Genomic DNA, 55,869 nt, shown 5'->3' with positions numbered 1-55,869 from the left:
CACGGTGGTCCGCACCATCACCGACCCCAATCTGATCAGCCAGGTCCGAGAGTTTCCCATCGCGTCCCACGAGGTCATCCCGTACGCCCAGGGCAACATTGCGGACGCCCCCCTGGACTACACCTCCACCATGTACGTGGACTACATCCGCGTCTGGCAGTAGTCACCCAGCCGATGACGAACGTGAATTGAGAGGAGTCGGTCACGACGGAGGACGCTTCGGCGTGGTGGGTTCTGCCGTGCGTTCTTCGTGTGGGTGCTGACTGGCTGCGCGTGGCTCATCCGGCATCCGGTCCGGTGGTTCGCGAGTCGAGTTCGGCCCAGACCGTCTTGCCGTCCTCGCGGTAGCGAACTCCCCAGCTTTCGGCGAGTGTCGCGCAGATGTGCAGTCCGCGTCCGCCTTCGTCCGTCGCCTTGGCGTGGCGGGGGTGGGGGGCGGCGAGCGCGGCGTCGTCAATTTCGCACGTCAGAGTTGTCTCCCCTCGGATCAGGCGGAGGGTGATCGGGGGAGCGCCGTAGCGGATGGCGTTGGTGACCAGTTCGCTGACGACCAGTTCGGCGGTGGACGAGGCGATGTCGAGTCCCCATTCCTGAAGGCGTGTCTGTGTCTGCTCCCGGGCCGGTCCGGCGGACTGGAGTTCGGGCGGTACATTCCACTGGGCAACCTCGTCCGGGGGCAGGTGCCGGGTGCGTGCGACGAGCAGGACGCGGTCCGGGGCCAGGAGGTGTTGGACGTCGTCTGCCATCTGTTGCGGTCCGTGATCCGGATGCGCGAGGGCGGCGGCCAGGCTGCGGCGCGTGGGGCCTTGCTCGCGGGTGGCCGCGGGAGAGGCGAGGCAGACCGTGCTTCCCTCAGGCAGGACGAGGCTGGTGCAGGCGAACGGAGGGCCGTCCCCTCCCAGGAGTGGCCCCATAGGCAGGGGGGCGGCGTCCATGGTGCCGTCCGGGCGGACGATCGCGAACAGTGAGCGGCCGGCCCGTGCGGCGTCGAGGCGCCCGCTGACGGGGTCGTGGATGGCGATGGTGCAGTGCACGGTGGGTTCGTCGATGCTTCCCTGCAGGCTCTTCTGCTCGCGGGCGAGGCGCAGGACGGTGGAATGCAGCCGGGCCAAGAGTTCGTGCGGGTCGAGGTCCAGGGTGGTCAGGGCCTGGACCGCGGTCCGCAGGCGGCTCATGGTGGCGACCGCGCTCAGGCCCGGACGCTCGACCTGTCCCACCACCAGCGCGACGCGGGCGCCGGGCAGGGGCAGAGCGTCGAACCACGATCCGGCACCGCTGCCGCCCGGGCGGCAGCGCTGGGCGATCTCGGCGGCCCGCTGGGTCTGCCGTTCCTGTCCGATGGGCCAGCTTTGCAGCGAGGTCATGACGATGTGCTCGCGGGTGAAGCGCAGCGCGTTCTCCAGACTGCTCGCGGTGCGCGTGGTGATGCTCTTCGCCAGGTCCACGTCCCCGGGAGTGAACGGCTCACCGCCGCGCCGGCGCTCGAAGGCGACCGCCCCGAAGATCTGGCCCCGTGCCGACAGCGGCGCCACAAGCCGCGGCCCGTAGGGGGCGCTGCCGGGGTGAGCGCCCTCTGCCGGCAGGGTGGTGACCGACAACGGCAGCTTCGGGCCGAACAGCGCGGGCAGCAGAGTCGAACCCGTCGGTGGTGGCGGGTGGTCGGCGCGAGTACTGCCCGCCGCAGCACAGCGCAGCAGCATCTCGCCGTCGAGAGCCGCGAGTTCAGGCGCCTTGCCCTGCAGGACGGCGTCGGTGAGTGCCACCACGGCACTGTCGGCGAAGGCCGGCACCGTGACGTCGACCAGCTCGCGGGCCGTGCGCTCCACGTCAAGGGTGCGCCCGATCATTTCGCGGGCCCTGTGCAGGAGCCGGAGGCGGGCCTGGGCGCGCTCTCGCGCGGTCACGTCCACCGTCGTCGCCACCAGTCCGAGGGTGCGGCCCGCCGCGTTGCGCACGCGATAGACGGAGACCGAAAAGACGTGCTCACGGTCCGGGTCGGCGGGTGGCCGGCTCCGCAGCAGGACATCTCGGGCCGGCCGGCCCGAGACGAGGACCTCACGGAGCATGCTTTCGTCGATCCGCATGCCTAGGGAGGCGTATGCCTCCATGGCCGGCAGACCGATGACGTTCTCCAGGGAGATGCCGCGCATGCCGATGGCCGATGGGTTGACCCGCACGACCCGCAGCTGCGGGTCGAGGAAGTGCAGACCGACATCTGCCTGGGTGAACACGGCGTCCAGGATCGCCTCTCCCAGACCCAACAGGTCCTCATCCCCGCCTCCTGCGCTGCCCTCGGCCTTGTCCTCGTACTGCCACACACCCCAGGTCCGTTCGCGGGGCTCCCGCACCAGCGGCACGATGCGCCACGCCCGCCCGCGGGCAAGGGAGCCGACGACCTCGAACACACTGGTGCCCAGGACGTGGGCCGCCGTACGGCCGAAGAGGTGTTCCGCTGCGACGCTCCACCCCACGACCTGGCCGTGAGCATCCACAGTCAGGAGAGGCTCATCGTGAGCGGGCATCGGCATCCTCACCTGTTCGTGTCGGCAGCACTGTCCGCGGGTCGGTCCCCTCCGTGCGCCGGCGCGGCGCGGCACCCCAGCTTCGAGTTCGGCAGCCCGGATGCGGTGCGGCCCCGCAGGGGATGTTTCGGATCGTGCCGCCTGCCGTCCCGCGCCGTACCTCTGTTCGCGAGCGAGTAGGGCCTCGTCCTCGGCTTCGAGGCCGGGGTACGGTTCGCCGCTGCCGTGGGCCCCCACACGGCGCAGCGTGCCGCCGGTGAAGACCCAGGGGCAGCGCCGGGGTAGTCGATATTCGGCGTCTCGACCCGTCCGACGTAGCAGCTCACAGCGCCGACCCGACGTCGTCCAACCCGATGTACGCGACGTTCGGCGCCCCTTCAGGAACCTTCGGCTGCTCGTGGGCCGACCAGTTCGCAACGGAGTCACCGACGTCGAGAATGGCCACTCCGCGAGATGTCGAAGTCACCGCTCACACCTCATACCCCTGGACCCCCACCGCCGGCTGGCGGAGGCTGCTGCCTCCATGCTTGGCCCACACCGAGCCGCGCGCCCGGTGGCAGACGGTCCGTGTGGGCCGGCCGAGTGGGCCGTCCGGGGCGAGTGGTGGCCTGCCGCTCGACCGGCAAGGCAAGTCAGCGCACGAGGCACCGGAACCCGAGAGGGCAGGTAGCGGTGGTCTCCGGTGGCCCGGATCGCTTCGCTGGAGGGCGCGCCCATCGCGTCCGGCACGGCGGGCCGCTGGTCTGCGGATAGGCCGTCGAGGGGTTCCTGGGCCAGGAGCCGCAGGCTGAATCCACGGCCGACGAGCCCGAGGGACTCCGGCTCGGTAATCAGCTTCTCCAGGAGTTCAGCGCGGCCCTGAACGCGGATCGTGCCAACCTATACGGCTGACACCGCTTCCGCCTGATCCGTTCTGGCCGGCCCTGCCCCGTCCGGTCGGGGCAGGGCGGATGCGCCCACTTGCCTGTCCTCGCCGACGAGGGTCGGCGAGGTGGGGATCAGGCCGGAGTGACCGGTGCTCTCCTCCCAGCCCTCCACAGGGCTGCCCTCCGGAATGAATCCGTTGTCGTGCACGGCCACGATGTGCTCGTCCAGCACGCGACAGCCGCTCCAGCGTGTTGAGGACGAGGAGCCCGTGCTCGTCCGCGACGACCTCGTACGTTTCCTCGCCGGCGGGCCGTTCACCGGACAGACTCGCCCCACCCGCGCGCTTCCACCTGCAGACCGAGGCACGCGCCCCTACACCTAGCCTGCCTGCCGCCACACCGTCATGTCCGCGGACACGAACGCGATGTTCGGCATCGCGGTCGACTTCGTCTGGATCACGAGCAGCGCGATGTCTCCGTTGCCGTGCCGGACGCAGATCTCAGTGCCTGACGCGGCCGCGGCGAGCGGGAGGCGATGGTGCGTCTGGCTCTTGGTGAGGCTGCGACACTCGTCGAGGTCCGCGCCCGGTTCGCCGAAGACCATGGTGAACACGCTGGTGTCGCTCTCCAGCGCGCAGCCGACCTCCTTCGCGCAGGTGAAACGGATGTCACCCCTGCGGTCCTTGCGCTGGAAGGGTTCCTTGAAGCTCAGTGAGTTCTTCGCGTCCAGCCACTGCCCGGAGTGGGGTTCGCCCCGCACCGGCCCGGCCGTGGTGGGGGTGTCGCCCGCCGTGCCCCCCGTCTGGGCCGTTTTCTCGTCGGCTCCGCTGCCGTCTGGCCCCGACGTCTTCCCCGCTGCCTTGGGTGAGACCGACGACGAGGCCGGCGCGCTTGCCGAGGTCCCCGGATCGGCCCCCGCTGAAGTGCCCGTACGATCCGATCCCGTATCTCCCCGGTCGCGGAACACGCCCGTCGCGTCCATGACCGTCCACGCCAGAACCGAGAGGACCAGCACGGCCGCCGTCACGGCCACGCCCACCACCAGTCTGGACCCGCGTCTTCGTGACAGGGCCGTGCCCGAGTCCGTCGGCGCCGCCCATGGGTCGTGCGCCTGCCACGGCTCCGCAGCGGCCAGCGGGAGCGTGTGTACCGGCGTGGGATCGGGCACCGGCGGCGGCACCGTCACCTCCGGCCCCATGACCTCTCGCCAGACGGTCGGTCCCGCGCCCGCGTCGGCGTCCTCGCCCAGTTGCTGCCGGCACCACTCCACGACCTCCGCGAGGGTGGCTCGTTCCGCTGGATCGGCGGCCAGGCAGCGGGCGATCAGCGGACGGAGCCGAGCCGGCAGCAGCGACAGATCGGGCTCGGAGTGCACGATCCGGTACAGCACGGTGACCGCGGGACCATCCCCGTACAGCGGCTCACCGAGCGCCCCAACGCCGCGGTCTGGCCGAGCGCGAACACGTCGGTCGCCGCCGTGACCTCGCCCCCGGACGCCTGCTCGGGAGCCATGAACTGGGGTGTGCCGATGGTGGACCCCGTGGCGGTGTACGAACTGACGCCCGCGGCCAGCGAGATGCCGAAGTCGATCACGCGCGGTCCGTCGGACGCGAGCAGGACGTTCGACGGCTTCAGGTCACGGTGCACGATCCCCGCGCCGTGGATGGCCTGGAGAGCCTCGGCGACTCCGGCCATCAGCCACAGCACGGCGGGCACCGGCAGCGCCCCGCCCCGGCCGACAGTTTCCGCCAGCGAGGGGCCGTTTACATACAGTGTGGCCAGCCAGGGCGGTGCGCCGTCTGCGTCGCCGTCGATCAGCTCCGCGGTGTACGCGCCCCTGACCCGCCGGGCGGCCTCCATCTCCCGGCGGAAACGCCGCCGGAAGGTGGGGTCGTCGGCCAGTTCAGGCCGGACGACCTTGATCGCCACGGGCCGGCCGCCCTGCGTGTGTGACAGGTAGACCCGTCCCATGCCGCCTGCGCCCAGCCGCGCGGCCAGCCGGTAACCGGCCACCACCGACGGATCGTCCGCCTGCAGCGGCTCGAATACCTCATCCGCGTCGCACACCGCCACGCGTCACCCCCTGATCCCCGGGATCACCAGACCCCGGATCCCCCTGCCCCTGGTCAACAAGCGAGTTGCTGCTGACCGACGGCAGTAGCGTCTCTGATCAGCTAAGCGATCCTGAGTCGGATTGAGTTTCCGGGATCGCTTCCCATCGTGGTGGGGTGGCATGGGCGTGGAGATGGAATCCCGCGCCCAGTGCTGCCCCTCTCGGCCGGTGGCCAGTGGTGGGTGTGCTGGTCGTCGTCACGTCCTGGTGCCGGTGGGCCGCTCGGAGCAGCCGGGTCCGGTCCGTTGGCGCGTGTCCCTCCGGACGCTTGCCAGCAGGACCGCACGGGCGGGCTGCTGGGGAGGGTGCCCTGCGTCGCCTGGGCGCGGGGCGTGAGGTGTGGCGCCGGGTGGGTCCGGTCTTCGACCGGTCTTTCCGGCTGGACTCGGTGGTCGGGGTGACCGCTGCTTTGGTTTCGAGCTTGTCGACTACCGTGCGGATCGCCATGGTTCCGCTGGATTTGTCGATGACGGTCTTGGACTGGTGGGCCAGGCCGCGTGCTGCGATGCGGCGCCAGGCGCCCTGGTCGCGGTCTCCCTGCCAGCCACAGGACTGGCTGGGGCAGATGGCCCACTTCCAGCCCGCAGTGGTGGGCCGGTCGGGGGCTTTGCGGTGCCTGAGTGGGGTGAGGCACCGCGGGCAGTGTTTGGAGGTGTTGCGGGCTGGGACGGTGACCACGGCGATGCCGGCCTCCGCGGCAAGGTGTCGCATGTGGTCGGTGATCTGCCCGCGGACGGCTTGGGAGAGGCGCGTGTTCATGGTGCGGCCCATGCCCTTGGCTTCCATCGAGCGCAGGTCTTCAACGTAGATCACGCTCGCCCCGGCGGCGGTGGCCTGGTCGACGGTCCACCGTGCGGCAGCCCACGCCAGGGCGTCGTTCAGGTTCGAGCGGCGTGCGGACACGAAGCGGATCTCGTCGCGCAGCGCCTGGTGCCTGTCGGCCAGCGGGTGCTGTTCGTTCTCGCCTATGAGCCGCTGGTAGTGGTCGGCCTTGGTGTGCAGGTGCTCGGACAGACGACGGAGCCGGTGCTGCTTGGCCAGCACTCCGGCGGTCCGGAACTGGGCGCCATGCCCGAGGGCGGTGATACGCCCATCGTCGTGGACACGGGCCGTACCAGCGGACAGGAGGGTGTTCAGGCCCCAGTCCACGCCGAGCGCGACCGTGTGCCCGGTGCGCCGAGCCTTGGGCACGGCGTGGGTGTAGGCCACATCAGCACGTACCTTCCCGCCCGCGATGCGCAGGGTGGGAAGGTGCAACACCGCCCAGGCGGGCACCGTCGGGGGCAGCGACATGGTGCACTCCACCCACGTCCAGTCCGCATACGCCTGCGGATCGGGTCGGGTGGGCAGCTGGATCCGCAGCAGAGCCCGCTGCGGATCGCTCTCGCCGCGTGAGACGACGGCCTGCTGCCCATCGCACGCCGACAGCAACAGCATCCGCGCCGCCCCAGGCGCGCCTTCGGCCTCGAACACATCAACTGGTAAACGACCGTTGGCCTGCCAGTACTTGGTGATCTGCCGGGTACGGCCCTTGATGATGCTGGACGGCAAATGCCGGCCGCCTGGCACGGCATCGCGTACGGCGTCCCACTCTGCTGGAGTGCGCTTTTCCGGGTCGTCCGGCCAAGTCGCGATCACCCCGGCGGTCAGGTCAGCGCGCCACTTCGCCGAGCGCAGAGTGCGCCCGGCCTGCTCCTGGGCCATGCGTACGATCCGGTCGTTGACCTTCACGCCCTCGGCCGGAGCGACGGTCCAGCCGAGACGTCGCAAAGCCATCCACGCGTTCGACGGCAGCTTCCGGCCCCCAGCGTCCTCACCAGAAGCGAGAACATCAACATCGGTGGCGTTCCAGTGCTCGCCGAGCAGCGTGGAGACCAGGCCCGCCGCCAAGTCGGCACACCAGCCGATGCGTTCGGCCAGCACGGACTGGGACAGCAGTTCGCCGGTCTTCTCGTCCACGCCTGCGCGCACAAGGGCGCGGGCACACGCGGTGCGTGAGGTCTCACCGTCGGCGAGCGGCACCTTCCGGCTCATTGGCTATCACCGGCTTTGCACTGGCCGGACTCGGCCAGCAGGCGACGCCGGTTCTCAGCCGACCGCATCCCGTACAGACGCCCGGCGAACGTGGTGACCAGCGACACGAAGTCTTCGAGAAGTTCATCCCGGCCGCCGAGCTTCTTCGGATGCAGCACATCGAGGGTGGCGCCATGCACGCCGAGCAGATGCTTGAGCCATCCGACACCGAACCGTGCAAGCCGGTCCTCATGAGTGACACGCACGACCGTCACCGATCCGTCAGCGACGGCTCGCAGCAACCGGTTGAGGCCGGGACGGTCCTCCCGCAGGCCCGAGGCCCTGTCACGGAAAACCTTCACGATCTGGCCAGCGGAAGTGGCCCGCAGCTCGCTCTCCTGGGCTTCCAACGAAGATTCTTGTCCACTGGAGCCGGAGACACGCACATACAGGCCCTCCAGGCGTACACGCTCTCCGCCGGTCGAGACCTTCATCGCCTCGACGTCGGTCGAGGAAAACCTACGCTCACGGCCAACCCAAGTCACAGGAATCTTCCCCGAGTCAGCCCAAAGACGAAGCGTCACGGGGTGAACTCCAAGACGCTTAGCGGCCTTTGAGAGTCGAAGAAGCTCCATGACAACCACTCTACGATCACTGAGGATTTTTAATCAAATTAGTGAGCCTAAGCCGTCGCCGCTCCTGGGGGATCTACATGTCGAAGTGGCTTTCGGCCCGCATCGCCAGGGCTGCGGTGCCGATGAGGGTGGGCATCTCGTTGAACGTCGCTGTCGCGGGGCCGTGCTCGATCGGGCGTCCGGCCGGGGTGGCGGGGCGTGCAGTTCCGTCACTCAGTGCACGGATACGTAGGACTGCACATCATCGTCTAAAAAGCCGCATACAGCGGACTGCTGAAGGCACTGCTCGATCTCGGAGAAGGCTCGTGAAAGAAGCGGGTGCCGGGCCGTTTTGGACACATCCGGTATGTGTCTGGCAAGGTCGCCCGTCCGTTCCCCTATGAACCGGAAGGACGTGGCGCGGTGACCGAGGTGAGCACTCGCGGTGTGCAGGAAGCCGCTGCGGTGGAGCAGCTGCGTGCAAGCACCACGACGCTCTCCATCCCCCAGGGCTTCGACCTGTGGCAGCCCCAGGAGATGGAGGACTGGCTGAGCGAGGTGGAGGAAGACCCGGACGTCTCGGACGTCGACTTCTACGAGGCCCGCCAAGCGGTCCTGCGAGCGATGGGCAAGGACGCCGACTGACGGCGGAAGGCCGGACGTCCTTCATGGCGTCCGGCCGAGGATCCGCGGGGCTGGTGCGCGAGCGTGTCAGCTCTTGGGCGGGAGCATGTCTTGAACGAGCCTTCCCAAGGTGCTCGCCCTCGAGCTGGCCGCTGTTTTAGCTGCGGCGCTGGTCAGCCGGCCACACCCCGAGCGGGAACTTGACCGGCGACAAATCGTCCGGTGCGACGTACCGCTGCGGCGCCTGCAGCACGTTCGTGTCTCTCTCGGCATCAAGGCCAGCGTGCGGATCCTCACTGGTCTGGCCACTGGTTCCGCCGCCGGCGGCACGGACGCGGACATGGCTCTCTTCGACCTCCGCGACACCCTGAGCGATGTCCGTAATCGATCTTCGAAGGAGTTGGATGCAGGCGGGGCCGCCACGGGCATGTTCAGGCTGGCCGCGTTGGATCGATTGCGTCGGACACTTCAGTGAGTAGTGACTCGACGTCTGCTCCCCAGCGCGAGCTCACCACCAGGTCCCGTGCGGGGTCGACCCAAAGCAGGTGGGCGCCGCTGTTTCCTCGGGCGCAGCGCCCGGTGAACGGGGCCTTGGGCCAGACCGTGCGGTGGTCGTTCAGCCACCACGACAGCCCGTAGTTGAGCTTGACCGGGCAGGGCCGTCACATCTCCTCGATCCACCCGGCGGACAGTCGTTGGTGCCCGCCCCATTGCCCGTTCCGCAGTCACAGTTGCCTGATCCGGGCCAGGTCGAGAGCGTTGATCGACAGGCTGCCGCCCGAGTGTGCGCCGCCGCACACCACGGGTATGCGTCGGCGGTCGATCTCGACCGCAGAGGGTGTGGGCGCCACGATGTTCCGCGCCTTGGCGGACCGCTCCAGCTCCTCCCCGTCGCTCCGGGAGGTGTCGCTCTCCTGGGGTTTGCTCATGGCAGCCTCCTCTCGTCAGGTTCAAGGTCCGCGCATCGTGCTGGGCCCGCAACAGCGTCCCGGCGTCCTGCGTTGCACAAGGTCGGAAAGCGCCACGGCTGCCCCGGTACAGCCGTGCGGTCACCGCTCCTCAACGGGTCGCGCTCACGACAACGACGGGTGGTGGCGCCGACCGCTCGTGGGCGACCGCGCGGCGGTTGCGGCTTTGGCGCGGGAACTCACGGGGCGTGGCGGGGGGCAGGGTGGTGACGTGCTTGGCCGAGACGGCCGACGAGCGCGCCTCCGTACACGGTGTAGCCGACGCCGACGAGCCAGGACTGCACCACCAGGATGGTGCCGACTGCGCCGTAGGAGACCGCGTTGGACACGATCAGCGGCGCGAAAACCAGTTCGGAGAAGAGTCGGAGGCCGGCGAAGGCGGCCACGGTCGCCAACGCGCCAGGCAACAGGCGCAGCCAGGTGACGCGCGATCCGAGGAGGAGGTGTTGCAGCCACCAGAAGTAGAGCACGCCGCCGCAGGCGCCCACCGCGATGCGGGGAGCTGTCGATGCAGCGGCGCTGGGCCAGGGCATGCCGTGCCATGTACTGAGGAGGATCAGGGCGATCAGTCCGGCCAGGCCGAGAACTTGGCGCCACAGCGTGTGCCAGGCGCCTGACGGCAGCTGCCAGATCCGCTCGTAGGCGGTTTGGACTGCGGCCATCAGCGAAATCCCGAATACGGCGAGGCCGACCAGGCCCAGCGCGGTGGTGGTGCTGAGGACGGTTTGGCGGGAGGCGAACAGCTCGTCCACAGCGTGGGCCGAGCTGCCGGACACGCCCAGACCTTCGGCAATCCAATCCGCGATGCCGCTTCCACGGGACGGTAATGCCGCCGCGATCACGACCAGAAGAGGCACCAGCGTGACGAAGAACAGGGTGGCGAACGCCATCGCGCGGTGCAGCAGTTCGACCTCACGACCGGCACGCCACACGCTCCTGGCGGCCTCCACCACCTGCCGGCCCAGCCTCTTCACCTGAGTCCCGATCCGTTCTCCGGCCACGGAAGCACACTTCCTTCGCCAGTACGGCGGCCGGAGAAGTCACCTGCCGGTTGCGGGTTTCCAGCTGCCCCATCGCGCGCGGATGCCCTCGGCCCCGCTTGGCCCAGTGTGCCTCGGCGACTGTTCCGCCTGCGACAGGAATCGCGCTGACGGCGAGGAGGATGTGGCGATGCTCCAGGTGACGGGCCTCCCGCCTCTCTCGGCCGCTGTCAGACGAGTCCGGGGGAGTGCGGGCGCCCGATGTGACGGGTGTGTGCGTCCGAGCGAGCATGGAGTGGCTTCGCGGCCATCGAACAGCGCATCGGGGAATATGGGGCACCGGCTCGCGTGAGGCGACGTACCTTTCGTCTACGTCGGCGGTGCATCCCGTGCCTTCGCGGATGCTCACCCCGGACGAGCCGCCGGCGGGAGATCGGGCGGCTGTCGGCGAAGCAGGCTGCGACCGCGTCACCGCTCAGATCGACAGGAACTCTTGGATGCACCTGTCCCAGTTGATGCGGGACGCCTCCGTGCCCGCGGGCACCAACTCGTCGGTCGCGGCCAGGAACCGGGCCAGGGTTCCGGCGGGAGTGGTCAGCAGCGCCACCCCCGCCCCGCCACCCAGCGCGATGAACACATCGCCGCCGTCACCCGGTGCGATGTGGACATCGCCGTCTCCGGCGGGCCCGCGCAGCCCGGCCGCCAGCGTCTCGCGGGACAGGAGCCACACCGCTCCCTGCTCTCCCGCTCCGAAATCCAGCCGGACCGCGTACGGGTCCTCGGGCCGGTAGCAGCACTCGACATCCAACTCGCGCCACGACGCCACATCGTCGAGTAGATACATCGGCACCCGCACGCACACCCCGTCCACCCGTGCCCCGCCTTCTCTTAAGCCGCACCTGTGAGAACCAGTCCTGCGCCCCGTGTGCCCCTCCGGGCCATGCTCACGCGTCTGGGATGGAGGGAAGTCGTGGAGCAGGTAATCCCGCGGGATACCCGTGCGGTTGACGTACAGGATGGCGTTCGGGGTCTCCCTCAGGTCAGACTGCCGCCTTGGACCACACGGCTCTCGTCGCACTGTTCGACGCGGACGAGTGGTTACCGGCCTGTGCACCGAGGCCAGTCACCAGCGCGGTCGCATCGTCGTGCCGGCGATGAGGGCATGGGCCGCAGAGAAGACCCGTCCCGGCGCGGGCGTCCACCCATCGCGGCTGCGCCACGTCGAGCACCTGCCGTTCACCACGGAGATACGCCCCCTGGCCGCGGCCTGGCCGCGTACCGACATCGCCGCCGCGCACTCTTCGGCGAGCGCCTGGGAGGCTGGACTCGCCGCGGGGTATCGAAGGCTCTGATCAGCAATCGGGACGGGACGTACCTCTTCATCGAAGATGGTCCGGAACCGAACGTCGGACGGCAGCACACCCCCTTGGATGGATCTTGAAGGGGTGCGTGATGGTCGTGCCCGGTTGTTTGTCAGTGGCCGCGAGGGGCAGCCGCTCATAAGTGCTTGGGACCACAGGCGCATCTGCGGGAAGGCGGTATGCCCGGGCTAGGCCTGGCCCCCTTCTCGCAGTGACCTTGCCGTCACGAGCTCGAGGAGTGTGCAAGATGACCGCCTCAGATCATCCGCATGATGATTCCCCCGACACCGGGCAGGCGTTTCACCGTCTGGCCGCCAGTGATGCGGGCCCCGAACACGATGTGCTGTGTGAGGAACTGATCGACGCGTGGCTGCCGATGGCACACCGCATCGCCAGGCGCTTTCGCAACAAGGGCGAGAACGCGGAGGACCTGCAGCAGGTCGCCGCGATGGGTCTGCTCAAAGCCGTGAATCGCTACGACCCCGAGCAGGGTGCTTTCGAACCGTATGCGGTTCCCACGATCAGGGGTGAACTGCGCCGCCACTTCCGGGATTACACCTGGGATGTCCGGGTCCCGCGCCGGGTGCAGGACCTTCGCAGCCAGGTCCGTGCCGCGCGCCGCCGCCTCCAGGAGCAGCCGGGCACCAGCGGCGAGCCCAGCATCGAGGAGTTGGCCGCCGAGACAGGCCTGAGCGCTGAGGAGGTGCGCGACGGGATGGAGGCCCTCGACAGCTACAGCGCCCTGTCCCTCGACGCCCAGACCACCACGGGCGAGAACGGGTACAGCCTCGCCGACACCCTCGGCCACACCGAGGGGGGCTTTGCCCTGGCCGAAGACCGCGAAGCTGCGAAGGAGTCACTCAAAGCGCTGCCCGAACGCGAACGCACGGTCCTCTACCTCCGCTTCTTCGAAGACATGACCCAGCAACACATCGCCGACCAACTCGGCATCTCACAGATGCACGTCTCCCGCATCATCACCCGCACCTGCGCCGCGGTCCGCGACCAGGCCCTGGACCCTGCCGCGTAAGGCACGCACGCGCCGTCGGAGTCTTCAGTGCCGGCCGTGTGCGCTGTCGGCGGCCCCGCCGAAGAGGCGGGCGACGGCTCGGAAGGGCAGGGTGACGACGGTGGCGATGGCGCCGGCGATGGTACGAAGAACGTCGGCGATGGCTGTGAACATGATGATGATTCCTCTCTTCGGGGAACACTCGGCTCTGGTCTGGGGCCTGCGCCCCAGACCAGAGCGATCACAGGCGGAGTGTCCTGACGAGGGGCTCTCAAACCCAAGGGCGGTCCCCGCGGAAGTACGGGTCGATGTGCGGATCACGCTTGACGGGCACTCAGACGCAGGTCAGCCGCCGATACCGACGGCGGGGCCGTGACGGGGGCGGCAGGAACTGCGTGGTGCAGTCACGGCAGCGGCGTCCACGCTTACGGGTGCTTCCATGGCGACAGAACCGGAATGGGGACCGGTTGAGCAGACCGACGTTCGCGCGGCACGCACAGCCATCAATGCCTACCTGAACCGCACGGATTCGGCCTCAGAGCAACAGTTGGGAGGCGCCGCCGCAGGCCGCGGCGGTTCCTCCGCCCTCGAAGGAGACGGGGGCGCCGCCGCACGAGGTGACCGGCGTATCGACGATGCCACCGCGGAGCGCATCGCCCGCGAAGCCTGGGACGCCGTTCAGGCGGTCACACCGTCCCCGCCCGACCCTGAAACTGATGCGGGTCCCGCACAGAACAGGAAGGAACCCAAAGAAGTCGCTGAGCGCCGCAAACAGGCGATCGCCGTCGTCCGCGGCCTGCAGCAACTCGGCTACCACCTTGACGAGAAGCTCCTGCCCGGCCCCGATATGGCCGCCGGATAGCGAAAATGCCGCGTGTGATCGGTACAGCGTCCTGCAGAGCGGCCCTCGAACGCGACCCGTGCTGGCGAACGAGGTTCCAACCCGATGCTCAACAGCCACCAGGCGTGGCTCGACGGCCTCGTCTCCGCCAAGGAACCGCACTCCGGGTTTGTCCCCGCCTTCGGGCGCACCCGGCACGTTATCCGCACCACACCGCTTGGACAGGTAAGTTGACGTCATGACCGACAAGCTCACTGTGAGCGTCCTGGGCACCGGCATCATGGGCGCCGCGATGGCCCGCAACCTGGCCCGCGCCGGACACACGGTCCGCGCCTGGAACCGCAGCCACGCCAAGGCCGAACCGCTCGCGGCCGACGGCGTGTTCGTCGCCGACAGCCCCGCCGAGGCGGTCGAGGGCGCCGACGTCGTCCTGACCATGCTCTACGACGGCCCCGCCGCCCTGGACGTCATGCGGCAGGCCACTGCGGCGCTCCGCCCCGGCACCGCCTGGCTGCAGTCGACCACCGCCGGGATCGAGAGGATCGCCGACCTGGCCGCCTTCGCCGACGAGCACAACCTGGTCTTCTACGACGCCCCCGTGCTCGGCACCCGCCAGCCCGCCGAGGCCGGTCAGCTCCTGGTTCTGGCCGCTGGACCGGTGGACACGCGGGAGAGGGTGGCACCGGTGCTCGACGCGGTCGGCGCGCGCACGGTGTGGACCGGCGAGGACGGGGCCGAGGGCAGCGCCACGCGGCTGAAGTTGGTCGCCAACAGCTGGGTCATCGCGACCACCAACGCGGTGGGCGAGGTGCTGGCCCTGGCGCGGGCCCTCGGAGTGGACCCGCAGAGCTTCTTCGACGCGATCGCGGGTGGTCCTCTCGACATGGGGTACCTGCGTGCCAAGGCCGGCCTGATCCTCAACGACCAGTTGTCGCCCGCACAGTTCGCGGTCGGCACGGCCGCCAAGGATGCCCGTCTGATCGTTGAGGCGGGGGAGAAGAACGGTGTACGTCTGGACGGGGCCGCCGCGAGTGCGGAGCGTCTGAAGCGGGCCGCCGCGCAGGGTCATGGCGACGAGGACATGGCCGCGGCGTACTTCGCCAGCTTCGACGAGCAGCAGCGCTGAGGAGGAACACGTATGTCCAGGCCGCCGCTGCCCGCCGAGGCCCAGCGACTGCTGCGCCGCCCCAACCCGGCCGTGATGGCCACCCTGCGCTCCGACGGCACAACGGTGACCAACCCCACCTGATACGTGTGGAAGGACGGCCGGGCCCTGATCAGCCTGGACGTGGGCCGCCCCCGCCTGAAGCAGCTGGGACGCGATCTGCCGCATCGCCCTCACCTCAGGTACCGCGGGACGGGTTCGGTGAGGCGTTCGTCGGGCAGCACTGCCCGAATGCCCGGTGGATACGGCGTCAGCATGTCGGCCGCGACGCGCCCCGCGGCTTCGGTCGGCGAAGGTCCACAGTTCTGCGGACCCGCGATGGCGAGCATGGCGGACTTGACCGAGAGTGAACTGCCGCACGTGGAGAAGAACATGTGCGAGGCATGCACGGCACGTTCCAGGACGCGGCCGTGGGTGCGCCGGTCGTCGAGACCGCCGGAGGCGAGGACGTCCCCTTGGAAGACGGCATCGCCGAATACCTCAAGAACCGCCGGATCGGCCTCTCAAGCCTGTTTGTGGCCCGGTGGCGTGAACCCGGGACGGCTCTGATTGCGGTGCTCCGCCAGGGCTTCGAGTACGGGAGCGCGGGAGTGATCGTTGTCGGAGGGCACGGCACGCGGATCCCGAGTCAGTGGGAGATCACTCTCGGGCTCTTCGGTGTCCGTGCATGCATCCGCCTGGACGTACGAGGGCGCGTGTGCTCAGGGCCGGAGGGCCGGGCGCGCTACTTTTTTTGGAGTTCAGCGACGCTTGCGGCAACTTGTTGCCGGATCGGGCTCGGGAGCGCTTGTTCTGTGACAGAGCGGACGAGGTCGTCGGCCACCTCGTGAAGTTTGGTGTTGGTGTTCTGGGACACCGAGACCAGGACGGACCACGCGTCCTCGGGCGACAGCCCGAAGGAGGCCATAAGGACGCCCCGGGCGAGGTCGATGACAGGCCGGGTCTTCATGGCCCGCCGGAGCTGGACGAGTTCGATCTGCTCAGCCTGGCCGGTGTCGGCGAGCGCCCGGTCGGCCACGTCCGATGAGGCCGCCTCATGTCCGTGGTCTTCGTCGTGCGTATCCGGGGTCTGGCCTGGTCCGTTGTGCTGGCCTGAGGTGGTGAAGAGAGGCAGGGTGCCAGTGCTCAGGAGGATTCGGTGCACTGCAGGACTGCAGGCTTGAAGAGAGATGCTTTTGCCTTCGTCCAGGGCACGACGTTGCGTGCCCAGCAGGACGTAGAGACCGGAACCATCACAGAATTGCACGTTGCTGAGGTCCAGATCGATGCCGTGGGCCGACTGAATGAGGGCTCCGCGCAAACCGTCCCGCAAGGCGTGCTCGCTCGCGGTGTCGGCGACTCCGGACACCATCACGAGCGTCCGCTCGGGCGCGGCGTCAATCTTGATCGTTAGAGGTTGCTGGTGGTCGTCGGGTAGGTGGGCGGGCGCGTGTGGCCGGTCACTGTCTCCCGGTATGAGCTTCGTGAGGCCTGCGCGTCCTGGCATAACACCACTCCATCGCGAATCCTGCACCGTCCTCGGCTCAGCTTCCGCCCGGCGCACGGCACACGTCAAGAGATACACGAAATTTGATTCACCTTTTTGAATGCGCGAATCGGACCCTATCCTTGGCGCTATGCGTGGAGTACCGGAATCACACACTGGCTGGACGTTCGTCACCAACCACGCTCGCGTGTTGGCGGCGATCGCTGAGGACCCCACGACGCGTATCCGCGACATTGCGGCCAGATGTCGGCTCACCGAGCGCGCGGTCCAGAAGATCGTCTCGGAATTGGAGCGGGATGGCTATCTCACGCACACCCGTCAGGGACGGTCCAACACGTATCGGGTCGAGGCCGGGACCATTTTGCGTCATCCGGCCGAGTCGGGGTTGAGCGTGGCGGATCTGCTGGCGCTCCTGGTCGAGCACGACACCGAACACCGTGACGTGCGACCGGTCGAACAGGAGACGGTCCGCGTGCAGAGAGCTGAAACCGGACCGGCTTGACTTGCTCCTCGGGCTGAAGCCCGGGCCAGGCCGAGCTTTCAGCCCCCGGGCTTGAGAAGGGTCTTGATCATTCCGTCTTCCTTGGCCTGGAACATCGCGTAAGCCTTGGAAGCGTCCTCCAGCGGCATGGCGTGGGTCTTGAACGTGTCGACGCCGAGGGGGTCCTCGTCGGTGAGGAGCGGGAGGATGTCCTCGACCCACCGCCACACGTTGGCCTGGCCCATCCGCACCTGGATCTGCTTGTCGAACATGGTCAGCAGGGGCATCGGGCTGGCGGCACCGCAATAGACGCCGGAGATAGAGAGTGTGCCACCGCGGCGTACGAGCTCGATGCCGGCGTGCAGAGCCCCCAGCCGGTCCACTCCCGCATGCTCCATGAGCGGCTGCGCCACCGCATCGGGCAGGAGTCCCGTAACCCACTGCGCGGCCTTGGTGAACGGCGCGCCGTGCGCCTCCATACCGACGGCGTCGATGACGGCGTCGGTTCCACGCCCGTCGGTGAGGTCCCGGACGGCCTCGGCCAGATCCTTGCCGTGCTGTCGCACATCGAGGCAGGTGACCCCGTGCATGCCGGCTCGCGCAAGCCGTTCGTCGATGAGATCGACGCCGATGACCTGGCCAGCGCCCCGGTGCTGCGCTATGCGGGTGGCCATGTCCCCGATGGGGCCCAGGCCCAGGACGGTGACGGTGCCGCCTTCGGGAACGGCCGCATATTCCACCGCCTGCCAGGCGGTGGGCAGGACGTCGGAGAGATAGACGTAGCGATCATCGGGCGGCCCGTCGGGGACCTTGATGGGCAGATTGTTTCCGAACGGGACCCGCAGGAGTTCGGCCTGACCGCCGGGCACCTGGCCGCGGTCGAGGCCGTCGGCCATCAGGGCGTCGTCACCGTTGTTCTCCAACGCACGCCGAAGTCGACGCCATGGTCGCCACCGGCGTTCTGCGCGACAAGGGCATGGTCTACTACGAATGTGAAGGGGTGGACCAGGGGGTAGTGCTCGGCAGATCCGAAGATCTCCGTCGGACCGGCCGATGGCCAGCGCCCCCAGATCTGGTGCCGGTAGCTGCTGCGGCCGCTTTCCTTCCCCTGCCAGAACGGCGAGTTGGAACTAGTGGGAGGATCACGGGCACCTGACCCGGGCCCGGTCGGGCACACCTAGGCCCTCTTCGTCCGAGTCCACCTCGACATGCGCCTGGCAGCCGCACGTCAGCTGTTCCTCGGCCGTCAGCCCGAAGTGCCGCGCCATCCAGTGGTAGTGGTCACCGGTGTCGATCGTGGGACTGACGAGTAGGGCTGATGTGGCAAGGGCCACAACCGCCGCACCCATGCGTTCGGGATGTCGAGCGGACTCCGCCTGGTGGCGGGCGATCTCATGGGCCAGTTCGTTCATGCCGCTCTGGGGCGAGGTCGCGAACTCCATTTGCTCGCGGCTCAGTTCCGCCTGGAAGTCCGGTTCCTTGCCCCGTCTGCCTAAGAAGCCACGGAAGCGCCGGCAGTACGAGGCCGAAGTGGCCCACGCGCCTACGGGCGCGCCGGCCTTGCGGCGTCATGAACTCGGCCTGGGGGCAACGCCTTCGGAGTGTGGAGGTCGAGCAGGCGATTCCGTTCCCCCTGTGGGGATGCCTCGTTCCTGCGAAGTGCTCTCAACCACCGAACGGAGTCTGCGCCGCCGGGCCGCGGCTGCGGAAGCAGACCGTGGCCCGGTGCGACGCGCTCCGGACGGGGCGCGGTGCTGATGTCACATCGCCGGCGTCGGGCGTACCACCCTGCGGGGGACGGACAGTTCGGGTCCGTGTGCACGGGCCGCCGGGGCGGCGGCCACGAGCGGGTCCGTGACCGCTGAGCCCGCGAACGCCGGGACCGGCACCTCGCGCGGCATCTCGAGCGCCTCGCCGATGCGCGGCGCGGGACCGACGGGAACCAGCGGGGCGCGCTCACCGAGACGGGCACGGCGGGAGAACCAGATGATCTTTCCCGTGGCCGTGGCGCAACCGCCCCAGCCGTCGCTCAACGCAGCGATCTCCGCGAGGCATCCCTGAGGGGCGTAGTGCGGGCCCGGCAGGTCACGCTCATGGTCGGACACCGCGGTGATCAGGTGCTGGCCGTTCCACCACATCTCGACGGCGGTGTTCTTGTCCGTGGCGTGCTCGTCGATCGTGTGAAGCAGCACCTCGACGCCGCGGCAGACGGGCTCGACGAGAATGTCCAGCTTCCAGTACCGCAGGTGGGCGGCCAGAATGCGCCTGACCTGCGAGACACGCTCCGAGCTGACCTCGACGTCGAGGTGGTAGTAGCAGGGCACTGCGGTATTCATCGTCTTCGGCTCCTCACCGGCGAAGCTCCCGCTCGACGTTCGCCCCCCACAGGCCGTACCCCGAACACGTAGCGTGAGCACTGATCGCTCCTGAGTCAGTGCAAGAGTGGGAGCATTACGCCGTTCGTGCAAGGCGAGCGGGCACGCCCCGTGTCGCTGAAGGCCTACAGGTCAGCGGGGAGAGGGAAATTCGCCATGGGACGGAGGCCCTATGGCGAAGAAGAGACGGTCACAGCGCGTGCACGGCCTGCCCCAGTCCGTCAGCTGCTGTGAGCGACCACCTGAGATGCGCGCTCTAACCTTTGTCAGCCCACCGGCACGTGAGCGGCCGGTCGCTCAGCCTGCCGTGCCACTCATGGGGGCCGGGCCACTCCCGCTGCCGGGCCGCTGTCCGCCGCTCTTGTCCAGCTGGGACAGGGGCCTGGCGATGTCTTCCAAGGACCGCTGCTCGGCGTTGACAGCGAGAAACGCCGCGACGATGCCTGCCGCGCACATCAGGCCCGCCCCGATACAGAAGGCGAGGGCCGTATCGCCGGGGACGCCCGATGCGGTGAGGTCGGCGAAAATGAGCGGGCCGCTGATCCCGCCGACCGCTGTACCGATCGCATAGAAGAACGCGATGGCCATGGCCCTGGTCTCCATCGGGAAGACTTCGGAGACCGTCAGGTAGGCGCTGCTCGCTCCGGCCGAGGCGAAGAACAGCACGACGCACCAGCACGCGGTGAGGGTGTTGGCCGTGAGCGAGCCCCGGTCGAAGAGCCATGCGGTGATGAACAGCAGAATGCCAGGCACGATGTACGTGCCGGCGATCATGATGCGTCGCCCAACCGTGTCGAACAGCTTGCCGAGCACGAGCGGGCCGACGAAGTTGCCCGCCGCGATCACCGCGAAGTAATAGCCGGTGTGACCGCTCTCGACGTCGAAGAACGTGGTGAGGATCGCGCCGAAGCCGAACGTGATCGCGTTGTAGAGGAAGGCCTGCCCGACGAAGAGGGACAGTCCGAGCACCGCGCGCTTGGGATAGCTGCGGAAGACGGTCTTCGCGATGAGCCCGAAGCCGATGCTCTTGCGCTCGTGGATCGTGATCTCGCCTGCCGGGGGCGGCAGTTCCTCGTGCTTTTCCTCCTCGACTTCCCGCTCGACGGAGTCGACGAGCTTGTCGGCGTCCTCGCTGTGCCCATGGATGAGCTGCCACCGCGGGCTCTCCGGCACGTGCCGCCGTACGAGGAGGATCACCAGGCCCAGGACGACACCGAGAGCGAAGGTGAGCCGCCAGCCGAGGTCTTTCGGGAAGTAGTCCGTGTTCAGCATGACGATCGACAGCAGCGCCCCGCCGACCGCGCCCAGCCAGTAGCTGCCGTTGATGACGAGGTCGACCCTGCCTCGGTACTTCGAGGGGATCAGTTCGTCGATCGCCGAGTTGATGGCCGCGTACTCGCCGCCGATGCCGAAACCGGTGAGGAAGCGGAAGAGGAAGAACCACCACGCGCTGAAGGACAAACCGGTCATCGCGGTCGCGGCAAGGTAGACCGCGAGCGTCACCATGAACAGTTTCTTGCGGCCGAACCGGTCGGTGAGCCAGCCGAAGAACAGTGCACCCGAGCAGGCGCCTGCCACGTAGAGGGCCGCGGCAAGGCCCGTGACCTGAGCGGATGTGATAACCAGCCCGGAGCCCTCCTCCGACAGCCGGCTCGCGATGTTGCCGACCGTCGTCACTTCGAGGCCGTCCAAAATCCACACGGTGCCCAGACCGATGACGATCATCCAGTGCCAGCGCGACCACGGCAGGCGGTCCAGCCGGGCCGGCACGGCCGTGGTGATGACGCCGAGCCCGGAGCCGCCCGGTGCCGCGGCCTCGTCGAGCGGATCAGGGCGCCGGCCGCGATCCGTACCCGGGCCCCGGCCGCCACCCGGACCGCTTCCACCGCCTCCACCACCTGAGCCCTGCTCCCTGCCTTCGGGTTCCTCCGATGCGGCGGGGGTCATCACGGCGGCTACCTCCTCGTTCGGGCGGGCGCATACTGCGGGCCGCAGAGAACCCAATATCCGCCGGATGCCCAGGCGCTGCCGCCGCACACATGGTGACGCTCGCCCGTACAAAGGTGCACGCGCGCGGCGGAGCGTAAGCGGTGAGGGCGCGCCGTCACGCGTGCCGCTGGCTGGGCAGCCGCCCCGAACGGCCAATGCCACGCCCCTGCCCAAATGCTCCTGGCGGGGGAAGAGGCCGGAGTGCATTCACCCGTCCGGGCCGACAAACGGCGGCGCGCGACACCGTCTGCAGTACGGGAGAGGCCGGGTGGGCACCTGTGACCAGATCCGAAGCTGACCACTGAGGACCGCAGTTGGCCAGGCCCATTAGCCGTTGCTGCGGGGCGAAGCGGCGATGGCCGTCTGCCGGTGGAGGTCCGCCGGCCGATTTCCGTACCATGCCGCAAGGCGAGGAGGGGGCTGGCCGGCGGGAGAACCTGTCCGCCGACGATGAGCGTGTCGGTGAGGAGTAGTCAAAGGCGGTGTGTGGTGCGCCGAAGCCACGGGTGTGGACGAACGCGGTGGATGAAGCAACCGCCGAGACCATGCGGGACCGGGCGACGGCGCGGTGTTCCGACCGCCCGGTTCGCCCGGGGGCACGGTGGTCAACGGAAGGGAATGCTACGAGGATCGTCGTCATCAACCACGTCACGCTGGATGGCGTCACGCAAGGATCCGGCCAGCGCGGCGAGGACACATGCGACGGCTTCCCGCATGGCTGCTGGGCTGTCGGGCCGAGGCGGCGACGATGCTGTCGCCCGGGTGTGGCGGGCAGCTTCGTCCGCCGGCAGTGGCTGCCTCCTGGGGCGCCGCACGTTATCAGGACGAGTCAATGGCCAAGGACCGCGACTCTGTCAGCGTGGCCACCGGCGCCCAGCAGGCCTGTCGGGAGCAGCGGCTCCTCGGCGCCCAGCCGGGAAAGTGTGTGCCTGGTCAGGCGGAGCACGAGAGGTGGAATTGCGGCTCGGGTCACCTGTGTCAGGCGCAGCCAAGCAGGAACATAGACCGCGGTACGCCGCTGTTCCACAGCGCGTGTCAGCCGGGCGGCGACGGCCTCGCCCGGGTAAACGCGCCGGGCGGGAGGGGGCATGTGGACGCGCAGTTCTCGCAGCGCCGCGGATCGGTCGGCATCCCTGATCATATCGGTGTCGGTCCAGCTGAGGTAGGCGATGCCTACGGCCACACCGCGGTGCGCGACTTCGGCGCGCAGGGCATGCGTGAACGCCTCTACGCCGGACTTGGAGGCGCAGTAGGCGCTCAACATGGGCGCGGCCGCGATCGATGCCAGCGAACCGATCTGAAGATGGTAGCCGGCGCTCTGCACCAGGTCCGGCAGGAAGGCCCGCGCCGTCTGGGCGCTGCCGATCAGGTTTACGCCGATCACGCGGCGCCATGTCGCGGGGTCCGACAGGGCGAAGGGGCCGCCTTCGGCGATTCCCGCGTTCGCCACAACGACCGACGGCGGGCCCAGACGCCCGCGGACAACTTCGGCGGCATCCGTCAGAGCCGTGCTGTCGATGACGTCGACCGGGAGAGCGAGCGCCGCGCCCGGCAGACCGTCAGCCACTGCCTGAAGCGCCTGTTCGTCGTGGTCAAGCAGGGCCAGCCGCGCCCCTCGCCGGGCGAGCGCCTTCGCCAGCGCCGCTCCGATAGCACGTGCTGCTCCTGTCACCACCACGGTGCGGTCTTTGAGGGGGCTGTCAGCCATGGCGGACCCTTTCTGTCTCCCCCCGCCCGGCCCTCAGTGGGTGAGCGGGGGTGTTCTTCCCGTGCGGTCCCGGTGGGTCAGGACGCGTTGTGCGCGGGCTAGGCCGGGGAGCCGGTCGCGGCGCAGGGCCGCGCGGGCGGCATTGGCTCCGGGGGCTCCATGGACCCCTCCGCCGGGGTGGGCGGAAGCTGAAGCGAGATAGAGACCGCGTACGGGTGTCTCGGGGCGTCCCGTTCCGGGGACGGGACGGAACACAAGCTGCTGGTGCATTGCCGCGGTGCCGCCGTTGATGGCGCCTCCGTGCAGATTGCTGTCGAGCGACTGGAGCGTGGGCGGGGCCAGCACGCGGCGGGCACGGATGAGGGAGCGGAAGCCTGGCGCGAATCGCTCGACCTGACGTTCGATCCGGTCGGCCATGATCTCCTGCTCCTTGGCGCTCCAGGCACCCGTCAGGCCCTCGTCGCCCGCATCGGACTTGATGACATGCGGGACGTGCGTGTACGCCCAAGCGGCTTCGGTGCCTTGGGGTGATCGCGACGGGTCCGCCGTCGTCATCTGGCCGAACAGGGCAAAGGGCCGGTCGGGTACCTGGCCCATGGCGATCTGAGCTGCAAAGCGGGTGAGTTCTTCCATGCCGTCAGCCACGTGCACGGTTCCGGCCCGTGTTGCTGCTTCGGCCTGCCAGGGCACGGGCCCGTCACATGCCCAGTCGACCTTGAAAGTGGCCAAGTCCCACTGAAACCGCCTCAGGTCGGCTATCAGCTGGGAGGGAAGGTGCTCCGCTGAGACGAGTTCGCCGTACAGGGCGGGAGCGGACACGTCTGCCAGGACGGCGCATCGCGCGGTCACCGTCTCCCCCTCGGCGGTGCGCACACCGGCAGCTCGCCCGTCACGCACGACGATGCTGCGGACCGGTTGCTCGCAGCGGAGAATGCCGCCACGTTTCCGAAGTCGGCGGACGAGAGCCGCCGTCAGGGCCCCGGCACCGCCGACCGGCACCGGGAATCCATCCCTTCTCTTGCGTGGGTATCCCCGGCTTCGGCCGGGGCGGGAAACGCATCTCGGGGCTGCTCTGACCGGTCATGCGTGCACGGGTGTTCCGTCTGCGGAGGGGTTGATGCTCCTATTGGCTGTCAAGCGGCGGTGAGCCAGTCGCGGTAGGTGTTGGCGAGGTCGTCGTCGCGGCGGATTCCGCGTTCGAGGGTGGAGATCGTGGCGGGCCAGACCCCGAGTTGTTGGGCCGCTGCGGTGAGGGTGATGTTCTTCGACTGCCGCAGGGGTCGTAGGTCGGCGATGCCTGGGATGGTGACCGTGGTGGTCAGGCAGCGGAACATCTCCCGGGCGATGGCCCGTTTCAGCAGCCGGATGATCTCCTTCTTGGTCCGGCCGGCGGCGGTCTGCCGTGCCACGTAGTCGCGGGTGCGGGGATCGCTGGACATGCGGACCAGGGCGATGCGGTAGAGGGCGGCGTTGGCGGCCCGGTCGCCGCCTCGTGAGAGGCGGTGCCGGTTCGTGCGGCCGCTGGAGGCGGGGACGGGCGCGGCTCCGCAGAGGGCGGCGAAGGACGCCTCGGTCCGCAGGCGTTCGGGATTGCCTCCGGCCGTGACCAGCAGCTGGGCGGCGGTGTCGGGGCCGACGCCGTGGGCGGCCCGCAGACCGGGGTTGTCGGCGGTGACCTCGCTGTCGAGGGCCCGGGTCAGGGCCTGGTGTTCGGCGGTGAGTTCCTTGACGCGCCGGGCGAGGCTCTTCAGCGCGGTGAGGACCGCTGTGTGGACCGCGTCCCCGGCCGGTCGCAGCCGTGCCAGGGCGTCGGTCCGGTCGGCTCCCTTGAGTTGCCCGAACTTGGCGCGGATGCTCTCGGGTGCGGTGACGAGGATGTGGGTGATCTGGTTGAGGGCGGCGGTGCGGGCCTTGACGGCGGAGCGGGCGGCGTTGTGAAGCGCGCGTATGCCGGCGACGGTGTCGTCCTTGGGTGCGCTGAAGGCCCGTCCGGACAGGGCGGCGCGGGCGGCGGCGTAAGCGTCGATGGGGTCGGACTTGCCGATGCGGCGGCGTTCGGCCCGGTCGGGCCGGTTGACCTCGACGACGTCGAGGCCCGCCGAGCGGGCGGCGCGGGTGAAGCCGGCCCCGTAGGAGGCGGTGCCTTCCACACCGGTCGAGATCACGTGGCCGTGGGCGTTCAGGAAGGCGAGGGCGGCGGCGTATCCGGCGGCGGTGGTGGCGAACTCGGCGTCCGCGAGGTGACCGCCGTTGTCGCTGATGACCGCGACGTGGAGGGTGTCGGCATGGGAATCGACCCCGCCGAACACGACCTTGTCCGTGGTGTCGTCCGCGACCGCTGATGTCATGCTGATGCTGCCTTCCCAGCCGAAGGTGGGCACCGGCCGGGTGGTGCAGACAGGACATTGAGGGGGCTTCTGGACCAAGCTCCTATCAGGTCATGTTCCGCCCGGCCGGAGCCATGAGAACAGGTCCCGGCGACCGGACAGAACAACTCGAGGACAGCCCAGCAGGGCGTCAGTCAGTGGCAGAGCCACGACCACCGGAACCCGAGTATCAGCATCAATGTCAGTGGCCTCGGCTAGGTTGCTCACAAGAACCGAAGGGGGTGGGCCGGGTGATGCGTGCGTACAAGTTCCTGATGCGGCCCACCGTGCGGCAGACTCAGGCGCTGGGCGAGATGCTGCGTGATCACTGTTCCCTCTACAACGGCGCTTTGCAGGAACGCCGTGACGCCCACCGGCACGCCTCGAAGACCAGCATCAAGTACGGGCAGCAGTCCGCACAGCTCAAAGACATCCGGTCCTTCGATCCGGAACGTCAGGGCCGCTGGTCGTTCAGCTCACAGCAGGCCACGCTCCGGCGGTTGGACAGGGCGTTCGGGGCGTTCTTCCGTCGGGTCAAGTCGGGTGAGAAGCCGGGCTATCCGCGTTTTCGTGGGGTGAACTGGTTTGACACGGTGGAGTTCCCGAAGGACGGGGACGGCTGCCGGTGGGACTCCACGCCGCACGATCCGGTGACGCGCGTCCGGCTGCAAGGGGTCGGGCACGTCAGGGTGCACCAGCACCGGCCCGTGGCCGGCAGGGTGAAGACGGTCAGTGTGAAGCGTGAGGGCCGTCGGTGGTTCGTCGTGCTGAGTGTCGAGCAGGTCCAGCCCGAACCGCTGCCCGCGACGGGTTCCCTCGTCGGGATCGACCTGGGCATCGCCAACTTCCTCACCACCTCTGACGGCGAGTTCGTGCCCAGCCCGCGCCACGGGCGCAGTAACGCCGCGAAGCTGGAAGCCGCACAGCGGGCCCTGTCGAGGTTTCCGCGTGTGCGCCGTGACAGGCGGACTGCCAATCACCGGCGAGCGGTCGAGAAGGTCGCGAAGCTGCACCGTAAGGTGCGCCGCCAGCGCCTCGACCACGCCCACAAAACCGCCCTTGATCTCGTGCGTGAACACGATTTCATCGCGCACGAAGACCTCAGGATTCGCAATATGGTCCGGCGTGCCGTGCCGTGCCGAAGCCCGACCCCGGGATGCCGGGCGGTTTCCTGTCCAACGGGGCCGGCGCGAAGGCCGGACTCAACCGCTCGATCTCTGATGCCGGATGGGGGGTGTTCCTGACGATCCTGGCCGCCAAGGCTGAAAGCGCCGGACGGGAAGTGATCGCCGTGGACCCCCGCAACACCTCCCGCCAATGCCCCGAATGCGGGCACACCAGCGCGGAGAACCGGCCCACACAGGAAAAGTTCCACTGCGTCTCGTGCGGCCACCAAGCGCACGCGGACACCGTGGGCGCCCTGAACGTTCTACGGGCCGGGCTGGTCCGTCGCGAAGCCGCACCGGCGTAGCGAGAAGCCCCCTCAATTTATGAGGGGGAGGAGTCACAAGTCTGACCGAGCATGGACATCAGCCAGCCGAAGCCTCCGCTACCCGCTGCTTCCGGTGGGAGGTCGGCATGCAGCGCGTTCCCGGCCAGCAGCAGTTTGCCGCGCTCCCCCCGAAACTCTTCGTTCCCCATACGGCGCACCGGCAGGATCAGGGTGCGGGCCATCCGCAGGCCGCCGGCTGCCTTCAGCCTCACGCCGAGTCGGGCCGTAGCGCGCAGCGGAGGGAAGGGGGTGAACAAAGCGTCCAGAATGTCGGGGCCAAGGCGTTCGCGCATCTCGTGCAGACGTCGCCAGGCGTCCCCGTCGCCCGGGTGAAAGGCGTCGAGAGAGCTGGCGGTGGTGTCGATCCCGCGGGCCAGAACGGCACACCTGCCGTCACTGAGCGGGTGAGCCAACACGCGTGACGCGTGGCTCCAGCGCAGACCGTGGTCCTGGAGACCAAGACGCGCCAGCACCGGTGACGCGGCCGCGAGGGGATAGAAGGAGCTGAAGAGGTCACTGACGAAATCGGCGTCGACCTCCCTGTTGTGGCGCACCGCGCCACCGGGCTCGGCCTGCTCCTCGAGTACCTCCACGCTCCATCCCTCGTCGGCCAGCAGGTTGGCCGCCACCAGCCCGTTGGGGCCGGCTCCGATCACCACCGCGTCAGGCATGGCCGCCGCCGGCGCCGTGAACTGCCGCCCTGCGCCCCTTGTGGAGGTCTTCCAGCTGTTCGGCCTGGGGTTGCTCCTCGCATACGCGAGCGAGGCGGGCCAGCATCGCTCGGTGCCGTAGTTGGATGAGCACCTCCACCGCTGCGTTGTGGAGTAGTCCGCTCGCTCCCTGCAGCGGGTGCTCGTCCGCGATGACGAGGCAGTACCTTCCCCAGGGGCGGAGCTCGATTGCGATCCGCGCCGTTCCCAGTGCGCCGGCTTGCGCCTCCAACCCGAGAGCGGAGCCCTCCTCACACTCCCGGACAACCGTCTCGTTGGTGAGCCGCAGAGGGCCCAGGCGAACTTCGTAACTGATCGCTGAGTCCACCTGCGGCCACTGCCCCCGCACCGGCTCTGAGGCGGACGTTCCCACCACCCACTCCGCGTATCGGCTGCCGTCCGCGAGGACGGACCACACGGTCTCCGGAGTCACCTTGATCAGGCGATGCCGTACCGCCATGCCGTACCTCCAGAAAGTTCGGCCCCTAGTTCACAACCAAGTGCCCATATCAATGCGGGTGAACCGGAAATAGCCATGCAATACATGGCGGACCGGTCGCGCGGTGTGTAGCGGCAGTAGACGCGTGGTGGCCATCCGAGGTTGGACTGACTGCAGCGCCGCTGCCTGTGGGGAAGTGGCTGCGGCGAAGCGGGGGATCGGCACAGCCGAGAGCGGCTGTGGGTACGTGAAGGCCGGAAGGGGCTCCGGCCACCGGTTCTTTCGGAGCGCGAGCCATTGAGACAGAGCGGCTACGGGCCCGAGGACGCCGATCTGCGAGGCCAAGTGGGGTCGGCCGCGGGACCTTGCGGCACGGCCTCGACGCCGACGCCCGCGCCGGGAACTACCTGCGCGCCGGGCCTGTCGGGGGTGCTGAGCGTCAGGCTGCTGCCTGAGCGTCTTCGTTTTGCCAGTCGTGGGTGACTTCTTCGCGTACGCGCTGGCAGCTGGTGTGGATGAGGCGGGAGACGTGCATCTGTGAGATCCCGAATTTCTCCGCGATTCGGCTCTGTGTCATGTCCTCGAAGAACCGCATGTAGAGAATGGCGCGCTCCCGTTCCGGGAGGTGTTCAAGGCCGGCCTTGGCGGCTTCGCGGTCGGTGATGATCTCGTAAGCGGCATCGGGTGCCCCGAGCGCGTCGGCGAGGCTGAACTCGTCGCCTGAGGACAGGAGCCCCGCATCCAGGGACAGGGCGCTGAAGCCGTCGATGGCTTTGAGGCCGTCGCGGACCTCGTCCTCGGTCAGGTGCGTGTGAGTGGCGATGGCGGCCACGCTGGGTTCCGAGCCGGCTCCGGGCTGCTGAGCGAGGTCACGGCGGGCTCGGCGGACCTTGTTGCGTAGGTCCTGCACGCGCCGGGGGACGTGGACATCCCACATGTGGTCACGGAAGTGGCGGCGCAGCTCACCCGTGATGGTGGGGACGGCGTAGGGCTCGAACCGGCCACGCTGCGGGTCGTAATTGTTGACCGCTTTGAGCAGTCCCATGGCCGCGACCTGGTGGAGGTCCTCGATACTCTCCCCCTTGTCGCGGAAGCGGGCGGCGATACGGTGCGCCAGAGGCAGCCACGCCTCGACGACCTCTTCACACAACAGGTCCCGCTCAAGTCCTTCGCCGAGGCCGGCCAGGTGAGCGAAGGCGTCCGCCGTGTCGGGGCTGTCGTCGTGTGCGCGACCGGAAGGGCCGTGTCGCCGGGCGGTACGCCTTTGGTCCGTGAACATGTGAGAACGCTCCTCAACGGATGGGACTGTTGGTCCGCCCGCGAGGAGCGATTCGCCGGACCGTCATCGACCAGGAAGCCGCACGCCACTCGCGGTCGATGCCTCCGGTCCGAAGCACCGTTGTGGGCCTTCCCTCCAGTGTCCGCCGAAACAAGGCCGACCACGAATCGGGCGTCCACTGACACGGCGGCTCAAGCGGCATGGTGCACCGGGCGTACGCGTACCGCAGCTGCCGGTGGTGCGGCACATACATGCTGCGTCGCGCTGGCACGCAGATAGCTCTCGGCAGCGTCGGCGGCCTCACGACCGCAGCGCTCCCTCAGGACACGGTGGGTAAGTGGCGGCGTCTTCGAAACGGGCCTGCGGCCGGCAATCCGCAGGCGCCGCGAGCGACTGACGCACCCAGGTCCGGTAGTACTCCCGGTGATGGGCGGCCTCAGTTCTGGTGGGCAGAGCATCTCGGGCCTCCCCCCGGGGGGAGGCGCAAAGAGACCTCGTTGATGGGCGAGCGCGGCTGGAAGCCCATCACTGATGGCGCAGCCCGCCCAGCAAGCCGTCCTGTTGGCGATTGAACAATTCCGTCGGGCGGCGACGGGGCGCGCTCCTCTCTCGCGGCGCACGTATACGTGCACCGCCTGTGGAGTCTCCCGACCATGGGACAAGATCTCCGCCCGCGTGATCCAAACAAAACCCCCTAGCTAGCGCACTGAGCCCTGACGGGTTCCGCCGTCGGACGCCGTACTCAGAGCACGCCCACCAGCACGATGACCAGGGCGGGCAGTGCGATGAAGACGGTGCCGAGGTAGACGGCGAGGACCCACCGGTGCTCGGAGGCGATGCGGGCGAGGTTCTCGGCGCAGAACAGCGGCACGGGGCGCAGGAGCGGAATCACGTAGATCACGAAGATCGCGAAGAGGTTGTAGATCAGATGCACGAAGGCTGTCTGCAGGCCGATCTTCGCGTCCTGTCCGACGCCTGCGAACGCCGCGAAGACCACCGTGAACGTGGTGCCGAGGTTGGAACCGACGACGACGGGATAAACCTGCGCCGGGGTGAGGATGCCTGCTCCGGCGAAGGGGACCAGCACGGACGTGGTGATGGTCGAGGACTGGGTGACCACGGTTACTGCCATGCCTGATGCCATGGCGAGGTAGGCGTTGCGGCCGACGGCCTTGATCAGAATGTCGCGGGCCCTGCCGACCATGAGCAGTTTGAGCAGCTTTCCCAGGTAGCGGACGGCGACCAGGACCAACACGGCGCCGATCACGATGGTGAACAGCGGACCGAGTGTGCTGCTGACGTGCGAGGTCGCGTGGATCACTCCGCGTTCCACCGGTCTGGTGGCCGCCCGGATGAAGTTGAAGTGGGCCGGGTTCGGCAGCCAGTCCGTGCCGTACAGAGCATTGGTCAACGTCCCGCTGATGTGTTCCAGCGGATGCCAGATCAGCTCAATCGGGAAGAAGATCAGCAGCGCGAGCCAGTTGTAGAAGTCATGGACGGTCGAGGCGCCCAACGCCCTGCGGAACTCTGCACGGTCGCCGATGAAGGTCAGGGCGACCAGACTCGTCGTCACGGTGGTGCCGACGTTCGCGCCCAATGCACGGCGAAGTGAACCCGACGGGACAGCCTCCCGCTGGCGAAGTCGACGAAGCCGTAGCAGATCGCAGAAGCCAGCGCGAGAAGGGTATCCATCTGCTCCCACGTGCCCGGCGTCGCCGTTTCAATCCGCTGGGGCGGTCACGCTTTGCCGCGCGACTTCTTCTGGCCGTACGCCCCCTGCACCTTGTGAGAAGGATGGTGGGCTGGCGTGGGCGGTCGGGGGCCCGATTTAGCCCGCGACGTGGATGCCTGAGCGTTCTGAACTGCGTGCGTGCCAGTCAAGACCTCGAGCAGCTCGCCCCCATGGCGGGGTAGCCCTCCCGGCCACCTGGATAGGCGGGGATGGGACCGGGCCGGGCTCACTGCCGAACCCGCCCCGGAGAACTTGCACCACCGGAGTACCCAGCCTCAGTGCGTACAAGCCTCCCGCCGGGCACGGTGGTGACGTCACGCAGGCTCTCTGCGTATCGAGCTGTTGCGGAATATGGGGAGTCCTGCCGGCCCCGGAGGCCGGTAGTCACATTGTGGAGCCAATCAAGAAGGTAAATGGAGGACTGCAGGCCGTCGAACCCCGACTGTCGCGGGTGGTCGTGCTTCGAGGGCGAAAGCGCATATACGTCGTCGACGTCAGCATTGCAGGGCGGGCGGGCCCCTTGGCTCTCCGCGATCCAGTGGCTCGTGTCGCATGGTTGACCCGGTCATTGACGTGCGATCAGGTGGACAGCGGGCCGTCTCCAGGACCTGCTCTTGGCGATGGCTGGCCGGATCCTTATGAGGCGTCATCTCATCCGGCTCGGTAAGTGATTGGCAAAGAAAGGGTTTTGATTCCACCGGCTCCGCACCGTGGGGGACCGTCAACCCTTTCGGGTCGGCGCAACCTGGTGAAGCCCACTGGCTCGGGAACCAATCCGGACAAACTAGGGAGCCTGATCATGGCCGATGTCGACGTACTCGTGGTGGGCGCGGGCCCAGTGGGCCTGACGGCGGCGGCCGAACTGCGGCGGCACGGCGTGGACTGCCGCATCGTCGATCGGCTGGCCGTCCCGAACCCCTATGCCAAGGCCATCGGCGTCCTGCCCCGCACGCTGGAGGTGTGGGACGCCATGGGCCTGGTCCGCAGAGTTCTGGACGAGGCGGTGCCACACCTGGGACAGCTCGTCTACATCGACGGCAAGCCTCGCCCCCGGGTTGAGCTCACTTTGCCGCCCGAGATCCCCTATCCCTTCGCCACACTGCCCCAGTACGAGACCGAGCGGCTGCTCACCGAGCACCTTGCGGGCTTTGGCACGGAAGTGGAGCGGTCGACCGAGCTCCGCTCGCTGGAGATGCGCCCGCACGAGGTCGAAGCCGTTCTCGCCCGCGGCGACGGCCGGATCGAGCGTCTGCACGCCCGCTACGTCGTGGGCTGCGACGGCGCGCACAGCCTGGTCCGCAAGGCGGCCGGGCTGACCTTCGAGGGCGATGCCCTCCCCGAGGAGTACATGATCGGCGACGTCGAGGTCGACTGGGAACTGCCCGCCGGCTACAGCATTCGGTCCGTGAACCTGGACGCGAACGGTGAGATGGACGACATGCTCGTCTGCATTCCGATGTCGGGCGTTCGGCGCTACTGGCTCTCGATGCTGCGCCCCCACGCCCAAGCTGAGGGCGAAGACGGCTCGAGCACCCCGGACGGGACCGTCCTGGAGCTGGGTGATGGCCAGGGTCTGGACCTCGACCAGATCCAGGCCGTGCTCGACCGGCTCTCCCCGGAGGTGACGACCGCCTCCACGCTGCGCTGGTCGTCCGCCTTCCGGACCAGCCATCGCATGGTGGACCGCTATCGGAACGGCCGCGTCTTCGTCGCCGGGGACGCCGCACACATCCAGCCGCCGATCGGTGGACAGGGTCTGAACACCGGTGTGCAGGACGCCTACAACCTCGCCTGGAAGCTGGCCCTGGCCGTCCGCGGTCTGGCCACGGACGACGTGCTGGAGAGCTATCACGCCGAACGCCACCCGGTCGCGCGGGAAGTCGTCGACCGCACCGTCCGCCATGCCCGCAGCGTCCGCAAGGCCGGTGCCGGCCCCCTCAACAACGGCGCCGACACCGAGATGGCGCTGCGGCGCCAGGCCCAGCTGCTGGTCGCCTACCCGGACAGCCCGTTGATCCAGCCAAAGGCGGCGGACGGCACACCCGAGGCCGGTCCCGGACCCGGCGACCGGGCACCGGACTGCCGCGGCCTGTTGAGCGACCTCGCCACCTACCCGCAGCGGTTGTTCGACCTGCTGCGCACCCCGCGGCACGTGCTGCTGCTGTTCGCGGGCTCGGAGCACGCCTCGGGCGACGGAGCCGCCCGGCTCGAGGCCTGCGCTGCCGAGGCGCGTCGCGCCGCCAACGGCCTTCTCGACGCCTATCTGGTCACTGCCGCAGAGGTACCGGAGGACGCCCGTCCGGTCGGCCTGCGCCCGCCGCGTGTGCGCGACGCGGCGGGCGAGTTCCACGACGCCTATGGGCCGCGTGACGGCGAGGCCCTCCTGATCCGCCCGGACGGCTACCTCTCCGGCCGTTTCCACCCGGCCGTACCGGAACGCCTGACGGCGCATCTGCGCCGAACCTTCGCCTGACTCCCGTTGCCGCGGGCGGAGCGCCGCCGGTGACGGTCCTGCGGCGCGCCCCCGAAGAGCGAAGGACACCCGTCTACAGGCAGTCAGCCCCCCGGCGGGTGTGGTGGCGGTGGAAGGCATCTCAAATGAGATGACTTCTTTAGTCACAGGCCGAGGAAGGCGAGCAGGTGATCGAGGAGGGCGCCGGGGGCTCTCCTCGGGGACGTAGTCCCGCAGTCGGGGATGACGACGCTGTTGAGGCGCTCGGTCACGGGGCCGAGGAGGGCACCGAGTCGTTCGCCTTGTCCGCAGGCTCCGGCGACGCCGAGGACCGGCATGGTCAGTGGATGCTGCTTGCGCCGGTTGTTCTGAGCGATGTTGTCGTCGGTGGCCCGGTAGTAGTCGAAGCTGGCGCATAGTGCCTCGGGGTCGCGGGCGATCGTTTCGACGTAGAAGTCGACCGCGGAGTCCGGCAGCGGGCGGGCGGCCTTGAGGCGGAACTGGTCGCCGTAGTAGATGTGCTCGCGGCCGCTGACGAGCAGTTCGTTGATGGACCGCTTGCGGTTGAAGGCGGAGTGCCACAGCAGGTCGTTCTGTGCCTCGGAGCCGAAGAAGGGAATGTCGGGCGCGAGTCCGGGGATGGTGGCGTCGAGCAGGGCGAGGCGTTCGACCGCGTCGGCGTGGTCCGCGGCGAGGGCGTAGCCGAGCCACATGCCGATGTCGTGTCCGGCCACCGCGAAGCGGTCAAGGCCGAGCTCCCGCATGAGGGCCGCGAGTTCGGCCGCCACGGTGCCGGTGTCGTATCCCCCGTGGGGCTTGTCGGACCGCCCGACGCCGCGCGGGTCGACCGCGACGACGCGGAAGTGCTCCGCCAGGCGCGGCATGACGAAGCGCCACACGTACCAGTTCTGCGACCAGCCGCCGACGAGGAGTAGGGGCCGTCCCGCGTCGCCCTGCACGGTGTGCAGTTCGACCTCTCCGACGCGCACCAGGGTGCTGTCGAAGACGTCCGTGAAGCCGTCGGGGAGCCAGGGGACGCCGTTAACGGTGCCGAAGCCGGTCAGGGGGCGGATGGGGGTGGTCGCGGGCATGGGTTCTCTCTGCGGTATGTGCCAGTTGGGGGTGTTCGTGCTCTGGGTGTGGGCGGGGCGGGGTTGTCGGTGGGTCGGGGTGCGGGTCACGGTGAAACCCGGTGACGGGATACGCCGCTTGCCCGGCCGAGGAAGACGATCACAGTGAGGAGGACGCCGAGGAAACCGGAGAACCACAGCGTCGCTGTCGTCGGGTCGGTGAGCTGTGCGGCGACGCCGAGCCCGAGGGAGGTGACGACGAGGCCCGTGTAGGCGGCGAGGAAGAAGGCCGCGAGGGCCTGCGCGCGTGTGCCCGCGGACGCGGCCTGCGAGACCAGTGCGACGGCGGCCTTGGACAGCGTGCCGGTGCCGATTCCGGCGACGTGCGTGCGCAGTGGCGGCTGCGGGAGACCGACCCCGTACGCGCGGCCCTCGCCATCGTCGCCGTGGACGCCGTCGCGACGCTAGGCGGCGACGTCGACGGTGTCATCAAGCGCTGTGAGCAGCCCACCTGCGGAGGACTCTTCGTGGACACCAGCCGCGGCGGGCGACGACGTGGTGCTCCGTGTCGACCTGCGGAAACAAGGTGAAAAAGGCCAACCTCAAGGCGACACGAGACGGTGCCGCCTCCGGGCACAGCAGCCGGGAGAACTGACAGCGGCACGCCGTCGCCGTTCGCGCGCGGCGCCTCGCTGAGCACCTCGCTTGGCGAACGGCGCCAACTCGCCTGCTCAGTCACAGCCGTTGTGACTCTTCGAGGTAGTTGGCACTTGGCCGAGCTAGTTGTCGCCGGGGTGATCGGTGCCAGGTTCCGAAGCGGACTGCGTCGGCTGGACAGATGAATTCGGTAGGCCACGTGATCGGCGGGTCCTTTGGCGGACTGTGCAGGACACGGGGGACCTGCAGCCGCCCTGGTCCCTCGCTTGGCTGCGCTGTCGCACTTTCGGGGTACCGGAACCGCGCTTCGACGTCACATCCCGCCTTCACGTCACCGACCGGGCGTACTGGAATCCGTCCGCCCCAAGCAGGGGGGCCGCGTCGTGCTCATGACAGCAGGGGTGGCGATCCGGATCCTGTGGTCGTCTCGCAAGGTGCGGCTCGGTCGCCACTGCGATAATGCGAGTGGGGCTGCGAAGAGCCGACCTAACCCGTGGGGGTGCACATGCCTGACGTGCTGCCCGTGGCCGTTTTTGAAGTGCCGATCCGAGTCTTCTGCTCGGTGGACGACGTGGTCTGCCCGGGCCTACGCGGCCGTGTGGAGGCTGGGTGCGGTTCTTGCGATGGCGTGGTTTCGGCACAGCCACGATCGTTGCCTGCTAGCTCGCGCGCCGGCGGCGATCCCTCACAGACGGGATGAGCCGTGTCCCTCAGAGATCTTGACAGGGCGGTCGTGACGTCGCTGGTCGAGGACGCTGTGATGGCGCCCTCCATGCACAACGCACAGCCCTGGAGGTTCATCCACCGCACCGGCAGCCGTTCCGTCGCGCTGTACGGCGATCCCGACCGCACGCTGCCGTATAGCGACGCCGAGCACCGCGCACTGCACCTCGGATGCGGCGCCGCCCTGTTCAACCTGCTCGTGGCCGCAGCCCACGCCGGTTGGACCGCCACCGTCGGGCTGCTTCCCGACCCCGGGGCTCCCTGGCATCTGGCCGACGTAGCGCTCGACGAGGCCGAGGGTGCGGACCGTGATCTTGCGGACCTCTACCGCGCGATACGGCGGCGGCACACCAGCCGCTTCCCCTTCTCCGACGAGCAGATTCCCGAGCCCATCATCGACGGGCTTCGCTCCGCCGCTCTCCTGGAAGGCTGCCAGCTGATCACTCCCAGCGCCTGGCATGCCGACGCGGTGATGGAACTCGTGCACGATGCCGAGCTGCTCGAGGCTGCGAACGAGGCCGTGCGCGCGGAGATCGCCACCTGGACGCGCACGGCCAGGGCCGATGAGGGGCCCGCCGCCGACGGCATCCCCGCCGACGCCCTCGGCCCACGGCAGTACGGCGTGAGCTCCCCGGTCAGGGACTTCGACCCATCGCGCCGGGAGCCGGACCGTGCCGTGGCCGTGTTCGAGGAGCATCCGCAGATCGCGCTGCTCGGCACGGTGCAGGACACTCCGGCGGACTGGCTACGGGCAGGGCAAGCAATGCAACGGGTGCTCCTGCAGGCCACCCTCGGCGGGCTCGCGACCTCACTGATGTCGCAGCCACTCGAATGGCCAGAGCTCCGGTCCTCCGTACGCGATCCGAGTTCCGCGATCGGCTTCGTCCACATGGTGTTCCGTCTCGGCTACGGCCCCCAAGGCGCGGCGACACCTCGCAGACCCGTGACCGAAGTCCTCAGCTTCGAGTGACGGCGACCGCCTCGGCAAGAGCCCCTTTGCCCCGCGGAAAGGACCGGTGTGAAACCTGTGGAAGCGAGCATTGACTACGAGGCGTTGTTCGCGGCCACGCCCAGCCCCTATCTCGTGTTGCGCCCCGACCTGGTGATCGTGGACGTCAATGACGCATACCTGCGCGCCACCGGTCGCAGCAGGCGGGACCTGATCGGCCAATACTTGTTCGACGCCTTCCCGGACAACCCGGCGGATGCGACCGCGGACGGGGTCCGGAACCTGGGCGCCTCGCTGCACCGGGCCCTGCAGTCGAAGCAGCCCGACACCATGGCGGTGCAGAAGTACGACATCCCTGATACTTCCCGGCCCGGAACGTTCGAGGAGCGATGGTGGTCGCCGATCAACACCCCCGTGCTCGGGCCGGGAGGGCAGGTGGCGTGGATCATCCACCGTGTGGAGGACGTGACCGAGTTCGTGCGTTCCCGCCCGTCCCGCCCGACAGACAGACCTTCGGGTAAGCGGGTGGCGATGGAGGCCGAGCTCTACGCGCGGGCGCGGGAACTGCAGCGGCTGAACGAGGAACTGCGGCAGGCTCACGCCCGGGAACGCCAGGTCGCCGTCACCCTGCAGGAAGCCATGCTGCACTCGCCCGACCTGAAACGGCACCCCAATGTCGCCGTGCGCTACCTGCCGGCGGTCGGATCGCTGAACGTGTGCGGCGACTGGTACGACGTCGTGGACCTGCCCGACGACTCCTTTGGCGTCGCGGTCGGCGACGTCGTCGGCCACGGCCTGGGAGCCGCCGCCGTCATGGGCATGCTCCGCAGCGCGCTGAGCGCCGCCGTCCGTGCCCTCCACGAGCCGGCCAAGTCTCTGGAGGTCCTCGGCCTCTACTCCCGGTCGGTCGACGGCGCGCTGGCCACCACCGCGGTCCAGGCCGTGATCGACACCCGCAATCAGCAGATCGCCTACAGCAGCGCCGGTCATCACCCACCCGTCCTCCTGCACTCCGAAAGCACCTGCGAACTGCTGGACCAGGCCACCGACCCTCCGCTGGGTGCCCGCCCCGAACACATCCCCCGTCCCCAGGCGACCGTGTCCTACAGGCCGGATGACCTCCTCGTCCTGTACACGGACGGCCTCATCGAACGCCGCGGCGAGGACATCGACGCCGGCCTGCAACGCCTCACCGACGGCCTCGCCCGCTACGCCCGCTTGAGCCCCGACCGCCTCGCCGACGCATTGCTGACCCACCTGGACGTGGCCGGCGGCGCCCAGGACGACATTGCCCTGATCGTCGTGCGCCTATGACAGCCCGCGGAGGGAGAACGACCGCTCGTACCTCTACGACCTCCGGACCCTCGACTCCGAAGCATGATCCGCCGGACAGTGCCTGACGGTCGCGGCAACCGCGCTGGGACAGGCAGCGCGCATGGTGATGCTGCGAGGACTTGCGGTCGTAGGAACGCCCGCGGAACCGGTCGGTGCCGACCGATGCCGCGCGCCCGAGGGGCTCCCCCGCCCACTGGGATGGCATCACCGGGCACAGCACGCCGCTGATGCCGGACGCGCCTAGGCTGGATGGAGCGTCACAGTGAAATCGGAGGACCGCATGATCGCCCGCGGTGTAATTCTCCTGTTCATCGGCATCGTCACGGGTATCAGCACCCTGTGGAGATCAGCGTCATCCTCCGTCGTCATCGGAGCCATCCTCTGGATCATGGGAGCGGTCGGACACTCCGTCGGCGGACGCAAGCATTACTGGTCACGAGCACGTCATCAGGGGGAGCGCGGCAGGCGCGGTGGGGGCTTCTTCCCGCCACCAGAGAGGCAGGCCAGACCATGGCTAAGCAGCCGAAGTCATCCCAACCCTCGCACGGCGAGGGCCCAGGCCGGCATAAGGGCACCAAGCAGCACGGATGGTCTCCCGATGTCGACGAGACCCGTCAGCAGGACAACCCGAGCGCCCATCGCTCCTTCCACCCCGACCAGCACGCCCCCGCCAAGGGCCCCGGGCGCGAGGTCTCCAAAGAGGAGGCCGGGGACCCGCATGGCAAGTCCGTGAAGAGCAGGGCGCGCCGCGGCGAGGACCAGAGCAAGGCCGACAGGGACGAGAAGGGTATGCACGACACCGGCCCCCGGGGTCGCTCCCAGCGCCCCAGCGGCACCAAGGACGCATCCGCCTCCACCGGCGTCGACCCCAAGGACCCGCCAGGCACGCGCAGCGGGGGCTGAACGTCGCGTCCGGATCCGCTGTCCATGTCCTGCGGCGGCCCTCCTCCCCGGAAGAAGGGTGTGACGGCTTCGCAAAGAGCAGGAGTCTGGTCGCCGAGGCGGGTGACCGAAACAGGGCGCCGTCCCCCACGGCCCCTCCATCAGACAGCGGATCTCGCGGCCGCAGGGTGGTCGTACGGCAACCCTCACGAAGTAGCGGTCTCATCGGCTTCGGTTGAGGGACAACCGGATGACACGGCGCCCCCTACGTCGTGGCTCCTTGGCCCGTCGATTGCAGGGGCGTACGAAGAACAGGTGGGCCGGCCCGGTTCGGCGAAGGCCGGGCCGGCCCCTCCGCGGTCGCAGACCGTTGCGAACCACGTCACGGCCGCACGAGAGACCATGCTGGGGAGCCGAGTGAGTAGCCTTCCGCGCCGAGGTGGAGGTGACGCCGCTGAAGCTGGCGCGGGTTAAGCCATCTCATGCCTGGGATAGCAGATGAGGGTGCGGCGATGCCGGGGAAGACGAGGCAGCCCCTGCCGTCTGGCTCCCTCAATGGAGTGGCCTGCGTGCGGGCTGCGGCTGTCCCATGCATCCCTCGGGCAGGACTTTCGCTACCGGCGCCCGGCGGCCGTCACCCAATGCCTTCGGGGCCGACCCTCTTCACCCAAAGGAGATCACCATGACCGAACTCCTCGGTCACGGCACGGACCCCGTCAGTGCCCTGATGCACCTGATCAGCGCGGACAACCAGCGATGGCTGAAGGACCAGGCTCTGTCGAAGCAGAAGGAGATCGCCGAGCGGTATTTCGACAGCACAGGCGTAGACGTGGCCGACGTCATGGGCGGCCTGGCGGACCAGCCGAGTTCGCAGCAGAAGGCCGACCAGCTCATCGAGCAAGAGAGGAACGCCAAGCAGGACTAGGGGTGGACTAGGGGTTGGACTAGGGGCGCTTTCGACACCTGCGGGCGTCCGCCCTGAGTGAGGCGAACCCTTCCGGGGCACGGCGGACGGAGTCCGAGTGGGACTGGCCTGGCACAACGGGTCGCTGTACGCGCTTTCGGCCACCTGCACGCACGCCGGAATCCCGCTCGACGAAGGCAAGGTCCTGGCCGACGGCTGCATCCGCTGCCCCTGGCCAGCGTCTTCCGGCTCGAGGACGGCAAGGCGACGCGCGGACCGGCGGCCGTCGACGAGCTCCGCTGGAAGTCGTGAAGGTCGACGGCGGGCGCGTCTGCGTACGATCCGTGAGGGCTGATCCGGCGCACCTGAGCGCCGATCGGAAGGAACGGGAAATGACGCCGAAGGTCGCTGGGGGAGACCACGTCGGATAGAACTCCGAAGCCGCGGTGCGGAAGCGCTGGGTTGGTGCGCTCTCTGATCGGTCACAGCCGACCCCGCTGGCTGGCTTCGACTCGTGCAGCGGGGGCGGCCGGGGTGCGGAAACGAGTCGGTACCGCGGCCCGCCGCCCGGTGGCCTTGCCGGCTTGATCTCGTCCGCGGGTGGGACGGGGGTCGACGTGCAGTTGGCGCCCGGCAAACCCTGGGTCCTCAGCGTGTCAGTCCGGCGAGCGTCCGGGGTGGTCCGGCTCGGGCCGGGCACGCGGGACGCGGAGCTCGCTGAGCACGGACCAGGCGACCGACACCATGGGAACGGACACGACCGCGCCGACAACTCCAGCCAGGATGGTGCCGGTGATGACGGAGAGAGCCACCACCACGGGGTGCAGCCGCACCGCCCATCCCAGTACCAGTGGATGCAATACGTGGCCTTCGATCTGGCCGACGATCACGATCAGGGCGAGCACCACGATCGCGATGACCGGGCCCCGCGCGGCCAGCGCGACGACCGTGGCCACCGCCAGTGCGATGGGTGAGCCAATCAGAGGGACGAAGGCGGCGAAGAACTCCAGCAGCATCAGCGGCAGGGCCAGCGGCACGCGCAGCGCGAACAGGGCGATCCCGACCAATACGGCGTTGGATGCCGCCACGATGATGATGCCCCGCGTGTACCCGGCGAAGGTGCGCCACGCGGCTCGTCCCGCGCGGCCCCAGGTGTCCCGAGCGCCCTCTGGCATCAGATCCTGGAACCAGGACCAGTACTTGTCCCCGGAATGCATGAAGAAGAAGGAACAGAACAGGGCGAGCGCCGCTGCGGTGAGGACTTCCACCAGCCGCCCGGCGCCGCTGAGCACGCTGCTGATGAGTTCCGAACGGTGCTGCGAGACGAACGTGGACACCTTGCCCTGCAGATCCGAGAGCACCGAGTGGCTCACGTGGAAGGGGGAGCCCTCGAGCCACCGTTGGATCCGCCCGATGCCCCCGGAGAATTCCTGCCCCAGCCGTGTCGATTCCCCCGCGATCAGGCCGCCGACCAGCACCAGCAGCCCCAGCACGACGATCAGGCTGCCCACCACGCTCAACGCGACTGCCGCGGCCCTCGGCAGACGCCGCGCCAGCAGATCAGCCAGCGGACGCAGCACCGAGGTCACGACCAGCGCAAGGAACAGCGCCACACCGACCAGCTGCAATCGACCCAGGATCGTGAAAACCGCGTACACGGCCACCCCGAGCAGCAGCAGCCGCCATGCGTACGCCGCCGCCACGCGCAGCCCGCGGTTCACAGCCGCGCCGTCGTGGTCCCCGGCGCGCCGCACCGCCGTCCCAGCCGTACGTGCCCGTGCCTTCGCCCCCACCCCCCGGGCGGGTCGGCTCGCCGGCACGACAGACCGCCGCCGTCGCCCACCCTGATCGGAGCGGGGACGCGAGCCGGGCTCGCCCGGCCGCTGCCGCTGCGAACCGTCGTCCACCTGTGTGTCACCGCCTCCCGTCGTCGAGTCGCGCAGCCACGTGCTCCCCAAAGGGCAGCTTCGAACAACGCCGTGGGAATCATTTGACTGGGCCGGAGCGGAGCGAACACAAGGGCGTCATGGACAGGGTGTGGCTGTAAAAGAGTCGTCGCAAGCCGGGACGGGGGCGGCCAAGCCCCTGCCGGGGCGGCCCGACACCCTCCGCTCACGTCCAGTCGGGCGCAGGGCAGCCGTCTTCTCCCGCATCAGCGGGGCGCTCTGGTGCTCGGTGTGGCTGGCTGATCGACGAAAGCGATCGGCCCTGGGCCATCCGGGCTCGGGCCGACGACACGACAACATTGAAGGCTCCCCTCCCTGAAGGGAGGAGATCCTCTACCCTCCAGGGCTGTGCGGGGATTTACGGCTCAGGCCGCCACCCGAGCCGGCGGCTCAGGTGGTCTTGCGCCCTCGGCACCGTCCGGGTTCCAACCTGCCCGGACCAGCATCACGCGGGCGGAGTTCTTGTCCCGGGGGGACACGGCTCCGCACACGGTGCAGGCATACGTTCTCATCGAGAGAGGGAGTGCGTGCTTGGTTCTCGCTGCGCACTGCGCACATTCCATCGTGGTGTGCGCCGGGTGGACGAGACGGACGTCCCGTGCGTGTTTGCGGCCCATCTCGACCAGGGCGCGCTTCGTCGCGGCGATGGCGGCGTCGGCCGCTGTGCGGGCCATCGTGGTCTTCGCGAGGAACTTCGGCCGGAAGTCCTCCACCGCAACCCCGTCATGGCCACGCATCACGGACGTGGCCCACTTGCGGCCGGTGTCCTCACGCTGCCTCGCGATCTTCTTGTGCAGCTTCGCCGCCTGTGCCCGCGCCTTCCGGTAACCCTTGGATGCGGGCTGCCCTTTCGGGCGCCGGCGCCGGGCCATCATCCGCTGGTACTTCGCGAGCCGCTGCGCGGCCCGCTTGCCGTGCCCGGCATGCGGGAGGTCGTAGGCGTCATCCGTGGTGGTGGCCGTCTCCTTCACACCCCAGTCCACCCCGAGAACCCGCCCGGTGGCGGGCAGCGGTTCGCTCTGCGCGGGGGCGACGAAGGACACGTACCAATGCCCAAGCGTGTCCTGGTACACGCGCACGCTCGACGGGTCGGCCGGAAGGTCCCGCGACCACACCACGCTCAGCACGTTCCCGCCCGCGAGGTGCAGGCGACCGTCCTTGAGGCGGAAACCGCGCTTCGTGTAGTTCATGCTCGGCTTGGCGTCCCGCTTGCGCTTGAAGTGGGGCATCCCCGCCCGGCGGTGCTGCGCAAGCCGGTCCTTGATGTCCTTCAGCGCCTTCGCCCTCGATTTGGTGAAGTCGCGGATCACCTGCTGCTGTGGCACGCACGCGCCTCGAGCCAGCCACGGCGTCACTTTGCGGGCCTCGGTCAGCAGCTTGTCGAGCTGGGCCGGACCGCACGTCAGCTTCTCGCCGCCCGCTCTGCTCTGCGCGTGGACCTGCCTGGACTTGGCCACGCACTCGTTCCACAGCCACCGGCAGCGATCCCACTCGGCGTCGAGCGCGCGCCGGGCCGTGGCCGACAGGCGCACACGGAAGGTGTACCGGGCATGCCCGGCCCCCTCCGTGATCGCTCCTGTCGCCATACACCCGAACCTACCCGGGAGGACTGACAGTCGAGAGTTCTTGACCGCCGTCGGCTCACTCACCCCGACACGCGGTGGACGGCCTTTCACCCTGAGGGCGAAACCCCTACTTCCTGTCCTGCCCCGCAGGAGTCCGATTCCCCCCCGGCCTGAAGGCCGGGGCATCCTCGGAGGAACCCGGTGAACCGTTTCGCCGCAGGTCAGCCAGTCAGCGAGCAGACGAAGGCGGCACACGTTCAGCCTGATCGCCGTCGGCATCCGAGTCTGTGGCGACTGCGCGTCGCCTCAGAGGGAAGGCTTGGTCGCCCGTTCACACGCGCGCGCGTACTCGTGAACCAGCGGGCGGTGGTCGTCGGCGCGCCAGGCCATAGCGAAGAGGCTGGGCGAGATGCCCCTCACCGCACGGGTGACGACTCCGCCGAGGGTGATCAGCGGGGCGTTCCCGGCTGCCAGCAGGACCACGCCGAGACCCGCGACGAGCGCCTCGTACGTCTCCTCGGTGCTTGCCACCTCCGCGCCGATGAGTGCCGACTTCCCGCCGCGGGCGTCGGTGGCAAGCCAGTACTCCCGCAGCGGCCCGGCGCTGTCGGGCAGGGCGAGGAACGGCTCGTCCAGCAGGTCGGTGAAGTCGATGATCTCCCGGTCGGCGAGCGGGTGAGTTTCGGCCATGGCGACAAGGCGAGGTTCCTCGGCGACCACCATCCACCGGTAGCGGTCCGGATCGGGCAGCGGAAGCCAGACGAACGCCGCGTCGCACGTGCCGTCCGCGAGCCCGGCGGTCGGGTCGTGCCAGGGGACCTGGTGAAGTCTGAGGCGGGCGTCGGGGCGCGCGGCGGTGAAGCGGGAGCGGATCGCCGGCAGTACACCCCCGCGTCCAGGGCTGGTGCTCATCCCCACGACGAGGACGGCCGACTGGTCGGCCACGGCCCGGGCGACTGCCTCCTGGGCGGCGTCCCACTCGGCGAGAATGCGCTGTGCATGGGGCAGGAGCGCTGCGCCGACCGCGCTCAGGCGCACTTGGCGCCGGTCGCGCTCGAACAAGGCGGCCCCCATCTGTTTCTCCAGCATTCTGATCTGCTTGCTCAGCGCGGGCTGTGAGACGTACAGCCGCTCGGCTGCGCGCGTGAAGTGCAGCTCCTCGGCCACTGCGGCGAAGTACCTCAGGTCCCGTCCGTGAACGTCCATAACCATCGGCTATCACAGCGGATCTTGGACGGGCAACCGGTGTCCCCCGCAAGGTAGTTCACACACGGACCGCCGAGAACAGCGGGTCACCCGGCACAAGGAGAAGAAGATGAACAAGGTATGGCTGGTCACCGGGGCGAGCAGCGGTTTCGGCCGGGCGATCACCGAAGCGGCGGTGGCTGCGGGCGACATCGTGGTCGCCGCCGCCCGCCGCACTGCGCTGCTCGACGACCTGGTCGCCGCGCACCCGGACCAGGTCGAGGCGCTACCGCTGGACGTCACCGACATCGCGGGCGTCCAAGCCGCGGTCGACGGCGTGGCAGTCCGGCACGGCCGGATCGACGTCCTGGTCAACAACGCCGGACGGGGCATGGTGGGGGCGGTCGAGGAGACCACTGACGCGCAACTGCGGGACCTGATGGACCTGCACTTCTTCGGCCCGGCCGCGCTGACCCGGGCCGTGCTGCCGCACATGCGCCGCCGAGGCTCGGGCGCCATCGTGCAGCTGACCAGCATGGGCGGGCGGTTCGCCTTCGCCGGAGTCGGCGCCTACTGCGCCACCAAGTTCGCCCTGGAAGGGCTCTCCGAGGCCTTGGCCGCTGAGGTCGCCCCGCACGGCATTCGGGTGCTGATCGTCGAGCCCGGTGCGTTTCGTACCGGCTTCGCGGGCGCCGCAGAACTGCAGCAGTCCGCGACCCTGGACGCCTACCAGGGCACCGTGGGGCCCGTCGTTTCCGGGCTGCCGGGAGGAAGCGGCCAGGAACCCGGCGACCCGGCCAAGGCCGCGGCCGCCATCCTCGCCGCTCTTGACGCCGATGAGCCGCCACTGCGTCTGCCGCTCGGTAACGACGCCGCCGACGCGATCTCCGACCACCTCGACCGCAGCAGCACCGAACTCCGCTCCTGGGAAAAGCTCGCCCGCTCCACCGACTTCGACAACTGACACGCAAGAAGACAGACGGAACACCCGTGCACACATGACCGGTCAGAGCAGCCCCCGAGATGCGTTTCCCGCCCCGGCCGAAGCCGGGGATACCCGCAAGAGAAGGGATGGATCGAAGGCCGATGAACAGAAGGTGGGGCGTTTGGTCATCAGAGAGATGAGTCACCAGAGGGTCAGGGTTGTCCCAGACCTCAAAGGTCCACTCAAGCTGGGACTTTGAATCCGCCTGCTCCTTCCGGGATGACAACTAGACACGCGGTGGGCCTGCTTGGCGGGTCTGTACGCTCACCGGTGTAATTGATGATCATGGAAGAGACATCAAGTGACTGACACCGTGACCGAGTCCGTGGCCGCCGATGACCAGGCGGAACCGTCGTTGGAGACCGCGGCGGTTGAGCAGAAGCTCATTGACCAGCTCGTCGAGCAGGCCCGGAGTAAGGGGCTGCAGCTGACCGGCGAGGGAGGGCTGCTGCAGCAGCTGACCAAGACGGTTCTGGAGTCCGCCCTGGAGGGCGAGATCACCGACCACCTCGGCTATGGCAAGCACGATCCGGCGGGCAAGGACGGCGGCAACTCCCGCAACGGAACCCGGTCCAAGACGGTGCTGACCGACATCGGCCCGGTCGAGATCGACGTGCCCCGCGACCGCGAGGGCTCCTTCGAGCCGGCCATCGTCAAGAAGCGGCAGCGCCGGCTGACCGGCGTCGACGAGATGGTCCTCTCGCTGTCCGCGAAGGGCCTCACCCACGGCGAGATCTCCTCGCACCTGGCCGAGGTCTACGGCACCAACGTGTCCAAGACGACCATCAGTACGATCACGGACAAGGTGATGGACGGCATGGCCGAGTGGTCCAACCGGCCTCTCGACCGCGGGCGGTTTCGAGTGATGGTTGCGAATTAGCCTTAATGAAAGGCTATGCCCCATTCTTGCATGGCCTCTTTCGGGGTGCGGTCGCCGAGGGCCATTCGGGGTCTGTCGTTGAGTTGACGGGTGACGTCCCTCAGGTTGCGGAGGTCGTGTACGGCGAGGTCGGTACCCTTGGGAAAGTACTGCCGCAGCAGGCCGTTGGTGTTTTCGTTGGTCCCGCGCTGCCATGGCGAATGTGGGTCGCAGAAGGCCCGTCGACCTCACGACGGAGCGCCGTCGCTGACCTCGTCGCGGGCCGTAGGCGCCGCGCCCTTCCGTCGCCCACCGGCGGGCCCGGCGCCGCGCAGGCCGAAAGCGGAGACCACCGCCCCCAGCAGCACCATGACCACCGGGACGACGAGAGCGGTGCGGTAGAGGGCCAACACCACGACCCGTGAGCCATCGGCGCCGGCCGCAGCGATCCCGTACACCGCGGTCACCGTCAAGATCCCGACTGCCGAGCCGAACTGGGGTGAAGCTGCACAGCAGCCCGCCCGCCAGGCCCAGCCCCCTTGACCTCGCTGTTGGTCGCCGCGAGGGTGGGCGGACCGTAGGCGAGGGCGAGGGCGAGGGCGAGGCCGAGGGCGAAGGCTGTGCCCGCCATGTGCGTTCTGCTCCAGTGAGGGCTGGGGCTGGGAGTCCTGGGGGCTGCCGACGAAGCCCGTGCTTCCCGAGGGCCTGGCGGTGCTGATCGACGACGACTTGCTCTTCGGGGACGAGCTTGGGTGCCTCGGCTGTGCCGATCGGCACGCACGGGCTCGAGGCTCTGGATGCCTTTGCCGCAGTGTTTCTGGGTGTGGAACTGCCAGGTGCGAATGACGACTACTCGCTCGGCGACACCCTGGGCTGTTGCGATGTGGCCCCGGAGACGGCCGTCGACCGCGAGCGTGAAGACGTGTCTGCAGGCGTTGCCCGAGCGCGAACGGACCATCTTGTACTTGCGGTTCTTCCGCGACCACGCTCGTAGGCGCCTGCACTGAGCGAATGCTCGAACATGGCCGCTGGGTCGCGTACGTCGTCCCGTGGCTCTACCACCGCCGCAGCAGCCGGCCAGCAGGACGCACGCCGCCACACCGCACGCTCGCCCACTCATCCGCCCACCCCACCTGGCAATGCCGGCAACAGACCGCCCGCGCGCGGCTACCGCGTCCGGCCTTCCCTCTCCCGGCCGATCGAGTCGGCGGGAGGATCAGTGCCGAATTCGGCTCTTCATGAGTCTGTACGCGGGTACCCGGCATCGAGCGGAGGGGCGATGGCCGCCAGTCTCCGCGCGAAACGACCAGCGAGGAGGAAACCGTGAGCACGGTGAAGGAAGCAGTGGACGTCGAGGTTCCCGTCCACACCGCCTACAACCAGTGGACGCAGTTCGAGGAGTTCCCGAATTTCATGGAGGGCGTCGAGGAGGTGCGGCAGCTCGACGAGCGGCACAACCACTGGACCACGAAGATCGGCGGGGTACGGCGGGAGTTCGACACCGAGATCGTCGACCAGCTGGCGAACGACCGGATCACCTGGCGGGTCGTCGCCGGCGAGAGCCAGCAGCGGGGATCCGTCAGGTTCGAGCGGCTGGACAACACGCACACCAGGGTGGAGCTCACGATGGACGTCGAACCCACCGGGGTGGCCGAGAAGGGCGCGGACATGCTGGGCGTGATCGACCGCCGGGTCAAGGGCGATCTGCACCGTTTCAAGGAATACATCGAACAGCGCGGGGGAGAGACAGGCGCCTGGCGAGGACGCATCCGGCCTGAGAACCCTGGCGCGGCCTTCTGAAGAGCAGCCACCCGAAGGCGCTGCCGAACGGCAGCCAGGCCGTCGTGTCCGGGCTGCCGGGCTACTCAAGGGGTACGCGGGGCTGCCTTGTTGAGGCAACGGAGCACTCCGGGCTCAGTGTCCGAAGTTTTGTTTTGGGCAGCCTTCGTGCCGTCCAGGGCAGTGGATGGAGCGCCAGGCATGCAGAGGTGAACTCCGTGCCCAGAGCCCGAGTTCGACCCCCTTCGACTCAAGGAGGCCGAGGCGGCGGCAGCGCCACCGTTCTCCGGAGCCGCCCGCACACGTTCAACTCGGTTGTGAGCTCTTGTGTTTGAACGGAGACGGCCGGGGGACCCGGGATGTGGCTGAGCGGCCGTGGGGCGGGCCGCGGACCCGGTGGGACCCGGGACCGCGGCCTTCTCTGCATCCGGCAGGTTTTTACCTGGCTCCCGAGCCATAACTCGGCCGCCCGCCTCAGCCCCGTGCCTCGCCATGGAATCCGGGGGCAGTACGGACGTCGAGTCGACGCATGAGGACGGCGAAGCGAGCGGCCCGTCCCGGATGCCGACGCGGGGCTCGTGATCGCGCTAGTTGGCGCTGCTGGACCACGTCTTGGTCCAAATGGCCTGGCGGTACAGGGTGCTGGACGACTTCAGGTCGACGGTGCTGACCTTGACGCCGTCGACGTTTACGTACGCCTGCCCTGAGCTCGACGCCCGCGATGCCACCCACGAGGCTGAGCGGCCTGTGAACGTCCAGGTGAGGCTCGCGGCCTTGGAACCGCTGGAGTACGACTTGCCCCCGAGGTAGCTCGTGGAGGAACGGGTGGTCCAGGTACCGGACTTGGTGGCCGAGGTCTCCTGAAGAATCACCGGGGTGAAGGAGGCGGAGGACGTACGGGTGTTGCCCGCGTAGTCGTAGGCCTTCATCGACCAGGTGCTTGCCGTGCCGGACGCGGCGGTGCGGCTGGAGCTGGTTGTCGTCGGGCCGAAGGTGGCCGTCGCCGGGGTCAGGAGGCTCACGGATTTCAGCGCGGTGTTGTCAGTTGCCTTCCAGCCGAGGGTGACCGGGACGGCGCTGGTGTTGACGGTGCCGGTGCGCAGGGAGAGCTTCGGTGCGGTGGTGAAGGTCGGCACCGTCGTCTCCGCCACGACATTCAGCGCGGCGGACGTCGTGCTCTTGCCGGACTGGTGCAGGGCCCGCACGGCGACGGTGTGGGTGCCCAGGGGGAGGGTGGTGCCCACTGACGTGGCCGTACCGGATGCGGTGGCCCGCGCTCGCCCAGGACCGCTGGGCCGGCTAGCTCGCGGCTCTCAGCGCCACCGAATAGGCCGTGTTCGCCGGGCGCAGTCAGCCCTTGACGATCGTCCTCTCGACATCGGGAAATCCCTTGTCCCACCAGTGTCCGTAGCGCCGGTAGACAGCTGGATCGCGGTCGGCGAGCAGCACTGACAGCTTTTCCGCCTCCTCGGTCAGGCCTTGCCACGCAACCTTGCCCAGTCTGCGGAAAGCGGTCAGTTCCAGTCCGCCGTCGGCTGCGCGCCAAACTCCGACGACCTGCCCGTCGACGAGCAGGCAGGGCAGCACATCGCCGTTACGCCGGACAACCAGGGGCCGGTACTCCGGGGGCATGACCCGCCCGGGGACGGCGTGAGCCAGCAGCGTGCTGTCCCACATCGGCAGCAACCTCGGCGGCGCCGGGGTGTCATCGGCGGGCACGGCAGCGTCGGCCAGGTCGAACAGGGCGGCGCGGCCGAGGCCTGGCACCTGTACCACCTGGTCGCCGAGCTCATGCAGCGCTTTGGTTATCGCGGTGCGTGTCAGCAGGGTGAAACGGGCGAAGTCCTGGGTCGTAGCGGGCCCGAATGCGCGCAGGTAGCCGAGCAGCAAGCATTGGACCCCAGCGTCGGCTTCCTGCGGTGTGGCCGCAGGGGCCGCCGTGGAGGTGCGGTAGGTATTGGGCCGTGTGAACGACCACGGGCCGCCGGTCGGTGCGTGATGCACTGGCGCGAACGTACGTAGTGCCCACCACACGCGGTGTGCGTGTTCGCCGTGCCTCGCTGTGACCTCGTCCTCCACCTGGGTGCCGGTGCGGGGCCGCTCCAGGAACCCGGCGAGCTCGGGGAGCAGCGTGTCGGCGTCGGTGGGGGACAGCCCTGTCGCGGCGAAACGGCGGTCGTACAGCCGTGACGCCCGCAGAGTGCTCAGCATGGCAGCTCGGTAGGGCTCGTAGTCCTCGGCATGGACGACGTGCAGCGTGATCCGCATGAGGGTTGCCTTCACGATCCGGCCCTGCGCGAACGCTGCGTCGAGATCCTCGGGCGCGAAGTCCTGCACACGGTTCCATAACGCCAGGTACGGCGACGCTGGTGCCTGCGCTTGCAGAGCGCAGACCCGGCGAACCGCCTCCGCCACATCGAGGTGCCGGCGTTCGAGCAAGAGCTGACGGTCCAACATGGCCAGGGCGAGTTGTCGCGCGGTGAGGCTCATGGCCGGATCATGCCACCCTCGCTCTGGCACGATGCAACCGCCGATACAGGACTATCAGTTGGGCACCTGTTTGTCGGTTTGAACATTCGCCGCCCTGGGGGCGAATCGGTCAAGCAGCGACCAGCCTTGGCGCTCGATGATCGGGTCTCTTGAGCGCAGACCCCTTCCTTTGGGGAGGGGTTAGCTCATTCTCGGGCCGGAGCCGTGAAGCGGTGGAGTGCGGTGTCAGTGGCCCGCGTTAGCCTGATCACCTCAGTTGGAGGGGGGTGTTCTTGTGCTGACTGGTCGTAGGTACCGGCTTGAGGTGACGGCTGGCCAGGCTCACGCCATGCCGGACACGTCGGTCGGGATCGACCGGGGCGTGAAGAGTGCTGCTGTCACCTCGGACGGCGACTTCCACGACCGGGTGTTCATCACGGCTGGCGAGAGCACCCGGTACCGCAGGCTACAACAGCGCCTGGCCCGGTCCAAGCGCGGCAGCGCCAACCGGGCCAAGGTGATCGCCGCTATGAACACGGTCATGGGCCGCGTGTCGGATCGGCGCGGAGACTTCTGCGCGCAGATGGCATCCCGGATTGTTGCGAAGAACGCTCTGGTCGTCCTCGAAGACCTCAGGATCCGGAACATGGCCGCTTCCGCCTCCGGCACCCTCGCGGAACCGGGCTCGCGGGTGGCGCAGAAGCGGGGTCTGAACCGGGCGATCCTCGACAAGGGATGGCACCGTCTCGAACTCTCCCTCACCAGCGCGGCCCGGTACACGGGCACGATCGTGGTGAAGGTGAACCCCGCATACACGTCGCAGTGAAGTTCCCCCTTGGTCATGGACAGCGGGTGCTTACGCTGCGGGGGTGAAGTCGTGTCGCAGTCGGATCCGGGTTTCCAGTGGGGTGACGTACCCGAACTCGGGGTGTCTGCGGAGTCTGTTGCGGTTGTACTCGACCTCGATGAAGCGGAACACGTCGGCGCGGGCCTCGGCCCGTGTCGCCCACATGCTGGTGCCGATCTCCGTTTTCAGGAGGGCGAACCAGCTTTCCGCGGCGGCGTTATCGTAACAGGAGCCGACACGGCCCATGGATTGCCGCATGCCCAACTTCCGTATCTCGCTGCGGAATTCGTCACTGGTGTATTCCGAACCGCGATCGGTGTGCATGATGCAGCCGCGCTCGAGCTGTCCGCGCCCGGCCGCCATCCGCAGGGCCGTCACCGGCAGCTCGGCCCGGTGGTGATCGGCCATGGCCCAGCCGATCACTTCCCGCGCCGCGAGATCGATGCAGGTTGCCAGGTAGACCTTGCCCTCGGCGGTGACCAGCTCGGTCATGTCGCCAACCAGCCGCGTCCCGGGACGCGAAGCGGTGAAGTCCCGCCGGACGAGGTCCGCGGCGAACACCGCCCGCCGCGCCTGCCGCGTCAGCCCGCGCCGACGGCGCCGGGTGATCCCGCACATGTGCTCGCGCATCAGCCGCTCGATCTTCTTCCGGTTCACCCTCCGTCCGGCCCGCGCCAGGGCCGCCTGGATACGCGGAGCCCCGTAAGCGCCACGCGAGGCGGCATGCAACACCCGTATTTCCGCGACGAGTTCATCCTCCGCGCGCTGCCGCACCCGCCGGGCCGGCCAAGCGGCCAGCCACGCGTAGTACCCCGAGCGGGACACCTTCAGCACCCGGCACAAGAACGCCACCGAACGGCCGCCCGGCCTGGCCTCGGATGCCTTCTCCGCGTCGATGAACGAGTAGCGCGCGGCTACTTCGTCTTCTGCTGCGCGAAGAAGGCGGTCGCTTTTCCCAGGACCTCGATCGTCGCCTCCTGCTCGCGGACCTTGCGGCGCAGCCGTACCAGCTCCTCGCGCTCGGCCGTGGTCAGCGCCCCGGCGGGGCCCTCACCGCGGTCGATCTTCGCCTGCTTCACCCAGTTCCGCAGGCCCTCCGGGCTCACGCCCAGATCCCGGGAGACCTCGGTGACGGGTCTTGTCCGAGGACAGGGCCAGCGCGACCGCGTCCCGCTTGAACTCGGCCGTATACCGCTTGCTCGTGTTGCTCTTCTTGCTCACTACCTGTGACTGCTTCCTCCGGGACCTTCCGTCCCAGTATCAGGCTGTCCAGGTCACAGGGGGAACCTCACAGCGGTGTTCCGCCTGCGGCTTCGTCGCCGGACAAAACCGTGAGAGCCAAGCGGTGTTCCGGTGCAAAGCCCCAGGCTGCGGACACGCGGAGCACGCCGACGTCAACGCGGCGAAGAACATCCGACACGCGGGCGGACAGCCCGTGTCAGCCTGTGGAGACCTCGGCACCAGTCGGTCCGTGAAACAGGAACCCGTAAGCCGGGCGACCGGCCGAACCCCCTCACAGGGCAATCCCCGTCCCTCAGGACGGGGAGGACGTCACTTGAACGACTTCGGTGAACGCGCCGACACCTACGGTCACGGCCTGCGCCGCTACCAGTACGCCGCCACCGCTTTTGTCGGGTGGACTGCACAGCGGTGCGAAGAGCCACGCCAGCACTGGTCATCGGAGCCGGGAGGCAGGCCCACTCTCACCGTGCCGACAGCCGAGGACGATCTAACATGAAAGACAAGGTCTTCTTGATCCCTGCACCTGCCCACAATGAAACGGTCGGGAGGGCGGCATGGAATTCGGGAACGGATCCGGGCGGCTGGGTGGCTTGCGCTATCTGCCGATTTCCGAGCATGGCCTGATCGGTGATCTACGTACCGCCGCGCTCGTCGGGACCAACGGCACGATCGACTGGTACTGCTGCCCACGCTTCGACGCACCGAGCGTGTTCGCTTCCATCCTCGACGCCGACCGGGGCGGATCGTTCGAGCTGGCCGCCGAGGTGCAGACACGGACGCGGCAGTTCTACTTCCCTGACACCAACGTACTGATCACGCGGTTCTACGCTGCCGACGGGGTGGCGGAGATCCAGGACTTCATGCCGGTCGTCGACGAATCGCGCGAGGCGGACCGGCACCGACTGATCCGGCGGGTGATATGCGTTCGGGGAACTCTTCCGTTCAAAGCGCGGATAGCCCCGCGCTTCGGCTACGGAGCCGAAGCGCACACGGTGCGCGTGCAGGCCCACGAGGCCGTCTTCGAGTCCCCCTCGCTCTCACTGGCGCTGACCTCCACCGCACCGCTCGAAAGCGACGGCACGGACGTGTGGTCGCATTTCAAGATCCTTGAAGGCGAGTCCGTGGTCTTCGCCCTCGACCAGATCAACGATCGCGTCCGCCCGCGGGCCTGTCCTCACGCCGAGGCAGAGGAGCAGTTCGAAGCGACCGTCCGGTTCTGGGTCCACTGGCTGGGCCGCTCGCGTTACCGCGGCCGGTGGCGGGAGATGGTGCACCGCTCCGCGCTGGCGCTGAAGCTGCTCACTTACGTGCCGACCGGTGCGATCGTGGCCGCGCCGACGACCAGCTTGCCCGAACGGGTCGGTGGTGAGCGAAACTGGGACTACCGGTATGTGTGGGTCCGCGACGCCGCCTTCTGCATCTACGCCTTGCTGCGCCTGGGCTTCACCTCGGAGGCCGAGGCTTTCATGGGCTTCCTGTCCGAGCGGGGCATCATGCGGGGCATCGGCCCCACCGGTCCGCTGCAGATCATGTACGGCATCGACGGGCGCAGTGACCTGCCCGAGTCCGAGCTGCGCCACCTCGAGGGGCACCTTGGATCCGCTCCGGTGCGGCTGGGAAACGACGCCACCAAGCAGCTCCAGCTGGACATCTACGGCGCGCTGATCGACTCCGTCTACCTGTATGACAAGTGGGGACAGCCCATCAGCAGCGATCACTGGGACGAGGTCGGGGCTGTGGTGGACTGGCTCTGTGACCACTGGGACCAGCCCGACGAGGGCATCTGGGAGACCCGGGGCGGCCGGCGGAACTTCGTCTACTCGCGACTCATGTGCTGGGTGGCGATCGAACGGGCCATCCGGATGGCCAACCGGCGCGGCCTGCCGGCCGACATCCCCCGCTGGCGTCGGAACCGGGACGCGATCTACCGGCAGATCATGCGAGAGGGCTGGTCGGCCGAGCGCGGGGCGTTCGTCCAAGGGCTAGGCGACGACGTACTCGATGCTTCCGTACTGATGATGCCGATGGCCAAGTTCATCTCGCCCACCGACCCCAAGTGGCTCTCGACCCTGGACGCGCTCAGTACGGACCTGGTCTCCGACTCGCTGGTCTACCGCTACGACCCGGAGGCCAGCCCGGACGGCCTGCGGGGTGCCGAGGGCACGTTCTCGATCTGCTCCTTCTGGTACGTCGAAGCGCTCACCCGCGCCGGACGCCTGGAGGAGGCCCGTGTGGCCTTCGAGAAGATGCTCACGTACGCCAACCACGTGGGCCTCTACGCCGAGGAGATCGGCCGAACCGGAGAACAACTCGGCAACTTCCCGCAGGCGTTCACCCACCTCTCACTGATCAGCGCCGCCTTCAATCTCGACCGCGCCCTCGGCTGAGTCCCATGGCCGACTTGGCCGCTCGGTATGCCCGACCACTCGGGGGAAGGATCCAAGCCACTCCCGCGTTCGGTGACCGCCACCCTCGCAGCCCTCGCCATCCGGCTCCCCACATGATCCGAGAAACAGTGCCAAGAACGCACGTCGGGAAGGAACCTGGCGAGCCCGGGCCGAGCGGACGTCAGCCCAGGCCACCAGGTGGGGTTCACGGGTTCAGCTTGTTCTAGCGAGGAACCCTGGGCGTTCACGCCCAGGAGGAATCGCTTCTCTGGGCTGCTCTGACCCGCGCTGGTGCACGGGTCTGCGCTGTCTGCCTCAGTCGGGACGCTTCTGGTTCTCGATGTACTCCTTGATGATCGACAACGGAGCGCCCCCGCACGACGCGGCGAAGTAGGAGGGCGACCAGAAGTGCGCGCCCCATAGGTACCTGCGGATGTGGGCCGGGAACTCCTGGCGGAGTCGGCGCGCAGAGACTCCCTTGAGGGATCCGACCAGCCGGG

Annotated in this window: 51 protein-coding genes and 11 pseudogenes (2 of these 62 only partly in view); 24 read left to right on the top strand and 38 right to left on the bottom strand. The window is 68.6% G+C overall.

Translation table 11 applies throughout. From position 1 onward, the window contains the following. Positions 1-163, top strand: partial view of a glycoside hydrolase family 16 protein gene (locus OG456_RS39605; RefSeq protein ID WP_266569919.1) — the final stretch only. Its footprint begins 710 nt before the window's first position; only the last 163 of its 873 coding nucleotides appear in the window; its start codon lies beyond the left edge, outside the window; it ends in the stop codon at positions 161-163. 115 nt (positions 164-278) lie between these two features. On the opposite strand, the gene OG456_RS39600 is transcribed toward OG456_RS39605, so the two are convergent. From OG456_RS39600 to OG456_RS39575, 6 genes and pseudogenes are all read right to left on the bottom strand, one after another. After that, on the bottom strand, positions 279-2,522 hold the full coding sequence (locus OG456_RS39600) for a SpoIIE family protein phosphatase (protein WP_266569918.1): 2,244 nt from the start codon (positions 2,520-2,522) through the stop codon (positions 279-281). A 322-nt stretch (positions 2,523-2,844) separates the two neighbouring features. After that, positions 2,845-2,988, bottom strand: coding sequence for a hypothetical protein (locus OG456_RS39595; RefSeq protein ID WP_266569917.1), 144 nt, complete (start codon positions 2,986-2,988; stop codon positions 2,845-2,847). Positions 2,989-3,401: 413 nt separating this feature from the next. Further along, positions 3,402-3,620, bottom strand: coding sequence for a hypothetical protein (locus tag OG456_RS39590; RefSeq protein ID WP_266569916.1), 219 nt, complete (start codon positions 3,618-3,620; stop codon positions 3,402-3,404). Between the two features lie 147 nt (positions 3,621-3,767). Beyond that, positions 3,768-5,455, bottom strand: a pseudogene (locus tag OG456_RS39585) (serine/threonine-protein kinase). A gap of 103 nt (positions 5,456-5,558) precedes the next feature. Next, positions 5,559-7,535, bottom strand: a complete 1,977-nt coding sequence (locus OG456_RS39580) for a zinc ribbon domain-containing protein (protein WP_266569915.1) — start codon at positions 7,533-7,535, stop codon at positions 5,559-5,561. Continuing rightward, positions 7,532-8,149, bottom strand: a complete 618-nt coding sequence (locus OG456_RS39575; RefSeq protein WP_266557006.1) for an IS607 family transposase — start codon at positions 8,147-8,149, stop codon at positions 7,532-7,534. Before OG456_RS39575 ends, OG456_RS39580 begins: the two co-directional genes overlap by 4 nt. Positions 8,150-8,551: 402 nt before the next feature. On the opposite strand from OG456_RS39575, the gene OG456_RS39570 reads away from it, so the two are divergent. Together OG456_RS39570 and OG456_RS39565 are read left to right on the top strand one after the other, a co-directional pair. After that, the gene (locus OG456_RS39570) at positions 8,552-8,773 is read left to right on the top strand and encodes a hypothetical protein (protein ID WP_266569914.1); all 222 of its coding nucleotides are present in this window, start codon (positions 8,552-8,554) and stop codon (positions 8,771-8,773) included. Positions 8,774-8,882: 109 nt separating this feature from the next. Continuing rightward, positions 8,883-9,227: a hypothetical protein gene (locus tag OG456_RS39565; protein ID WP_266569913.1), complete on the top strand. Its 345-nt coding sequence runs from the start codon at positions 8,883-8,885 to the stop codon at positions 9,225-9,227. A 250-nt stretch (positions 9,228-9,477) separates the two neighbouring features. Here the strand turns inward: OG456_RS39565 and OG456_RS39560 are convergent, their stop codons facing one another. The 4 genes and pseudogenes from OG456_RS39560 to OG456_RS39545 all read right to left on the bottom strand — a co-directional run. Further along, the gene (locus OG456_RS39560; protein ID WP_266569912.1) at positions 9,478-9,681 is read right to left on the bottom strand and encodes a hypothetical protein; all 204 of its coding nucleotides are present in this window, start codon (positions 9,679-9,681) and stop codon (positions 9,478-9,480) included. Positions 9,682-9,899: 218 nt separating this feature from the next. Beyond that, positions 9,900-10,721, bottom strand: a complete 822-nt coding sequence (locus tag OG456_RS39555) for a YhjD/YihY/BrkB family envelope integrity protein (protein ID WP_266569911.1) — start codon at positions 10,719-10,721, stop codon at positions 9,900-9,902. 454 nt (positions 10,722-11,175) lie between these two features. Then, complete coding sequence (locus OG456_RS39550) at positions 11,176-11,571, bottom strand: SsgA family sporulation/cell division regulator (protein WP_266570741.1); 396 nt, start codon at positions 11,569-11,571, stop codon at positions 11,176-11,178. Positions 11,572-11,661: 90 nt separating this feature from the next. Then, positions 11,662-11,748: pseudogene (locus tag OG456_RS39545) on the bottom strand (IS5/IS1182 family transposase); the annotation flags it as partial. A gap of 106 nt (positions 11,749-11,854) precedes the next feature. On the opposite strand from OG456_RS39545, the gene OG456_RS39540 reads away from it, so the two are divergent. Both OG456_RS39540 and OG456_RS39535 read left to right on the top strand, forming a co-directional pair. Continuing rightward, on the top strand, positions 11,855-12,052 hold the full coding sequence (locus tag OG456_RS39540; RefSeq protein WP_266569910.1) for a hypothetical protein: 198 nt from the start codon (positions 11,855-11,857) through the stop codon (positions 12,050-12,052). Positions 12,053-12,308: 256 nt separating this feature from the next. After that, on the top strand, positions 12,309-13,091 hold the full coding sequence (locus tag OG456_RS39535; RefSeq protein ID WP_266569909.1) for a SigB/SigF/SigG family RNA polymerase sigma factor: 783 nt from the start codon (positions 12,309-12,311) through the stop codon (positions 13,089-13,091). 24 nt (positions 13,092-13,115) lie between these two features. Here OG456_RS39535 and OG456_RS39530 read toward each other — a convergent pair whose 3' ends face one another. Beyond that, a complete protein-coding gene (locus tag OG456_RS39530; protein ID WP_266569908.1) occupies positions 13,116-13,244 on the bottom strand; it encodes an LPFR motif small protein in 129 nt (42 codons plus the stop codon). A 265-nt stretch (positions 13,245-13,509) separates the two neighbouring features. Between OG456_RS39530 and OG456_RS39525 the strand changes: the two genes are divergently transcribed. From OG456_RS39525 to OG456_RS39515, 3 genes and pseudogenes are all read left to right on the top strand, one after another. After that, positions 13,510-13,932 (top strand): hypothetical protein, encoded by a 423-nt coding sequence (locus tag OG456_RS39525; protein WP_266569907.1) that lies wholly within the window; start codon positions 13,510-13,512, stop codon positions 13,930-13,932. Positions 13,933-14,149: 217 nt separating this feature from the next. Then, positions 14,150-15,037: an NAD(P)-dependent oxidoreductase gene (locus tag OG456_RS39520; RefSeq protein WP_266569906.1), complete on the top strand. Its 888-nt coding sequence runs from the start codon at positions 14,150-14,152 to the stop codon at positions 15,035-15,037. Positions 15,038-15,049: 12 nt separating this feature from the next. Next, a pseudogene (locus tag OG456_RS39515) lies at positions 15,050-15,235 on the top strand (PPOX class F420-dependent oxidoreductase); the annotation flags it as partial. Between the two features lie 14 nt (positions 15,236-15,249). Here OG456_RS39515 and OG456_RS39510 read toward each other — a convergent pair. From OG456_RS39510 to OG456_RS39500, 3 genes and pseudogenes are all read right to left on the bottom strand, one after another. Continuing rightward, positions 15,250-15,405, bottom strand: coding sequence for a hypothetical protein (locus OG456_RS39510; protein ID WP_266570740.1), 156 nt, complete (start codon positions 15,403-15,405; stop codon positions 15,250-15,252). Further along, positions 15,385-15,687, bottom strand: a pseudogene (locus OG456_RS39505) (ornithine decarboxylase); the annotation flags it as partial. The pseudogene OG456_RS39505 and the gene OG456_RS39510, both read right to left, overlap by 21 nt. A 113-nt stretch (positions 15,688-15,800) precedes the next feature. Then, positions 15,801-16,562, bottom strand: a complete 762-nt coding sequence (locus OG456_RS39500; RefSeq protein ID WP_266569905.1) for an ANTAR domain-containing protein — start codon at positions 16,560-16,562, stop codon at positions 15,801-15,803. 130 nt (positions 16,563-16,692) lie between these two features. On the opposite strand from OG456_RS39500, the gene OG456_RS39495 reads away from it, so the two are divergent. Continuing rightward, the gene (locus OG456_RS39495) at positions 16,693-17,064 is read left to right on the top strand and encodes a winged helix-turn-helix domain-containing protein (RefSeq protein WP_266569904.1); all 372 of its coding nucleotides are present in this window, start codon (positions 16,693-16,695) and stop codon (positions 17,062-17,064) included. A gap of 38 nt (positions 17,065-17,102) precedes the next feature. On the opposite strand, the pseudogene OG456_RS39490 reads toward OG456_RS39495, so the two are convergent. The 8 genes and pseudogenes from OG456_RS39490 to OG456_RS39460 form a co-directional block, all read right to left on the bottom strand. Beyond that, a pseudogene (locus OG456_RS39490) lies at positions 17,103-17,918 on the bottom strand (zinc-binding dehydrogenase); the annotation flags it as partial. 20 nt (positions 17,919-17,938) lie between these two features. Further along, positions 17,939-18,220, bottom strand: coding sequence for a glutamate-cysteine ligase family protein (locus OG456_RS50615; RefSeq protein WP_323136438.1), 282 nt, complete (start codon positions 18,218-18,220; stop codon positions 17,939-17,941). Then, a complete protein-coding gene (locus tag OG456_RS39485; RefSeq protein ID WP_323136437.1) occupies positions 18,186-18,485 on the bottom strand; it encodes a glutamate-cysteine ligase family protein in 300 nt (99 codons plus the stop codon). The genes OG456_RS50615 and OG456_RS39485 overlap by 35 nt, the downstream gene beginning before the upstream one ends. Before the next feature lie 318 nt (positions 18,486-18,803). Continuing rightward, positions 18,804-19,379, bottom strand: coding sequence for a pep a2 (locus tag OG456_RS39480; RefSeq protein ID WP_266569903.1), 576 nt, complete (start codon positions 19,377-19,379; stop codon positions 18,804-18,806). A 336-nt stretch (positions 19,380-19,715) separates the two neighbouring features. Then, positions 19,716-21,368 (bottom strand): MFS transporter, encoded by a 1,653-nt coding sequence (locus OG456_RS39475; RefSeq protein WP_266569902.1) that lies wholly within the window; start codon positions 21,366-21,368, stop codon positions 19,716-19,718. Positions 21,369-22,236: 868 nt separating this feature from the next. Then, a complete protein-coding gene (locus OG456_RS39470; RefSeq protein WP_266569901.1) occupies positions 22,237-23,115 on the bottom strand; it encodes an SDR family oxidoreductase in 879 nt (292 codons plus the stop codon). Between the two features lie 33 nt (positions 23,116-23,148). Continuing rightward, positions 23,149-24,123: pseudogene (locus OG456_RS39465) on the bottom strand (phytoene desaturase family protein); the annotation flags it as partial. A 125-nt stretch (positions 24,124-24,248) separates the two neighbouring features. Next, the gene (locus OG456_RS39460) at positions 24,249-25,463 is read right to left on the bottom strand and encodes an IS110 family transposase (protein ID WP_266569900.1); all 1,215 of its coding nucleotides are present in this window, start codon (positions 25,461-25,463) and stop codon (positions 24,249-24,251) included. 269 nt (positions 25,464-25,732) lie between these two features. On the opposite strand from OG456_RS39460, the pseudogene OG456_RS39455 reads away from it, so the two are divergent. Further along, a pseudogene (locus OG456_RS39455) lies at positions 25,733-26,952 on the top strand (RNA-guided endonuclease InsQ/TnpB family protein). A gap of 38 nt (positions 26,953-26,990) precedes the next feature. Here the strand turns inward: OG456_RS39455 and OG456_RS39450 are convergent. The 4 genes and pseudogenes from OG456_RS39450 to OG456_RS39435 all read right to left on the bottom strand — a co-directional run. Beyond that, positions 26,991-27,644 (bottom strand): annotated as a pseudogene (locus tag OG456_RS39450) (phytoene desaturase family protein); the annotation flags it as partial. Then, complete coding sequence (locus OG456_RS39445; RefSeq protein WP_266569899.1) at positions 27,637-28,143, bottom strand: SRPBCC family protein; 507 nt, start codon at positions 28,141-28,143, stop codon at positions 27,637-27,639. The pseudogene OG456_RS39450 and the gene OG456_RS39445, both read right to left, overlap by 8 nt. Before the next feature lie 418 nt (positions 28,144-28,561). After that, complete coding sequence (locus OG456_RS39440) at positions 28,562-29,401, bottom strand: SigB/SigF/SigG family RNA polymerase sigma factor (RefSeq protein ID WP_266569898.1); 840 nt, start codon at positions 29,399-29,401, stop codon at positions 28,562-28,564. Between the two features lie 742 nt (positions 29,402-30,143). Then, positions 30,144-30,974, bottom strand: a complete 831-nt coding sequence (locus tag OG456_RS39435; protein WP_266569897.1) for a Na/Pi symporter — start codon at positions 30,972-30,974, stop codon at positions 30,144-30,146. 958 nt (positions 30,975-31,932) lie between these two features. Here OG456_RS39435 and OG456_RS39430 point away from each other — a divergent pair. Next, entirely contained in the window at positions 31,933-33,606 is a 1,674-nt protein-coding gene (locus OG456_RS39430) for an FAD-dependent monooxygenase (RefSeq protein WP_266569896.1), read from the top strand. A gap of 143 nt (positions 33,607-33,749) precedes the next feature. Here OG456_RS39430 and OG456_RS39425 read toward each other — a convergent pair whose 3' ends face one another. Further along, positions 33,750-34,676 (bottom strand): alpha/beta fold hydrolase, encoded by a 927-nt coding sequence (locus OG456_RS39425; protein WP_266569895.1) that lies wholly within the window; start codon positions 34,674-34,676, stop codon positions 33,750-33,752. Positions 34,677-34,777: 101 nt separating this feature from the next. Here OG456_RS39425 and OG456_RS39420 point away from each other — a divergent pair, with 101 nt between their 5' ends. The 6 genes from OG456_RS39420 to OG456_RS39390 all read left to right on the top strand — a co-directional run bounded on the left by OG456_RS39420 (position 34,778) and on the right by OG456_RS39390 (position 40,460). After that, positions 34,778-35,245, top strand: a complete 468-nt coding sequence (locus OG456_RS39420; RefSeq protein WP_266569894.1) for a CGNR zinc finger domain-containing protein — start codon at positions 34,778-34,780, stop codon at positions 35,243-35,245. 839 nt (positions 35,246-36,084) lie between these two features. Continuing rightward, entirely contained in the window at positions 36,085-37,005 is a 921-nt protein-coding gene (locus OG456_RS39415; protein ID WP_266569893.1) for a nitroreductase family protein, read from the top strand. A gap of 57 nt (positions 37,006-37,062) precedes the next feature. Further along, positions 37,063-38,298: a PP2C family protein-serine/threonine phosphatase gene (locus tag OG456_RS39410; RefSeq protein ID WP_266569892.1), complete on the top strand. Its 1,236-nt coding sequence runs from the start codon at positions 37,063-37,065 to the stop codon at positions 38,296-38,298. A gap of 531 nt (positions 38,299-38,829) precedes the next feature. Further along, positions 38,830-39,222, top strand: a complete 393-nt coding sequence (locus OG456_RS39400) for a hypothetical protein (RefSeq protein WP_266569891.1) — start codon at positions 38,830-38,832, stop codon at positions 39,220-39,222. A 661-nt stretch (positions 39,223-39,883) separates the two neighbouring features. Then, positions 39,884-40,126, top strand: coding sequence for a hypothetical protein (locus OG456_RS39395; RefSeq protein WP_266569890.1), 243 nt, complete (start codon positions 39,884-39,886; stop codon positions 40,124-40,126). 97 nt (positions 40,127-40,223) lie between these two features. Continuing rightward, complete coding sequence (locus OG456_RS39390) at positions 40,224-40,460, top strand: Rieske (2Fe-2S) protein (protein WP_266569889.1); 237 nt, start codon at positions 40,224-40,226, stop codon at positions 40,458-40,460. 301 nt (positions 40,461-40,761) lie between these two features. Here OG456_RS39390 and OG456_RS39385 read toward each other — a convergent pair whose 3' ends face one another. The 3 genes from OG456_RS39385 to OG456_RS39375 form a co-directional block, all read right to left on the bottom strand. After that, positions 40,762-41,826: an AI-2E family transporter gene (locus OG456_RS39385; RefSeq protein ID WP_266569888.1), complete on the bottom strand. Its 1,065-nt coding sequence runs from the start codon at positions 41,824-41,826 to the stop codon at positions 40,762-40,764. Between the two features lie 590 nt (positions 41,827-42,416). Beyond that, positions 42,417-43,637, bottom strand: a complete 1,221-nt coding sequence (locus tag OG456_RS39380; protein WP_266569887.1) for a transposase — start codon at positions 43,635-43,637, stop codon at positions 42,417-42,419. A gap of 285 nt (positions 43,638-43,922) precedes the next feature. After that, complete coding sequence (locus OG456_RS39375; protein ID WP_266569886.1) at positions 43,923-44,828, bottom strand: LysR family transcriptional regulator; 906 nt, start codon at positions 44,826-44,828, stop codon at positions 43,923-43,925. 103 nt (positions 44,829-44,931) lie between these two features. Here OG456_RS39375 and OG456_RS39370 point away from each other — a divergent pair, with 103 nt between their 5' ends. Further along, positions 44,932-45,765, top strand: a complete 834-nt coding sequence (locus tag OG456_RS39370; protein ID WP_266569885.1) for an oxidoreductase — start codon at positions 44,932-44,934, stop codon at positions 45,763-45,765. A gap of 346 nt (positions 45,766-46,111) precedes the next feature. Continuing rightward, complete coding sequence (locus tag OG456_RS39365) at positions 46,112-46,666, top strand: transposase (RefSeq protein WP_266570739.1); 555 nt, start codon at positions 46,112-46,114, stop codon at positions 46,664-46,666. 2 nt (positions 46,667-46,668) lie between these two features. On the opposite strand, the pseudogene OG456_RS39360 reads toward OG456_RS39365, so the two are convergent. The 3 genes and pseudogenes from OG456_RS39360 to OG456_RS39350 all read right to left on the bottom strand — a co-directional run. Further along, positions 46,669-46,881: pseudogene (locus OG456_RS39360) on the bottom strand (IS30 family transposase); the annotation flags it as partial. Between the two features lie 12 nt (positions 46,882-46,893). After that, positions 46,894-47,112: a hypothetical protein gene (locus OG456_RS39355; protein ID WP_266569884.1), complete on the bottom strand. Its 219-nt coding sequence runs from the start codon at positions 47,110-47,112 to the stop codon at positions 46,894-46,896. 2 nt (positions 47,113-47,114) lie between these two features. Then, positions 47,115-47,276 carry a hypothetical protein gene (locus OG456_RS39350; protein ID WP_266569883.1) on the bottom strand — a complete coding sequence of 54 codons (162 nt, stop codon included), beginning with the start codon at positions 47,274-47,276 and terminating at the stop codon, positions 47,115-47,117. A 150-nt stretch (positions 47,277-47,426) separates the two neighbouring features. On the opposite strand from OG456_RS39350, the pseudogene OG456_RS39345 reads away from it, so the two are divergent. Both OG456_RS39345 and OG456_RS39340 read left to right on the top strand, forming a co-directional pair. Beyond that, a pseudogene (locus OG456_RS39345) lies at positions 47,427-47,628 on the top strand (hypothetical protein); the annotation flags it as partial. Between the two features lie 340 nt (positions 47,629-47,968). Next, complete coding sequence (locus OG456_RS39340) at positions 47,969-48,445, top strand: SRPBCC family protein (RefSeq protein WP_266569882.1); 477 nt, start codon at positions 47,969-47,971, stop codon at positions 48,443-48,445. 572 nt (positions 48,446-49,017) lie between these two features. On the opposite strand, the pseudogene OG456_RS39335 reads toward OG456_RS39340, so the two are convergent. Then, positions 49,018-49,695: pseudogene (locus OG456_RS39335) on the bottom strand (N-acetylmuramoyl-L-alanine amidase); the annotation flags it as partial. 79 nt (positions 49,696-49,774) lie between these two features. Then, on the bottom strand, positions 49,775-50,914 hold the full coding sequence (locus OG456_RS39330; protein ID WP_266569881.1) for a winged helix DNA-binding domain-containing protein: 1,140 nt from the start codon (positions 50,912-50,914) through the stop codon (positions 49,775-49,777). 274 nt (positions 50,915-51,188) lie between these two features. Between OG456_RS39330 and OG456_RS39325 the strand changes: the two genes are divergently transcribed. Continuing rightward, the gene (locus OG456_RS39325) at positions 51,189-51,719 is read left to right on the top strand and encodes a transposase (RefSeq protein ID WP_323136436.1); all 531 of its coding nucleotides are present in this window, start codon (positions 51,189-51,191) and stop codon (positions 51,717-51,719) included. A gap of 30 nt (positions 51,720-51,749) precedes the next feature. On the opposite strand, the gene OG456_RS39320 is transcribed toward OG456_RS39325, so the two are convergent. Both OG456_RS39320 and OG456_RS39315 read right to left on the bottom strand, forming a co-directional pair. After that, entirely contained in the window at positions 51,750-52,637 is an 888-nt protein-coding gene (locus tag OG456_RS39320) for an IS3 family transposase (RefSeq protein WP_266570738.1), read from the bottom strand. A 17-nt stretch (positions 52,638-52,654) separates the two neighbouring features. After that, entirely contained in the window at positions 52,655-52,930 is a 276-nt protein-coding gene (locus OG456_RS39315) for a transposase (RefSeq protein WP_266570737.1), read from the bottom strand. An 11-nt stretch (positions 52,931-52,941) separates the two neighbouring features. Here OG456_RS39315 and OG456_RS50610 point away from each other — a divergent pair, with 11 nt between their 5' ends. Together OG456_RS50610 and OG456_RS39305 are read left to right on the top strand one after the other, a co-directional pair. Beyond that, complete coding sequence (locus OG456_RS50610; RefSeq protein WP_323136452.1) at positions 52,942-53,478, top strand: zinc ribbon domain-containing protein; 537 nt, start codon at positions 52,942-52,944, stop codon at positions 53,476-53,478. Positions 53,479-53,536: 58 nt separating this feature from the next. Continuing rightward, entirely contained in the window at positions 53,537-55,369 is a 1,833-nt protein-coding gene (locus OG456_RS39305; protein ID WP_266569879.1) for a glycoside hydrolase family 15 protein, read from the top strand. A 315-nt stretch (positions 55,370-55,684) separates the two neighbouring features. Here OG456_RS39305 and tnpA read toward each other — a convergent pair whose 3' ends face one another. Beyond that, positions 55,685-55,869 carry the final stretch of an IS200/IS605 family transposase gene (tnpA, locus tag OG456_RS39300; RefSeq protein WP_266569878.1) on the bottom strand. It continues 244 nt past the right edge of the window, so the window shows 185 of its 429 coding nt (coding positions 245-429); the start codon falls outside the window, past its right edge; the stop codon is at positions 55,685-55,687.

Source organism: Streptomyces sp. NBC_01446 (assembly GCF_026340095.1).
GTDB classification, from domain to species: domain Bacteria; phylum Actinomycetota; class Actinomycetes; order Streptomycetales; family Streptomycetaceae; genus Streptomyces; species Streptomyces aureus.
This window is presented reverse-complemented; position numbering and strand designations above follow the sequence as displayed.

Bases quoted from the DNA above. Each gene is read 5' to 3' on its own strand.
- OG456_RS39600 (WP_266569918.1), bottom strand. From the start codon at position 2,522: ATGCCCGCTCACGATGAGCCTCTCCTGACTGTGGATGCTCACGGCCAG.
- OG456_RS39580 (WP_266569915.1), bottom strand. From the start codon at position 7,535: ATGAGCCGGAAGGTGCCGCTCGCCGACGGTGAGACCTCACGCACCGCG.
- OG456_RS39575 (WP_266557006.1), bottom strand. From the start codon at position 8,149: ATGGAGCTTCTTCGACTCTCAAAGGCCGCTAAGCGTCTTGGAGTTCAC.
- OG456_RS39560 (WP_266569912.1), bottom strand. From the start codon at position 9,681: ATGAGCAAACCCCAGGAGAGCGACACCTCCCGGAGCGACGGGGAGGAG.
- OG456_RS39540 (WP_266569910.1), top strand. From the start codon at position 11,855: ATGAGGGCATGGGCCGCAGAGAAGACCCGTCCCGGCGCGGGCGTCCAC.
- OG456_RS39535 (WP_266569909.1), top strand. From the start codon at position 12,309: ATGACCGCCTCAGATCATCCGCATGATGATTCCCCCGACACCGGGCAG.
- OG456_RS39530 (WP_266569908.1), bottom strand. From the start codon at position 13,244: ATGTTCACAGCCATCGCCGACGTTCTTCGTACCATCGCCGGCGCCATC.
- OG456_RS39525 (WP_266569907.1), top strand. From the start codon at position 13,510: ATGGCGACAGAACCGGAATGGGGACCGGTTGAGCAGACCGACGTTCGC.
- OG456_RS39520 (WP_266569906.1), top strand. From the start codon at position 14,150: ATGACCGACAAGCTCACTGTGAGCGTCCTGGGCACCGGCATCATGGGC.
- OG456_RS39510 (WP_266570740.1), bottom strand. From the start codon at position 15,405: ATGCTCGCCATCGCGGGTCCGCAGAACTGTGGACCTTCGCCGACCGAA.
- OG456_RS39500 (WP_266569905.1), bottom strand. From the start codon at position 16,562: ATGCCAGGACGCGCAGGCCTCACGAAGCTCATACCGGGAGACAGTGAC.
- OG456_RS39495 (WP_266569904.1), top strand. From the start codon at position 16,693: ATGCGTGGAGTACCGGAATCACACACTGGCTGGACGTTCGTCACCAAC.
- OG456_RS39485 (WP_323136437.1), bottom strand. From the start codon at position 18,485: ATGGAGTTCGCGACCTCGCCCCAGAGCGGCATGAACGAACTGGCCCAT.
- OG456_RS39480 (WP_266569903.1), bottom strand. From the start codon at position 19,379: ATGAATACCGCAGTGCCCTGCTACTACCACCTCGACGTCGAGGTCAGC.
- OG456_RS39470 (WP_266569901.1), bottom strand. From the start codon at position 23,115: ATGGCTGACAGCCCCCTCAAAGACCGCACCGTGGTGGTGACAGGAGCA.
- OG456_RS39460 (WP_266569900.1), bottom strand. From the start codon at position 25,463: ATGACATCAGCGGTCGCGGACGACACCACGGACAAGGTCGTGTTCGGC.
- OG456_RS39445 (WP_266569899.1), bottom strand. From the start codon at position 28,143: ATGGCGGTACGGCATCGCCTGATCAAGGTGACTCCGGAGACCGTGTGG.
- OG456_RS39440 (WP_266569898.1), bottom strand. From the start codon at position 29,401: ATGTTCACGGACCAAAGGCGTACCGCCCGGCGACACGGCCCTTCCGGT.
- OG456_RS39430 (WP_266569896.1), top strand. From the start codon at position 31,933: ATGGCCGATGTCGACGTACTCGTGGTGGGCGCGGGCCCAGTGGGCCTG.
- OG456_RS39425 (WP_266569895.1), bottom strand. From the start codon at position 34,676: ATGCCCGCGACCACCCCCATCCGCCCCCTGACCGGCTTCGGCACCGTT.
- OG456_RS39415 (WP_266569893.1), top strand. From the start codon at position 36,085: ATGCACAACGCACAGCCCTGGAGGTTCATCCACCGCACCGGCAGCCGT.
- OG456_RS39400 (WP_266569891.1), top strand. From the start codon at position 38,830: ATGGCTAAGCAGCCGAAGTCATCCCAACCCTCGCACGGCGAGGGCCCA.
- OG456_RS39395 (WP_266569890.1), top strand. From the start codon at position 39,884: ATGACCGAACTCCTCGGTCACGGCACGGACCCCGTCAGTGCCCTGATG.
- OG456_RS39380 (WP_266569887.1), bottom strand. From the start codon at position 43,637: ATGGCGACAGGAGCGATCACGGAGGGGGCCGGGCATGCCCGGTACACC.
- OG456_RS39375 (WP_266569886.1), bottom strand. From the start codon at position 44,828: ATGGTTATGGACGTTCACGGACGGGACCTGAGGTACTTCGCCGCAGTG.
- OG456_RS39370 (WP_266569885.1), top strand. From the start codon at position 44,932: ATGAACAAGGTATGGCTGGTCACCGGGGCGAGCAGCGGTTTCGGCCGG.
- OG456_RS39350 (WP_266569883.1), bottom strand. From the start codon at position 47,276: ATGGCGGGCACAGCCTTCGCCCTCGGCCTCGCCCTCGCCCTCGCCCTC.
- OG456_RS39330 (WP_266569881.1), bottom strand. From the start codon at position 50,914: ATGAGCCTCACCGCGCGACAACTCGCCCTGGCCATGTTGGACCGTCAG.
- OG456_RS39305 (WP_266569879.1), top strand. From the start codon at position 53,537: ATGGAATTCGGGAACGGATCCGGGCGGCTGGGTGGCTTGCGCTATCTG.